Annotated in this window: 49 protein-coding genes, 1 tRNA gene and 1 pseudogene (1 of these 51 running past the window's edge); 28 read left to right on the top strand and 23 right to left on the bottom strand. The window is 41.2% G+C overall.

From position 1 onward, the window contains the following. Positions 1-543 carry the 5' portion of a signal peptidase I gene (gene lepB / locus UYK_RS0103595; protein WP_009457543.1) on the bottom strand. 30 nt of this gene lie to the left of the window's left edge, so only the first 543 of its 573 coding nucleotides appear in the window; it begins with the start codon at positions 541-543; its stop codon lies beyond the left edge, outside the window. A 66-nt stretch (positions 544-609) separates the two neighbouring features. After that, positions 610-1,722: a tetratricopeptide repeat protein gene (locus tag UYK_RS0103590; protein ID WP_009457544.1), complete on the bottom strand. Its 1,113-nt coding sequence runs from the start codon at positions 1,720-1,722 to the stop codon at positions 610-612. Positions 1,723-1,907: 185 nt separating this feature from the next. Here UYK_RS0103590 and UYK_RS0103585 point away from each other — a divergent pair, with 185 nt between their 5' ends. Beyond that, positions 1,908-2,570: a class I SAM-dependent methyltransferase gene (locus tag UYK_RS0103585; RefSeq protein ID WP_016870915.1), complete on the top strand. Its 663-nt coding sequence runs from the start codon at positions 1,908-1,910 to the stop codon at positions 2,568-2,570. Between the two features lie 280 nt (positions 2,571-2,850). Here UYK_RS0103585 and UYK_RS0103580 read toward each other — a convergent pair whose 3' ends face one another. From UYK_RS0103580 to UYK_RS25905, 3 genes are all read right to left on the bottom strand, one after another. Further along, entirely contained in the window at positions 2,851-3,162 is a 312-nt protein-coding gene (locus tag UYK_RS0103580) for a DUF6464 family protein (protein WP_016870914.1), read from the bottom strand. Positions 3,163-3,425: 263 nt separating this feature from the next. After that, complete coding sequence (locus tag UYK_RS0103575; RefSeq protein ID WP_026086345.1) at positions 3,426-4,781, bottom strand: helix-hairpin-helix domain-containing protein; 1,356 nt, start codon at positions 4,779-4,781, stop codon at positions 3,426-3,428. 163 nt (positions 4,782-4,944) lie between these two features. Further along, complete coding sequence (locus UYK_RS25905; RefSeq protein WP_157221805.1) at positions 4,945-5,106, bottom strand: hypothetical protein; 162 nt, start codon at positions 5,104-5,106, stop codon at positions 4,945-4,947. Positions 5,107-5,211: 105 nt separating this feature from the next. On the opposite strand from UYK_RS25905, the gene gatA reads away from it, so the two are divergent. Further along, complete coding sequence (gene gatA / locus UYK_RS0103570; RefSeq protein WP_009457548.1) at positions 5,212-6,669, top strand: Asp-tRNA(Asn)/Glu-tRNA(Gln) amidotransferase subunit GatA; 1,458 nt, start codon at positions 5,212-5,214, stop codon at positions 6,667-6,669. A 41-nt stretch (positions 6,670-6,710) separates the two neighbouring features. On the opposite strand, the gene UYK_RS0103565 is transcribed toward gatA, so the two are convergent. After that, positions 6,711-7,520: a helix-turn-helix domain-containing protein gene (locus tag UYK_RS0103565; RefSeq protein WP_009457549.1), complete on the bottom strand. Its 810-nt coding sequence runs from the start codon at positions 7,518-7,520 to the stop codon at positions 6,711-6,713. A gap of 195 nt (positions 7,521-7,715) precedes the next feature. Here UYK_RS0103565 and UYK_RS0103560 point away from each other — a divergent pair. Together UYK_RS0103560 and UYK_RS0103555 are read left to right on the top strand one after the other, a co-directional pair. Further along, positions 7,716-8,184, top strand: a pseudogene (locus UYK_RS0103560) (alpha/beta hydrolase); the annotation flags it as partial. Positions 8,185-8,406: 222 nt separating this feature from the next. Further along, complete coding sequence (locus UYK_RS0103555; RefSeq protein ID WP_009457551.1) at positions 8,407-9,510, top strand: helix-turn-helix domain-containing protein; 1,104 nt, start codon at positions 8,407-8,409, stop codon at positions 9,508-9,510. Between the two features lie 82 nt (positions 9,511-9,592). Here the strand turns inward: UYK_RS0103555 and UYK_RS24800 are convergent, their stop codons facing one another. The 3 genes from UYK_RS24800 to UYK_RS26660 form a co-directional block, all read right to left on the bottom strand. After that, positions 9,593-9,730: a hypothetical protein gene (locus UYK_RS24800; RefSeq protein WP_235182299.1), complete on the bottom strand. Its 138-nt coding sequence runs from the start codon at positions 9,728-9,730 to the stop codon at positions 9,593-9,595. 142 nt (positions 9,731-9,872) lie between these two features. Continuing rightward, positions 9,873-11,216, bottom strand: a complete 1,344-nt coding sequence (gene mgtE, locus UYK_RS0103545) for a magnesium transporter (RefSeq protein WP_016870912.1) — start codon at positions 11,214-11,216, stop codon at positions 9,873-9,875. A 734-nt stretch (positions 11,217-11,950) separates the two neighbouring features. Beyond that, the gene (locus tag UYK_RS26660) at positions 11,951-12,100 is read right to left on the bottom strand and encodes a hypothetical protein (RefSeq protein WP_009457553.1); all 150 of its coding nucleotides are present in this window, start codon (positions 12,098-12,100) and stop codon (positions 11,951-11,953) included. A gap of 417 nt (positions 12,101-12,517) precedes the next feature. Here UYK_RS26660 and UYK_RS0103535 point away from each other — a divergent pair, with 417 nt between their 5' ends. Continuing rightward, a complete protein-coding gene (locus UYK_RS0103535) occupies positions 12,518-15,724 on the top strand; it encodes a phosphorylase b kinase regulatory subunit alpha/beta (RefSeq protein WP_009457554.1) in 3,207 nt (1,068 codons plus the stop codon). 374 nt (positions 15,725-16,098) lie between these two features. On the opposite strand, the gene UYK_RS0103530 is transcribed toward UYK_RS0103535, so the two are convergent. Both UYK_RS0103530 and rimI read right to left on the bottom strand, forming a co-directional pair. Beyond that, positions 16,099-18,567, bottom strand: a complete 2,469-nt coding sequence (locus UYK_RS0103530; protein WP_026086344.1) for an ATP-dependent Clp protease ATP-binding subunit — start codon at positions 18,565-18,567, stop codon at positions 16,099-16,101. A gap of 504 nt (positions 18,568-19,071) precedes the next feature. Then, complete coding sequence (gene rimI / locus UYK_RS0103525) at positions 19,072-19,623, bottom strand: ribosomal protein S18-alanine N-acetyltransferase (protein WP_009457556.1); 552 nt, start codon at positions 19,621-19,623, stop codon at positions 19,072-19,074. A 265-nt stretch (positions 19,624-19,888) separates the two neighbouring features. On the opposite strand from rimI, the gene lysA reads away from it, so the two are divergent. From lysA to UYK_RS0103505, 3 genes are all read left to right on the top strand, one after another. After that, positions 19,889-21,295, top strand: coding sequence for a diaminopimelate decarboxylase (gene lysA, locus UYK_RS0103515; protein ID WP_016870911.1), 1,407 nt, complete (start codon positions 19,889-19,891; stop codon positions 21,293-21,295). 179 nt (positions 21,296-21,474) lie between these two features. Continuing rightward, positions 21,475-22,398 (top strand): diadenylate cyclase CdaA, encoded by a 924-nt coding sequence (gene cdaA, locus UYK_RS0103510; protein ID WP_016870910.1) that lies wholly within the window; start codon positions 21,475-21,477, stop codon positions 22,396-22,398. Beyond that, on the top strand, positions 22,395-23,144 hold the full coding sequence (locus tag UYK_RS0103505) for an isoprenyl transferase (protein WP_009457560.1): 750 nt from the start codon (positions 22,395-22,397) through the stop codon (positions 23,142-23,144). The genes cdaA and UYK_RS0103505 overlap by 4 nt, the downstream gene beginning before the upstream one ends. Before the next feature lie 177 nt (positions 23,145-23,321). On the opposite strand, the gene UYK_RS0103500 is transcribed toward UYK_RS0103505, so the two are convergent. Then, complete coding sequence (locus UYK_RS0103500) at positions 23,322-23,594, bottom strand: DUF3143 domain-containing protein (RefSeq protein WP_009457562.1); 273 nt, start codon at positions 23,592-23,594, stop codon at positions 23,322-23,324. Positions 23,595-23,607: 13 nt separating this feature from the next. Next, the gene (locus UYK_RS0103495) at positions 23,608-24,087 is read right to left on the bottom strand and encodes a J domain-containing protein (RefSeq protein ID WP_016870909.1); all 480 of its coding nucleotides are present in this window, start codon (positions 24,085-24,087) and stop codon (positions 23,608-23,610) included. Positions 24,088-24,380: 293 nt separating this feature from the next. Here UYK_RS0103495 and UYK_RS0103490 point away from each other — a divergent pair, with 293 nt between their 5' ends. Together UYK_RS0103490 and UYK_RS0103485 are read left to right on the top strand one after the other, a co-directional pair. After that, complete coding sequence (locus UYK_RS0103490; RefSeq protein WP_009457567.1) at positions 24,381-25,337, top strand: J domain-containing protein; 957 nt, start codon at positions 24,381-24,383, stop codon at positions 25,335-25,337. A gap of 220 nt (positions 25,338-25,557) precedes the next feature. Then, positions 25,558-26,769 (top strand): ATP phosphoribosyltransferase regulatory subunit, encoded by a 1,212-nt coding sequence (locus UYK_RS0103485; RefSeq protein WP_009457576.1) that lies wholly within the window; start codon positions 25,558-25,560, stop codon positions 26,767-26,769. Between the two features lie 146 nt (positions 26,770-26,915). On the opposite strand, the gene UYK_RS0103480 is transcribed toward UYK_RS0103485, so the two are convergent. The 3 genes from UYK_RS0103480 to UYK_RS0103465 form a co-directional block, all read right to left on the bottom strand. After that, the gene (locus UYK_RS0103480) at positions 26,916-28,145 is read right to left on the bottom strand and encodes an urease accessory protein UreH domain-containing protein (protein WP_016870908.1); all 1,230 of its coding nucleotides are present in this window, start codon (positions 28,143-28,145) and stop codon (positions 26,916-26,918) included. A 283-nt stretch (positions 28,146-28,428) separates the two neighbouring features. Further along, complete coding sequence (locus UYK_RS0103475) at positions 28,429-28,971, bottom strand: COP23 domain-containing protein (RefSeq protein ID WP_009457578.1); 543 nt, start codon at positions 28,969-28,971, stop codon at positions 28,429-28,431. Positions 28,972-29,354: 383 nt separating this feature from the next. Continuing rightward, on the bottom strand, positions 29,355-29,708 hold the full coding sequence (locus UYK_RS0103465; protein WP_009457581.1) for a hypothetical protein: 354 nt from the start codon (positions 29,706-29,708) through the stop codon (positions 29,355-29,357). A gap of 757 nt (positions 29,709-30,465) precedes the next feature. Here UYK_RS0103465 and UYK_RS0103460 point away from each other — a divergent pair. The 11 genes from UYK_RS0103460 (at position 30,466) to UYK_RS0103415 (ending at position 41,167) form a co-directional block, all read left to right on the top strand. Continuing rightward, positions 30,466-31,308 (top strand): YaaW family protein, encoded by an 843-nt coding sequence (locus tag UYK_RS0103460; RefSeq protein ID WP_009457582.1) that lies wholly within the window; start codon positions 30,466-30,468, stop codon positions 31,306-31,308. Between the two features lie 106 nt (positions 31,309-31,414). Beyond that, entirely contained in the window at positions 31,415-32,794 is a 1,380-nt protein-coding gene (locus tag UYK_RS0103455; RefSeq protein WP_009457583.1) for an O-antigen ligase family protein, read from the top strand. Between the two features lie 724 nt (positions 32,795-33,518). Then, positions 33,519-35,216: a TM0106 family RecB-like putative nuclease gene (locus UYK_RS0103450; RefSeq protein ID WP_009457584.1), complete on the top strand. Its 1,698-nt coding sequence runs from the start codon at positions 33,519-33,521 to the stop codon at positions 35,214-35,216. A 45-nt stretch (positions 35,217-35,261) separates the two neighbouring features. Then, positions 35,262-36,449, top strand: a complete 1,188-nt coding sequence (locus UYK_RS0103445) for an esterase-like activity of phytase family protein (protein ID WP_009457585.1) — start codon at positions 35,262-35,264, stop codon at positions 36,447-36,449. Positions 36,450-37,171: 722 nt separating this feature from the next. After that, positions 37,172-37,507 carry a cation:proton antiporter subunit C gene (locus UYK_RS0103440; RefSeq protein ID WP_016870906.1) on the top strand — a complete coding sequence of 112 codons (336 nt, stop codon included), beginning with the start codon at positions 37,172-37,174 and terminating at the stop codon, positions 37,505-37,507. Next, positions 37,504-38,940, top strand: coding sequence for a cation:proton antiporter (locus UYK_RS0103435; RefSeq protein ID WP_009457590.1), 1,437 nt, complete (start codon positions 37,504-37,506; stop codon positions 38,938-38,940). Before UYK_RS0103440 ends, UYK_RS0103435 begins: the two co-directional genes overlap by 4 nt. Beyond that, positions 38,925-39,317 carry a Na+/H+ antiporter subunit E gene (locus UYK_RS0103430; RefSeq protein WP_009457592.1) on the top strand — a complete coding sequence of 131 codons (393 nt, stop codon included), beginning with the start codon at positions 38,925-38,927 and terminating at the stop codon, positions 39,315-39,317. Before UYK_RS0103435 ends, UYK_RS0103430 begins: the two co-directional genes overlap by 16 nt. After that, on the top strand, positions 39,314-39,577 hold the full coding sequence (locus UYK_RS0103425) for a hypothetical protein (protein ID WP_009457594.1): 264 nt from the start codon (positions 39,314-39,316) through the stop codon (positions 39,575-39,577). Before UYK_RS0103430 ends, UYK_RS0103425 begins: the two co-directional genes overlap by 4 nt. A gap of 75 nt (positions 39,578-39,652) precedes the next feature. Then, the gene (locus UYK_RS24795) at positions 39,653-39,931 is read left to right on the top strand and encodes a monovalent cation/H(+) antiporter subunit G (RefSeq protein ID WP_071588101.1); all 279 of its coding nucleotides are present in this window, start codon (positions 39,653-39,655) and stop codon (positions 39,929-39,931) included. Further along, on the top strand, positions 39,924-40,508 hold the full coding sequence (locus UYK_RS0103420; protein ID WP_009457596.1) for a DUF4040 domain-containing protein: 585 nt from the start codon (positions 39,924-39,926) through the stop codon (positions 40,506-40,508). Before UYK_RS24795 ends, UYK_RS0103420 begins: the two co-directional genes overlap by 8 nt. Further along, positions 40,508-41,167 carry a Na(+)/H(+) antiporter subunit B gene (locus UYK_RS0103415; RefSeq protein WP_009457598.1) on the top strand — a complete coding sequence of 220 codons (660 nt, stop codon included), beginning with the start codon at positions 40,508-40,510 and terminating at the stop codon, positions 41,165-41,167. The genes UYK_RS0103420 and UYK_RS0103415 overlap by 1 nt, the downstream gene beginning before the upstream one ends. Before the next feature lie 106 nt (positions 41,168-41,273). On the opposite strand, the gene UYK_RS0103410 is transcribed toward UYK_RS0103415, so the two are convergent. The 3 genes from UYK_RS0103410 to UYK_RS0103400 form a co-directional block, all read right to left on the bottom strand. After that, entirely contained in the window at positions 41,274-41,948 is a 675-nt protein-coding gene (locus UYK_RS0103410; protein ID WP_009457600.1) for a response regulator transcription factor, read from the bottom strand. Positions 41,949-42,104: 156 nt separating this feature from the next. Beyond that, positions 42,105-43,523 carry a sensor histidine kinase gene (locus tag UYK_RS0103405; protein ID WP_016870905.1) on the bottom strand — a complete coding sequence of 473 codons (1,419 nt, stop codon included), beginning with the start codon at positions 43,521-43,523 and terminating at the stop codon, positions 42,105-42,107. 342 nt (positions 43,524-43,865) lie between these two features. Next, positions 43,866-44,105 (bottom strand): hypothetical protein, encoded by a 240-nt coding sequence (locus UYK_RS0103400; protein WP_009457604.1) that lies wholly within the window; start codon positions 44,103-44,105, stop codon positions 43,866-43,868. Positions 44,106-44,309: 204 nt separating this feature from the next. Here UYK_RS0103400 and UYK_RS0103395 point away from each other — a divergent pair, with 204 nt between their 5' ends. After that, positions 44,310-46,004: a serine/threonine protein kinase gene (locus tag UYK_RS0103395; protein ID WP_009457612.1), complete on the top strand. Its 1,695-nt coding sequence runs from the start codon at positions 44,310-44,312 to the stop codon at positions 46,002-46,004. 259 nt (positions 46,005-46,263) lie between these two features. Here UYK_RS0103395 and UYK_RS0103390 read toward each other — a convergent pair whose 3' ends face one another. Beyond that, positions 46,264-47,460: a murein hydrolase activator EnvC family protein gene (locus UYK_RS0103390; RefSeq protein WP_016870904.1), complete on the bottom strand. Its 1,197-nt coding sequence runs from the start codon at positions 47,458-47,460 to the stop codon at positions 46,264-46,266. A gap of 450 nt (positions 47,461-47,910) precedes the next feature. Here UYK_RS0103390 and UYK_RS0103385 point away from each other — a divergent pair, with 450 nt between their 5' ends. Beyond that, on the top strand, positions 47,911-48,150 hold the full coding sequence (locus UYK_RS0103385; protein WP_009457614.1) for a His/Gly/Thr/Pro-type tRNA ligase C-terminal domain-containing protein: 240 nt from the start codon (positions 47,911-47,913) through the stop codon (positions 48,148-48,150). A 492-nt stretch (positions 48,151-48,642) separates the two neighbouring features. After that, positions 48,643-48,963 carry a hypothetical protein gene (locus UYK_RS0103375; protein WP_009457615.1) on the top strand — a complete coding sequence of 107 codons (321 nt, stop codon included), beginning with the start codon at positions 48,643-48,645 and terminating at the stop codon, positions 48,961-48,963. Positions 48,964-49,010: 47 nt separating this feature from the next. Here UYK_RS0103375 and trmFO read toward each other — a convergent pair whose 3' ends face one another. After that, entirely contained in the window at positions 49,011-50,333 is a 1,323-nt protein-coding gene (trmFO, locus tag UYK_RS0103370; RefSeq protein WP_009457616.1) for an FADH(2)-oxidizing methylenetetrahydrofolate--tRNA-(uracil(54)-C(5))-methyltransferase TrmFO, read from the bottom strand. 387 nt (positions 50,334-50,720) lie between these two features. Next, positions 50,721-51,320: a hypothetical protein gene (locus UYK_RS0103365; protein WP_009457617.1), complete on the bottom strand. Its 600-nt coding sequence runs from the start codon at positions 51,318-51,320 to the stop codon at positions 50,721-50,723. A gap of 524 nt (positions 51,321-51,844) precedes the next feature. Here UYK_RS0103365 and UYK_RS0103360 point away from each other — a divergent pair. After that, a tRNA-Arg gene (locus UYK_RS0103360) sits at positions 51,845-51,918 on the top strand. Positions 51,919-51,991: 73 nt separating this feature from the next. On the opposite strand, the gene UYK_RS0103355 is transcribed toward UYK_RS0103360, so the two are convergent. Next, entirely contained in the window at positions 51,992-52,486 is a 495-nt protein-coding gene (locus UYK_RS0103355; protein ID WP_009457618.1) for a pentapeptide repeat-containing protein, read from the bottom strand. Positions 52,487-52,833: 347 nt separating this feature from the next. On the opposite strand from UYK_RS0103355, the gene gcvT reads away from it, so the two are divergent. The 3 genes from gcvT to gcvP all read left to right on the top strand — a co-directional run bounded on the left by gcvT (position 52,834) and on the right by gcvP (position 57,623). Continuing rightward, the gene (gene gcvT / locus UYK_RS0103350; RefSeq protein ID WP_009457619.1) at positions 52,834-53,970 is read left to right on the top strand and encodes a glycine cleavage system aminomethyltransferase GcvT; all 1,137 of its coding nucleotides are present in this window, start codon (positions 52,834-52,836) and stop codon (positions 53,968-53,970) included. A gap of 118 nt (positions 53,971-54,088) precedes the next feature. Next, complete coding sequence (gcvH, locus tag UYK_RS0103345) at positions 54,089-54,475, top strand: glycine cleavage system protein GcvH (protein ID WP_016870902.1); 387 nt, start codon at positions 54,089-54,091, stop codon at positions 54,473-54,475. 250 nt (positions 54,476-54,725) lie between these two features. Then, positions 54,726-57,623, top strand: coding sequence for an aminomethyl-transferring glycine dehydrogenase (gcvP, locus tag UYK_RS0103340; protein ID WP_016870901.1), 2,898 nt, complete (start codon positions 54,726-54,728; stop codon positions 57,621-57,623). Positions 57,624-57,671 lie beyond the last annotated feature (48 nt).

Below are 57,671 nucleotides of genomic sequence, written 5' to 3'. Positions count from 1 at the left end.
GAAGCGAAAAACTGCCCTACCGATGATATTTTGTCTAGGCAAGAAGCCCCAGTAACGGGAGTCATTACTATCGTTACGATTGTCTCCCATGACAAAAAACTCGTTTTCTGGGACTTGCACTTGTGTCAAGGGCTGAATTGGTGGTTCGGCAATATAGTTTTCTTGTAGGGGTTGTCCATTGATGTAAACCTTACCATCAGAAATTCCCACTGTTTGACCTGGTTCACCGATTACACGCTTAATGAAGGCTTGGTCTTTCGGATATCCTTTTTGTTGTAGTTTTTCCGGTGGCTGAAAAACAATGATGTCGCCCAAGTGTGGAGGATGAAAATAGTAAGAGATTTTTTCTACTACTAAGCGATCGCCTGTATGTAGAGTTGGCACCATTGAATCTGAGGGAATGTAGCGAGGTTCAGCAATAAAAGTCCGGATTAAGAATGCCAAAACTAAGGCAATAGCTATCAAACCGAAATTTTCCCGCACACTGTGCCATACTCCTGACGATGCAGAAGCATCTTTTGTATTACTTTTCTGAGAGGTCATATGAAGTTAGCTATTTTGTTCCAAAATTAGACGAACACTCTACTTATATTGACGCGAAATATATCTTTAATAAGCAATATTATCACTACCATAATCTGGCTCTTGATATTGCATCGCTTTGACATAATCGCCCAAGGCATAACAAGCTACTCTAAGACTGGCAAGGGTTTGTTCCTCACTACGACGGTCATTAAGAATCCTAGCTAGTTCCAAGCGCCTTTCATAGTAAGCAATTGCTTTGGCATAATCTCCCAAGGCTTCACAAGCTATTCCCAAGCTGCCTAAGCACTGTTCCTGAGAACGTTGATCTTGTATTTCTGTAGCTATTTTTAAACGTTCTTCATGATACATAATTGCATCAGCGTATTCTTCTAGAGTATAGCAAGCATTAGCTAAATTCTTAAGAACTTGAATTGCACTACGGTAATTATTTAGATATTTAGAAATTTTTATACACTGTTTGTAGTAATCGATCGCTTTTACGTAATCTCCCAGACTATAATAAGCGTTTCCGAGATTTTTTAATACTTGTTGTTCGCCCCAATTGTCTTGGAACTGCTTGATAATTAACAGACTTTGCTGCTGTAACTCTATTGTTTTTGATAGATCACCTAAAGCTTTATAGACTAATCCAAGATTATTCAGCGCTGCTATCTGGCTGCGTCCATCTTGTACTTGCTGTGCTAACTGCAAACACTCTTGTAAAGATTCAATTGCTTTTTGATTTTCACCCAGGTGACGATAAGCATTGCCCATATGGGAAAAACTTTGGATCTGCAACTGTAAGTCAGCTGTTTTTTTTGCTAGAGATAAACATTGCTGGGAGTAAGAAATTGTACCTTTGTAGTCACCTAAGTTATAAGCGATCAAGGCCAAACAACAAAAGACCTGTGCTTGTTTTTGACAATCTCCAGCTACTTGAAACAACGCCAAAGATTGTTGCAAAGATTTCATTGCCAAATGTAATTCACCAGCTTGCTGCTGCTGAACTCCAAGTTGTAGTAGCCTATATGCTTCCGATGCGTGTTCTCCTTGTTCCTGGAGAACTTGGATTTCTACTTGGGAACTGTCCTGAAATTCATGGGTAATTGTGTTATGTTTCCTTGCTTTGAGGTATGTTTCCGATATGTGCAAGGGGAGTGTATTTTTGGAGTTATGATTAAATCCGCCTTTCCACATCGACTTTTCCCTGATAATTTTGGTGATAAGTCTAGTGTTCCCAAAAGGTAGATTTTTCTTTACATGTTAGGTAATGGGTAATGGGTAATGGGTAATTGAACATCGTTAACAACCACTAACTACTAACTACTAACCACCAACCACTAACCACTAACATAATGAAAATTGACCATTGACAAATGACTATGGAAAGAGTGTTAGAACCTGAAGTGATGGATAGCCTCGAAGAGGCTATTGAGTATGATGCAATGGATTTTACTGAGGTAAATAGTGCTTTTGCTCAAGAAGCGATCGCTTTGGGGCCATCAGAGCAAGGTGTGGTATTGGATGCTGGTACTGGTACGGGTCGAATTCCAATTATAATGTGTCAAATACGACATAAGTGGCAAGTAATTGCAATTGACTTAGCTGCAAGTATGCTACAAATTGCTGCCCATCATGTTCAAGAAGCTGGTTTACAAGAGCAAATTCGCCTGGAATTGGTAGATGTTAAACACATGCCTTACGGAGATAGGCAATTTGATCTGGTTGTCTCAAATAGTCTTGTTCACCATTTACCAAATCCTTTGTCTTTTTTTCAAGAACTCAAGCGCGTGTTGAAACCCAATGGTGGCATTTTTATTCGTGATTTATTTCGACCTCGCGATCAAGCAACAATGAATGCTTTAGTTGACAGTATTGGTGCAGAATACAACGAGCATCAAAAAAAATTATTTCGTGATTCTCTGCACGCTGCTTTAACTATAGATGAAGTCAGGAATTTACTTGCTGAAGTGGGTTTGTCGGGAGTGGAAGTTTATCAATCGAGCGATCGCCACTGGACTGTTCAAAAACCTTGGAATTGTTAGAGATAAGTAGGTCGGTGTTGAAAATTGTCGTTATGACAAGGCAGGAGGCAGAGGGCAGCTATGCTGAAGGGAAGAGCTTTTTGGGCAACTTTACTTTCCGTTACATAGTTCGGTTTTTTTGCACCGTTCTACTTAGTCATAATGGGTAATTGGTAATGGTGAAAAACTAGCAATTAACTTATTACCAAGTCAATCTGTGTTTATCTGTGGTCGATTTATAAAATATAATTTTTGTTAATTTTTGTCATCGCTTCAATTCACATCAAACATAAATTAATTATCATTTACGGAATTCTTTGGCTTCATAGTAACGGCAACCCTCACACGGTCCGCTAGGATTGACAGCACAGCGTAAGTAACCAGAACGAGCATTATACCGACAGCTGATGTCGCCAATGAGATAACCTACTCCTTCTAAGTAATAGCGATCGCTTGGTTCTGGTCTAGAATCTACTGGAATTGGTTCTCTGGGAAAATTTCTCGCCACGCGTCTGAGGTGCGATCGCATTCTAGCCTGGGTTTTACGCATCAACCACAGGGAGAATAGAGATGGTAAGAAACCAATGGCAATTACCAAAAGTGTTCTAAACACCTTCTTGATACCTCTTGTGTGCGCTTTCCCTCTCTAGTGTTACATAGTTTAGTTCTTAGGGAGGGGTAAGGGATAAAGCGGCAAGGGAAATATTATATTTGCTTAACTCACTCAATACCTTTTTGCTATACTCTTATACTATTTTGGATTTTGGATTGGGAGTACACAAAGATAGAAGAGATCTATACACAAAATTACTTTAATAACACTAGTATTGTGATTTAGTGAACATAAATGTTTACTATTAATTTTTACGTAATTATCTAATTATTAGTAAGTAGTTGTGTGTGAGCAGAGAATCGAGCATTTTGTAAAGCTAAAACAGCACTTCGAGAATCCTGCACCCAGAATTGACGTCCAAAACGGACGAGATGGCGGGAAGTTCCAGACTGCACAATTCCGATTACTGGGACTTTTGCTTTTTCTTTATCCCCTGATTGCTCTTGTAAAATTGTTCGTAAGCGATGTTGTTCTTCAATCGTAGCTGCCTGTTGAACGCTTAATTCTACCATCACCATTTGTACAGTTTCTACTGCTTCTGCATCTTCAACAATAAATTGAGTTTGCTCATCTCTTCGGTCTACTTTACCCCAAATGATTAATCTAGAATCAACTTGCAGAAGTGAACTAATACGTTCGTAAGTTTTAGGAAATGCTACTGCTTCTGATTGAGAAGTTAAATCTTCTATTTGTAAGATTGCCATTGGATCACCTTTTTTGGTGATGACTTTTTTGACATTATTAAGCATTACTACTGCACATAAAGTAGATTCTTCTTTTTGTTCACCTAATTGAGAGAGATTAACTGGTGCTAGGACTCGTGCTGAACTGCGTATGGATTTGAGGGGATGATCTGAGACGTAAAAGCCTAATAATTCTTTTTCTTTACGTAACTTTTCTTGAGGGGGTAAATCAGGAACAGGTTTAGCTTTTGGGGCGTTATCAAAACTATTTTGTATTGTATTTTTATGAGTATTGCTAGCAAATCCGCCGCCTAATAAATCAAAGAGATTACCTTGTCCTGTAGCTCTATCTTTGGCGCGGGATTGGGCCCAGTCGTATACTAGAGGCAAGTCATGCAGTAACTGATTACGGTTGGAGTCAATTTTGTCAAAAGCTCCACAATAAATTAGTGATTCTAAAGTGCGACGGTTAACAGCACCCAAATCAACGCGATCGCAAAAATCAGACAATGACTTAAACTCACCTTTAGATTTTCTGGCTTCTAAAATAGCAGCGATCGCATTTTGTCCGACGTTCCGCACTGCCGACAATCCAAACAGAATTTTACCATCCAAAGGAGTAAAATCAACGCCAGAACGATTAATATCGGGTGGGTCGATCTGAATACCCATGTTTGTACAGGTAGCAATATATTTTTGCACCTTATCTGTGTCGTCACTGTTAGCTGTTAACAGCGCCGCCATATACTCTAAGGGATAATTAGCCTTTAAATATGCCGTTTGATAAGTTACATACCCGTAAGCTGTAGAGTGGGATTTATTGAAACAATTGGAAGCAACCAAACCGTTTTTAATCACAAAATTATGGTTTTGCTCTACTCCAATGTCATATACGTTCTGTGTACCCAATGATTTACGAGTGATAATTTTAACCATTTTCTCTAATATACTGAAATCTTGAGAATTAGTTAATTCTATAAAATTGTTTAAGTAAGTCGGCACAATTTGTCATTAGTAAGGGTTTGGTTCATTTTTTACTGTTCGTAAAATATATTATGTTTATTCCCACCGACTTACTCAGTGTGAAATACATATTAATCTAATTGTGAGTGTATGGCATGGGTAGGTGGGGAGATGGGGTGATGGGGTGTAGACGCGCTCTGCGCGGCTTCCCGTAGGGTAGGGGTGATGGGGAGGTGTGAGGAGTGTGTAGAGGCGCTCCTGGGCTTAAGTTAAGGGTGGAGTGTGAGGAGTAAAACACTTAACCATCAACCACCGACAACCAACCACTAACTACTAACTTTCAACTGAGCATAAATTGTCAAACTGTACTAAAATCAATGACTTGAGTCACAAAGGAAGCAATATGGCATCCATCCGCGAGTTGCATAAACAGCTAGTTAAAAAAGAACGTTCTGCCGTAGAAATTACTCAGGAAGCTTTAGACCGCATTCAAGCGCTAGAGCCAAAATTACACAGTTTCTTGTGTGTAACTGCCGAACGGGCATTGGAACAAGCGCGGGCAGTGGATGCTAAAATCGCCGCAGGCGAAGAAATTGGTTTATTGGCAGGTATTCCCATCGGCATTAAAGACAATATATGCACAAAGGGAATTAATACTACTTGTGCTTCCCGAATTTTAGAAAATTTTGTGCCGCCCTATGAGGCAACGGTAACACAAAAGTTGGCGGCAGCCGATGCAGTGATGGTGGGTAAAACCAATTTGGACGAGTTTGCGATGGGCGGTTCCACAGAAACCTCAGCCTATGGTCTCACTGCTAACCCTTGGGATTTATCGAGAGTTCCGGGTGGTTCTTCTGGTGGTTCGGCGGCGGCGGTAGCAGCAGGAGAATGTGTTATTTCTCTGGGTTCTGATACTGGGGGTTCGATTCGTCAACCAGCTTCTTTTTGTGGTGTGGTGGGGATCAAGCCAACCTACGGACTAGTTTCGCGTTATGGTTTGGTGGCGTTTGCTTCGTCTTTGGATCAAATTGGTCCGTTTGCTCGTTCTGTGGAAGATGCAGCGATATTGTTGCAAGCGATCGCAGGTTATGACCCAAAAGACTCTACCAGCTTAAAAGTTTCTATTCCCGATTACACCGCTGGCTTAAAACCGGATCTCAAACCCAGGGGACAACTGAGAATTGGCATTATTAAAGAAACTTTCGGCGAAGGTTTAGATTCCCAAGTTGAACAGGCTATTACCAAAGCACTTGATCAACTGCAAAATCTGGGTGCAGAAATTCATGTAGTTTCCTGTCCCCGCTTTCGTTATGGTTTGCCTAGCTACTACATTATCGCCCCTTCAGAAGCTTCAGCAAATTTGGCTCGTTATGATGGTGTCAAGTATGGTTATCGTGCTGAGGAAGCAGAAAATTTGATGGAGATGTACACCCGTACTCGTGCTAGTGGTTTCGGTGCAGAAGTCAAACGTCGGATTATGCTAGGAACCTATGCTCTTTCAGCAGGATACTACGATGCCTATTATTTGAAAGCCCAAAAGGTACGCACCCTGATTAAAGAAGATTTTGAAAGAGCTTTTGAACAAGTTCATGTCTTAGCCTGTCCTACCGCCCCCACTACAGCATTCAAAGCGGGAGAAAAAACTGCTGATCCTCTAAGTATGTATTTAGTTGACTTAATGACTATTCCTGTGAATCTAGCAGGTTTACCAGGTATAAGTGTACCCTGTGGCTTTGATGACAATGGACTACCGATTGGTTTGCAGTTGATTGGTAGACCCCTACGAGAAGATCAACTGTTTCAAGTGGCTTATGCTTATGAACAATCTACTCCATGGCACTTGCGTACGCCGCAAGTATAGTTATTAGTCAATGGTCAATGGTCAATGGTCAATGGCAAAAACTATTGACTATTGACTGATTCAGGGGTAAAAGTTACTGTCTTTATCCTTCCTGGATCTCCTAGAGGTTTTTGTTCACTTTTATTAGCAGAAACTAATACAGCACCTGCATTACCAGAACGTATAGTCAATTCCTTCTTTGCTGTCCAAGTTTTTCGCTCTCCTTTACTTAAAGTCCCCTGAAACATAGTTTTACCATCTGCTTTGACTCGTACCCATGATTCCCCTTGTAGTTCGACTGTCACTTCAACTGGAGAAGTTGCTGGGGTGGAAGGAGATGTTTCTGGTGAGGGAGTTGTAGCCACTGGGGCGGTAAATGGGGACAATGTTGGTGACGAAGCTATAGGTGGAGATACTGTTGTTTGGGTGGAAGCTTTGGGTTTTTGTTCCTGAGCAACAGAATCGGCTGGAGTTTTGGGATTGAGGCGAAAAAACAATATAAAAGAAGCAACCGTTAATAATACTGCATAAGGAACAGCAAGAGGGATATGTATACTTGAGTTTTTTTGTGGTTTCTTGCCATCATTTTCAGAATCGAGAAGGAAAAAGTTGATTGCAAAATTTTTGGCTAATGATACACCATCAAGTCCAAGTGCATCACCGTAGCGCCGGATAAATCCTTGTACAAAAATTGGCTCTGGTAAATCTTCATATCGACCTTCTTCCAATGCTTCTAAAAATGCCTGTCTGATCAGGGTTTGAGCAGTTATTTGTTCTATACGCAGGGATTTGTCTTCGCGTATCTGTCGTAAATATGCTCCGATTTCCTTGAGTTGCTCTTGTTGCGCCTCATTGAACGACGTCACTGTCATCTCCCAAAATCTACTGATAATCTACTATTTTTTATTTATTAAACTTTTCAATAATAAATTTTTTGATAAACAATGTTAACTGTCAAATACTACAATTACATATTCTAGTGATTATATTGTATACATAAATACTGGCATTTGAAAAAATAAGCTGCAACATAAAATACAATTGTTAACCTATTTATTAGTTTGGGTTGGAATTATTTAGTACAACAGCTAAAGATTTCACTTAGTCAAATATTTATCTACGGTCATTCTTTGGCAGGTGCGATCGCGATTGATCTAGCTATTAAACAGCCAAATGCAGCTGGATTGATTGTAGAAAGCTCTTTTACCTCAATTCAGCAAGTAGTAGTATACAGGAACATTTTTCGGATGCTTCCTGTCGATTTAATTCTGACACAGCGATTTGATTCAATCCAAAAAGTACCTCAATTAAAAATGCCTGTTTTATTCATTCATGGTGTCAGCGATATAACTATCCCCGCTTTCATGAGTGAAGAACTATATATTACTGCTTCTGAACCCAAAAAATTACTTCTGGTTCCCGGTGCTGGGCATAATTAACGTAGCAGAAGTAGCTTCTGTGGAATACAAATACATCCAAGCAGTACTTTTTTTATGCAACAAGCTGTGTCAGGGAGAGGATAAAGTCATTGAATAAGCCAGAGGGTAAAAGAGTTAAAGAACTTGTTTGACAGTAAGTATTATATTTAACTTTTGTATCAGCAAATTTTCTTATACAAATTTTTGAAAAGGGACTGCCGAAATAATTTGTTATTGTCTGGGAAACAGGACTAAATTGATAGTTAAAAATCCGGATATCTGAGCGTAAAGTTAGAAGAAACAATACAGGTATTAATTTAGTTAAAAAAGACTTCTAGTGATGGTTACTACACCTGTGTACTTCTTACAAATTTTGGGTAATCCCAGTATTGAAATTTCTCAAGATGAATTGCGATCGCTTTTAGGAGAAATAGAAGCAGAACTGCATAATTCTCAAGTTTATCGTCGTGCTTTAGCTACTATACAAAAACTACTTGGTGACTCCGCCGAGCAAGGCAAGATGTTGTTAAAAGCTGTGGGCAGAGAAGCGATTGGTTTAGCATTTCGACAATTAACTCAACATTATCAAAAAGAGGAAAACCCTGTTGAAAAACAGACACATAATCAACCACAAACAGAGACTGCTGATCTCACACAACAAACACAACAAGATAATAGCAATAACTTATCAAAATATTTAACAAGCGTAAAATTTCATACTAAAGAAAGCCAAGAAAATACTAAAGAAGAAAATTTATCATCTCAGCCTAACCTAGTAGCAAATATAGCCAATCAGGATAATCTGACAGCAGTAAAAACACCTTTAGAATCGCTCAAAAATAAAATAGCTTCCAAACAAGAGCTAACAAAGCAATCCGTAGACGAACGACGTACAGAAAGTCTACGTCAAATTGGACAACAACTCCGCCAAGCTCGTGAATCTAGAGGTCTTTCTCTGGAACAACTCTGCGTTTACACTTACATCTCAGCTAATCAAATGGAAGCGATAGAAAATGGCAACTGGGAGTTACTGCCAGAAGATGTTTTTGTACGTGGTTTTATCCGTTTAATGGGAAATGCTCTAGGATTTAATGGCACAGCTTTAGCTGCTTCCTTACCAGCACCAGAACCAACAAAATCCGTTTTACCTTCTTGGGGTGAGTCGAAAAAAACCTCTAAAGGAGTTGGCTTTGAAATTCGCCCCATGCATTTATATGTAGGCTATACAGCCCTTGTTGCTAGTGCTATCGGTGGATTATCATATGTTTCACAACAAGGAGAGACTAGCAGACTGGTAAATCAAAATGCAGTTACTCCTACTCCTGGCTCTTCTTCTGTTTCAGAGTCATTAAAGCATCATGAGTCTGGAACTACACCGGGAATCAAGTCTACTAGTGTTGGTGTAACTGTCGGGCCAGATATTTCACCACCAGAAGCGTTGTAGGAGTGCTGGAGGTGGGGTGATGGGGTGATGGGTGTGAGGGGTAAAACACTAACTACTAACAACCAACAACCAACCAAAACACTTACTCCTCTGCCAAGATACTGTAAATTTCGCGTTTGGCTCGACTGAGGATTTCACGTACTCTGTTGATGTGATCTTTGTTGCCACTACGAGCAACTTGCATTACTACTCTACCTAAATCAGCGATCGCGTTTCCCAATTCTAGCCACTGTGTTTGTCATCGTACGCCAGTCGCTTATGGAGTCCCAAGTCCCCCATAAGCGACTGGTACAGTTGACGCAAGACTTAAAGTCACCTAGTGCAACTCAGCTTCTGACTGTGTACGCAGTTCGTGATGGTTACTAATTAAATATCCGCAATGCGACTGAAATCATTGAGAGAAAGGTAAAAAATCCGATCGCATCCAAAGTTGTAGTCAACAACGGGCCGCTAATCAAGGCAGGATCGAGATTTAATCGTTTCAAAGTCATCGGTAGTACTGTCCCCAAAGTAGCTGCTACAAATACATTGACGGCCATAACCGTAGCTGCTACAATCGACACCCAGCGTTCGGGGGCGGGTGACCAAATTAACGAGAGTGTACCCAAGGTGATCGCTAAAGCAAGTGCTGTCCCAAAACCAGCGAGAATTTCCTTACGGAGAATTTTCATTGTATCCATTGGTGTTACTTCACCAACACCCAAACCCCGTACTGTCACAGATAAAGCTTGAATAGCAACATTACCACTAGTGTTTGACAATATTGGCATGATCACCGCTAGTACCGGCACAACAGAAATAACTCCCTGAAAAGGGGCGATCGCACTAGCTGCGCCTATATATAAACCAATATTTCCTAATAGCCAAGGTAAGCGCTTTCTGATCGTGATTTGGGGAGGAGACAAAGCTGCTTCATCACCACTCACCCCTGCCAGTTTTTGAATATCTTCTGTGGCTTCTTCTTCGATAATATCGACTACATCGTCAATAGTGATGATCCCCACTAATCGGTCTTCCCGATCAACTACAGGTAAAGCGATTAAATCGTAGCGCTTCATGACCCGGGCGACTTCCTCTTGGGGCGTTTCTGTTTTGACTTTGACAACGCGATCGCCAGCAATATCTCGAATCAAAACATCAGGAAAAGTAAACAACAATTGTCGCAGAGAGACAACACTCACTAGCTTCCGATTGTCATCTGTAACGTAGGCGTAGTAAATCGTTTCTTTGTCTTCGTCTTGACGACGAATTTTGCTCAAGGCTTCACCTACAGTCAATCCCTCCCGCAAGCGTACATATTCTGTGGTCATTACCCTACCAGCAGTGCCTTCAGGATAGCCAAGAATTGTTGCTGTTACTTGTCTTTGTTCCGGACTAAGTTGTTGCAATAAGCGTTTAACGACCTTTGCGGGTAACTCATCAAATAATTCTGCCCGGTCATCGGGACTCATATTCTCAACAATTTGTACAACCTGCACATCATGCAGAGAATTAATTAATTCTTCTTGCACGTCTGGAGGTAGATATTCAAAAACGTCTGTGGCTTGATGTTTGTTGAGTAGACGAAATGCGATCGCCCTTTGTTTGCTGGGCAATTGTGTAATGTACTCCCCCACATCAACGGCTTGTAAGCGATTTAAATCCCATTTGAGCTGGTTTAAGTCAGCAACGTCAATGACACAATTGCGAACGTCCTGTACAAGCATTTATTCATAACCTCCCAATAGTCTCCCCCGCGCTGGGAGACAAGCTCGCCAGCTTAGAGGAGGATAGTACTACCGTCTTGTGGACTTTGGTCCATAAAATCTTAGGAACTCAACATTGATAACCAATCAAGGCATCGCTAAGTCATTGTAATAACTTGGAATCATTTAGATGATCCGGCGGATGCCAAGTGTGAAAGCGGATATTCCGTGATGTTGCACACAAGCTATCCACTTAGCTACCCTGATTTTTTTGATTACTTTGAGTAGATTCTACTACTGCTAGCAATTGTGTCAAGCTTCTTTGAGGATTAATTTTTAAACTTCATAAAGTTAAAATAATTACTACTTGACAATTAGTCATTATTTCAAGATATTTTGTAGGCATTACAGACAGAAATTAAGCAATCATACTGCTACTGCTTGTTTGGCTAATGATAATTGTTACTATTGTCAGTCTGCGATCTAGTAGTCATCCACTAACAGAATTTTAAATTTTGGAACCACTGCGTTCTCACAAACCCCCAAGGACGCACTAGTTCGCCTTGCTGTACCCTACCTGAAGTCTATGAGCACGTCTACACGACTTCGTCCCTATATTGGGCAACACCGGATTATTTAGCCAATTTAAAAAGATAATCACAAGATTGATGTAGCCCAATACTAAAAAAACACAGAAAACTCTTAACATTAATTGTTGCTGGCAAAAAAGGTGTCCTTTGGTTGTAATTAACACCCTAACTCGCCAATAAGTTTATTTCTTGGCGCTTAAGTTTACCATCAGCATATAACTCTAAGGGTACTAGTTCTACCTTGCCATTAATTTTAACTTGAGAGTAAACAATTTTTACTAATGGTGATTGATTTTCGTTGTAACGTACACACATAATTCCTCATTGCTAAAAACTTATAATAAATTTATCTGTTTATCATTTTTTGATTTTTCTAATATTTCCTATCAAAACTATTTTGTGCTACAATAACTACTAATTAAAATTAGAACATTAGACAGTAAAATTAGTTATTTTTTTATCAAAATTAGTATGATAATTACAGATAATTATTAACAAAATAGACAAAATCCAATGTTGATTTTTTATTCTTCGTTTGTCTATTTTCCCCAATATTTAGGACATAGCCTCTCATGCCTATGTTGAATTAGCTCTTCACAAGAGATAATAAATCAACCCCTGAACTGAGACTGTAATCCTATTGCCCATTACAGAAACATTTCTAACTTGGTTGACATACTTAAAATACAAAGTCACAGGGTTACTTTCCGGAATCTACTCTCTAGTCCAATCATGAAAAAAGCTTTTCAAGTGCAAGATCGTCTAGAGTATTATTATCAGCAAATCAAGACAATCATCCTAGCACGGCAAAATCCAATTACTGGTCTACTGCCTGCAAGTATAGCAATCACAGCTCACGGTGATTACACTGATGCTTGGGTACGTGATAATGTTTACAGTATTTTGGCAGTTTGGGGGTTAGCGTTAGCATACCGCAAGGTTGATGAAGACAAAGGACGCACCTATGAATTGGAACATAGTGTTGTCAAGTTGATGCGGGGTTTGTTGTTTGCGATGATGCGCCAAGCGCACAAAGTCGAAAAATTTAAACATACTCAGTCACCCTTAGATGCTTTACATGCCAAATACAACACGGCTACGGGAGATATTGTTGTTGGTGATGAAGAATGGGGACACTTGCAACTAGATGCGACATCAATATTTGTGCTGATGCTAGCACAAATGACTTCTTCAGGATTGCAAATAATTTTTACTCTGGATGAAGTCAACTTTGTGCAAAATTTGGTTTACTACATTGGCAGGGCTTATCGCACACCAGATTATGGAATTTGGGAAAGAGGTAATAAAATTAATCATGGCAATGCAGAGTTAAATGCTAGTTCCATTGGCATGGCAAAAGCTGCTTTAGAAGCAATCGATGGACTAGATTTATTTGGTGTACGTGGTAGTCAAGCATCAGTAATTCATGTATTGCCAGATGAAATTGCCCGTGCCAGAATTACTTTGGAATCTTTATTACCAAGAGAATCAGCTTCTAAAGAAATAGATGCGGCACTTTTGAGTGTGATTAGTTTCCCAGCGTTTGCAGTTGAAGATGCACATCTACGCGATCGCACTCGCAAGGAGATTATGACAAAACTAGAAGGTAAATACGGCTGCAAACGGTTTTTACGCGACGGACACCAAACAGTTTTGGAAGACACTAAGCGTTTGCACTATGAACCGTGGGAACTCAAACAATTTGAAAATATTGAATGTGAATGGCCACTATTTTTCACTTACTTATTTCTCGATGGGCTATTTTGCGGCAATCAAGAACAAGCTAAATATTACCAAGAACGTTTAGAGTTTCTACTTGTAGAAAGGGATGGTTTAGGTTTATTACCAGAACTTTATTATGTACCAGCAGAATTTGTAGAAGCAGAAAAAAAAGCACCATCAACTCAGCCTCGTTTACCTAATGAAAATGTCCCTTTAGTATGGGCACAGAGTCTATATTATCTGGCTCAAATGCTCAGTGAAGGATTAATTGCTGTGGGTGATATAGATCCCTTGGGACGACACTTACGCATGGATAAACACCGAGAACCTCTGGTGCAAATCGCTTTATTAGCAGAAGATGAAGATTTACAAGCAGAATTAGAAGTTCACGGGATTGAAACCCAAACACCTAAGCAAGTAGAACCAATTCAAGTCCGCCAAGCTGATGATTTTATCAATATTTATGCCCAAATCGGACGTAGCGACAAACTTGGTTTAACAGGACGTCCACCCCGTCGTCCTCGCAGTTTAACTACTTCTAGAATATTTCGTATTGGTAACGAAACAGTTGTATTTTTACCCTCATTTCTGGACTTTCAACAGTTTTACATAACACTGGATTACCATTTTTTGGTAGCGCACTTACGCAGTGAACTTGGTTATATTCAAAAGTATTGGAGTGATTTAGGGCGTCCGATTTTAACTTTAATGTTGACGCGCACCATGCTAGAAACAGGTTCCGAAGCATTACTTAACTTAATGCAAGAACTCAAAGATGGTATTTGTAACGGCGTACGGGTAAAACTAGGACGATTGAATCAGCTGATGTTAACAGCAGCGATCGAACGAATTGATTTTCTCCCAGAGTTTAAATTTACCCTGTCTTCTGTCAAAGATGCTAAACCTCGCTGCGTCTATTTAGCACTACATCCCGATAAAAATTGGCCTTTGGGACATACTCAAGAATTTCAAGTAGAATGTGAAACCAACTTTGGATTACTGCTAAGTTACTTGCGTTCCTCAGAAAATATTTATGAACAAATAGAGTTATTGCAGACACTGACGCGTTTGCAAGGGCTAGAATTTGATACAGGTTTTGGTGGCCCAGGAAATCCCGTCACAGTAGGGGATTTACTTGATGAAGTTTACACTAAAGCCGCAGAATTAGGAATTTGGGCCGTTGTACGACGTGCAGCAGGGCTGCGGCAAATGGCGTATATTGCTTTATCAGACGTAGTTACAAGTATCATCGTCCGGGGTAAACAAATTGCAGTGGGTAAAGCTTACAGTGAAGCGTCGTTGATCACTGGACCCCTCTCCCACAACGAAATAGTCGAGAAAATCAACCATTTTTGTCGCGAAGATATACGCGATCGCGTTTTAACTCAAGAAATCCTTATTTATTTGAGTACCTTAATCAAATCAGAACCAGAGTTGTTTAAAGGACTACTCACCCTCAGAGTCGGTTATCTGATTTTGTTGCTTACCAGTGAACTGGCGCAGGAGTTGAAAGTGACTCAAGATGAAGCATACGAAACCCTGATGCAACTTTCACCCTTTGAAGTCAAAACCCGGCTACGCCAGGTATTAGCTGAATACGCTGGTATGAGTAAACTATTACGCCAGCAAGAGTCTTTACACGTCAAACAGAAAGAAAGTGATATTGACTGGGTAGTACAACCAGGAATTGTTGACGATATCGAAGTACAACCAGGTGGTTGGCGACGGTTCCGCCAAGCCGAAGGCGCAACCGGACGTGTACCTCAAGACTTTTACAAACAAGTTTGGTTGTTAATGCACCATTGCAAAGGTTTGGTGATTGGCGATAAACTAGAGCGTCGCAACCGCTTAGAAAGTGAAGAAATCATCTCGGAGATGACAGCCGGGGAAAAGAACTTTGCTCTGCAAGTAGAGCATCTGTTAAATAAAATAGAGGCTCCTGAATATCGCCAAGTTAATATCGAAACATTAATGGAATTAGCAGCGATCGCATCCAAAAACCCCGATTTGCAAATCGAAGAATATATTGTCTTAGATGTATTAATCGGTCACGCTGTGAGATTAGCATGGTTAGATGAACACCCAGAAAGAGGCGATCGCTATGATGAAGACAAAGGTAGTGCGTGGCGATCATTTTACAATACTTCTCCCAGAGAGTGTGCTAGTTACGTGGTGAAGGCGTTTAGGTTCTTAACAGAATTTGTGCAGGAGTTGTAAATGCAAAGGAACGCCGAGGAAAACTCACCCTCTGCGTTTCAAGACTATTAATTATTTTTACATTAACTCTAACTCTTTCAACGTGGGCAAAAATCCCAACAAATTTTGCACAATTACTAAGCTTTTCACCTTCGTGTCTTTGTGTCTTAGTGGTTCACTTATTTCTCAGTTCCGGATGACTGAATATTTTATAGAAAGGGTAAAATAGCACTGAGATAATATAAATCTTAAAAGACGCAAATTCAAAATCTGCCTAGGAAGCAAAAGAATTAGTATTCCTGCTATTAGCTAATCCAAAATACCGACAGCAAAAACGGTAGAAGATTTTCATCCTCTACCGTTTTCAATTTAAATTTTAGATTCAACCCAAAATCTCACTCAACTCCAGGCGTCATCAATTCGCGGCGCTGTTCGCCTCTGACCGCAATATTACCGCTCTCATCGACATCAACAATGGCAGTATCGCCTTCTTTGATGCGACCAGACAGGATCTCTTCTGCGAGGCTGTCTTCTAGTAAGCGCATAATAGCTCGACGTAGAGGTCTTGCACCATAACTTGGGTTGTAACCCTCTTGTAACAGGCGCTCTTTGAAGCGATCGCTCACTTCGAGATTGATTCCTTTCTCGGTAAGGCGACCAAATACTTCTCGAAGCATAATGTCGGCAATTTGCATTACCTCTTCCTTGTTCAGTTGACGGAAGACGATAATTTCATCCAGACGGTTGAGGAATTCTGGACGGAAGTAGTTCTTGAGTTCTTCGTTGACCAAGAACTTAATGCGGTTGTACTGAGATTCGCTTTGGTCTTCGGCAAACTCGAAGCCGATACCGCCGCCACCTTTTTCAATTACCTTGGAACCGATGTTAGAAGTCAAAATCAGCAAGGTGTTCTTGAAGTCTACGGTGCGACCTTTGGCATCAGTTAAACGACCGTCTTCCAAAATTTGCAGCAGCATGTTGAAGACATCGGGGTGCGCTTTTTCAATTTCGTCAAATAGCACCACGGTGTAAGGACGACGGCGTACTGCTTCGGTGAGCTGACCACCTTCGTTGTAACCAACATAGCCTGGAGGTGAACCGATTAACTTGGAGACAGTATGACGTTCCATGTATTCGGACATATCCAGGCGGATCATCGCTTCTTCCGAACCGAAGAAGTAAGATGCCAATGCTTTTGCCAACTCGGTCTTACCGACACCGGTAGGTCCAGAGAAGACAAAGCTAGCAATGGGTCGGTTGGGGTTCTTTAAGCCGACACGAGCGCGACGAATTGCCCGCGAAACAGCCTTCACAGCATCTTCTTGACCGATTAGGCGCTGATGCAAGGTGTCTTCCATGTGCAGCAGCTTTTCGGACTCAGACTCGGTGAGTTTGTTGACTGGTACACCTGTCCAGGAAGCGACAATGTGGGCAATGTCTTCTTCTGTAACTACTGGTTCTTCACCCTCTGCGCGGCCAGTACCAGTTTTGCTTTGAGCGATCGCGCGAATTTCGGCTTTGATTTCCATTTCGCGATCACGCAGTTCTCCGGCTCGATCAAAGTCTTGAGCGCGAACTGCATCATCTTTTTCTTTTAAGATCTGTCGCAGTTCTCTGTCTAACTCTTTGGCTGCGGGTGGCAGTTGGGAGTTAATCAGACGGACTCGGGAACCAGCTTCATCGATTAAGTCGATGGCTTTATCTGGCAAGTAGCGATCGCTAATGTAACGGTCAGACAATTTTGCCGCCGCAATCAAAGCTTCGTCAGAAATCTTCAGCTTGTGGTGTTGTTCGTAGCGGTCACGCAGACCACGTAAAATTTCAATTGTCTCATCAACTGAGGGCTCACCGACCATTACTGGTTGGAAACGGCGTTCTAAGGCTGCATCTCGCTCTATGTGCTTGCGGTATTCATCTAAGGTGGTAGCACCAATACATTGCAATTCACCTCTTGCTAAAGCTGGCTTGAGGATATTTGCCGCATCAATTGCACCTTCTGCCGCACCTGCACCAATTAGGGTGTGTACTTCGTCGATGACTAAAATGACATTTCCAGCCTGGCGAATCTCATCCATGATCTTCTTCAGGCGCTCTTCAAATTCACCCCGGTACTTTGTACCTGCTACGAGTAAACCGATATCCAAGGTGACTACGCGCTTGTCTTCCAGAATGTCGGGGACATCTTTATTGGCAATGCGCTGCGCCAAACCTTCGGCGATCGCGGTTTTACCAACCCCTGGTTCCCCAATCAAGACTGGATTATTTTTGGTGCGGCGACCCAGGATTTGAATCACCCGCTCAATTTCCTTGGCACGTCCCACCACTGGATCCAGCTTGCCGTCCAATGCCATTTGGGTCAAATTCGAGCCAAACTCATCCAAGGTCGGGGTTTTGTTGCCGCGTGATGGACCTCCTTGTGTAACCTCAGCAGTTTCTCCCAGCATCCGGATTACTTGAGTTCTTACCTTAGAAAGATCCACACCCACATTCTCTAGCACTCTGGCTGCTACACCTTCCCCTTCTCGGATCAGGCCCAACAGCAGATGCTCGGTGCCAATGTAGTTATGCCCTAATTGGCGCGCTTCTTCCAAGGATAGTTCCAGAACTCGCTTTGCCCGTGGCGTAAACGGAATTTCCACTGCTACAAAGCCTGAACCCCGGCCTATGATTTTTTCTACTTCAATCCGAGCGTCTTTGAGATTGACGCCCATGGATTTCAGCACCTTAGCCGCCACTCCGGTACCTTCTCCAATCAGACCCAGGAGGATCTGCTCGGTACCAACGAAATTGTGTCCCAGGCGGCGTGCCTCTTCCTGGGCCAACATGATTACCTTAATGGCTTTTTCTGTGAAGCGTTCAAACATGGCATTTTTCCCATCACCTGCGTCGTGCCGGTACGCTGATTTTAGCACAGCCAAACCGATAGAATGTCTGTATAAAGAAATAGACATCCAATTCGGGATCACCCAGCTTTGGTGGGAATTGTTAACTTTTTATTACTTTTTATTGAGTGTGTATTGAGGAGTTTGAATTTACTGTCTTTGAAGAGATTGACAACCAAGAAAGAGTTGGGTTTGCAATGTTTTTAATGCCAATCCCAAAGAATGATATATATCATATTTTTGTATAATTGTCAATTTGCTATTGGACATTATGAAAATTTTTTATAGGTAATAAAAACCATATACAGTTAAAATTTTTTATAAAAAATAAATTTTTAGGGATAGGGGATCAGGGATTGGCAGGGGGACAAGGAGGACAAGGAGGATAAGGGAGAGTATGAGGAGTGTGAGGAGTATGGGGAGTGTGAGGAGAATAAATAGTGACAAATGACCAACAACCAACCACCAACCACTAACAAACAACCACTAACAATCAACTATAGACCAATTGTATAGATTGAGGCGATCGCTCATTTTGATACGTAGCTTTTCCAAAGTATCTTGAAATTCTGGATATTGGATATTTCCTAACCACAAAATCAAGGCATCTTCATCGTTATTTTTATAGTAACGCCGTCGCTGTCCTGCTGTTTTAAAGCCAAATTTTTGATACAGAGAAATTGCAGCTTTGTTAGAAACTCGGACTTCTAGGGTAGCTCTTTCTAAACCCAGTTCATAAGCAGTCTTAAGCAAAAAATAAAGAATAGCCTGTCCTAAGCCTTGACGTTGATATTGGGGATGAACCGCCAAAATAGTAATGTGGGCTTCTTCTAAAATTGACCAAAAACAACCCATAGCCAGCAGTTTTACCTTAGATAAAGGTGCAAATAAACCGAGTAAAACGCTGTTAGGACTATCTAACTCTCGTTTATAGGCATCCAGCGTCCAAAGACCACTAAAACAAGCCTGATCTAGTTCTACAACCGCACCTAAATCATCTGTTGTTATTGATTTCAGTTCTAATTGGTCATTGATCATTGATTAGTAGTTAGTGGTTCGTTGTTGATTGTTGTTTGTTGATTGTTGATTGTTGGTGATTGGTGGTTGTTAACCATACCCATTCCCAATTACCCATTACCCATTACCCATTACCCATTACCCATTACCCATTACCCATTACCCATTCCCAATTACTAAATCAATCCCGGAAGACAGGGGCGAAAAAGCACGTTATTCGGTAAACTGGGAATCGGCATATGCGCTCATCGCTTGTAATTAGTACGAAGGACAACTCTTAATAGTTATGGTATCGACTCACCCTGCCGGGGTTCAACTTTCTGGTAGACAGTATTTACCGCAAACGGGTAATAACAACATTAATATTTCACCCAATCAAGAAATTTTACCACTGACTGCGAAAGTGAATAATCAAGACCACCTAGAAATAGGGGGTTGTGATGTGACAACTCTTGTGCAGCAGTTTGGTTCACCTTTATACATTTTGGATGAAGAAACCCTGCGAACAGCTTGCCGCCAGTACCGGGAAAGTTTCCAGCGCTATTACAAGGGTGAATCTCAAGTATTATATGCCTCCAAAGCCTGGAGTTGTTTAGCAGTCTGTGCGATCGCTGCCTCAGAAGGCTTAGGAATTGATGTCGCATCAGGAGGCGAACTCTACACAGCCCTAAATGCGGGTGTGAGTCCTGATAAAATTTACTTCCACGGTAACAATAAATCTCGTGAAGAATTGCGTTACGCGATTGAGTCTGGCATTACCATTATGGCGGACAATTGGCGTGATTTGCAGCAAAGCGTGGAGTTAGCAGGAGCGCAACAGCCCGTCCGTATTATGTTGCGGGTGACACCTGGTATCGATTGTCATACTCATGAATACATTCGTACAGGACATTTAGATAATAAGTTTGGTTTTGATCCAGGAGATTTGGATGAGGTATTCGCTTTTGTAAGTAAACAACAAGCCCTGAATTGCGTGGGGGTACATGCCCATATCGGTTCTCAGATTTTTGAGCGCCAACCACATCAAGACTTGGCGGCGCTGATGGTGCAGTGGTTAACTAAAGCTGCTAGCTACGGTTTAAATCTTACCAATTTAAATGTCGGTGGTGGCTTAGGGGTTAAGTATACAGAATCAGATGATCCCCCTAGCATTGAAGAGTGGGTAAAACCAATTTGTGAAGTAATTCAACAAGCCTGTGCAGCACAAAACTTGCCTTTGCCGAAATTACTTTGCGAACCAGGGCGATCGCTAATTGCCACAGCTTGCGTCACAGCTTACACTATAGGTTCTTCTAAAGTTATTCCCGGTATTCGTACTTACATAGCAGTTGACGGTGGTATGTCCGACAATCCCCGTCCGATTACCTACCAGTCAGTGTATCGTACTGTAGTTGCTAACCGCATGTCTGCTTCCTTGACACAAACAGCCACAATTGCTGGTAAACATTGTGAATCAGGGGATATTTTGATCAAGGATGCCCAACTACCTAAGACTGAATCTGGAGATATTCTCGTAGTTATGGCAACCGGTGCTTACAATTACAGTATGGCATCTAATTACAACCGCCTGCCCAAATCAGCTGCTGTTGTAGTAGCCAATGGCGAAGCAAATTTGATTTTGCAACGCGAAACTTATCAGGATTTGATTCGACAGGACTGCCTACCAGAAAGACTTAAGAAGAATGAAGGATAAAGGCTGAAGGATGAAGGATGAAAACTCAAGGCTGAAGGATGAAGGATGAAGAATAAAAATAAGAATTTAGATTTTATAGTTCATACTTTATATTTCACACTTGATACTTCATACCTCACACTTCATACTTTACACTTGATACTTCACACTTCATACTTCATAGTTTCACCCCAGATGTCATGGGAGATTGGTGGAAGCAATGGCTGATAAACCAAGGTTGGTCTCAGCCTTTGCTGCTTGAGACTCTGGATATTGTTTTAGTACTGGCGCTGACGTACATGATACTAATTATTATCAGTGAGCGCCGGACACTGTGGATGGTGCGAGGTTTTATTATTTTGATGCTGGCATCAGCCATCAGTGGGAGGTTACAGCTACAATTGCTAAATTTTGTACTAGAAAAGTTAGTGATTGGCTGTGCTGTCGCAATGGCAGTTGCTCTGCAATCAGAGTTTCGGCGATTTTTGGAACAATTAGGACGTGGTGAATTCTGGCAATTATTTCAACCGTCCCGTCTAGCAGTTCCTAAATCTGATAGTGTAATTGATGAAATAGTCGAAGCAGTCAGAGAACTGTCGAAAAATCGGATAGGTGCGCTACTAATTTTGGAAACGACTGGCCCTATTGATGAACGGGATTTTTCTGTACCAGGAGTAAAACTGAACGCTGAAGTGTCCAAAGAGCTAATACAAACAATTTTTCAACCGAAAACTCTCTTACACGATGGTGCTACATTGATACGAGGTTCTCGGATCGTGGCATCTGGTATAATTTTACCGCTTTCGGGACGTACAGCTTCGCGCCAGTTGGGAACACGCCACCGGGCGGCGATGGGAATAACTGAGCGGGTCGAGAATTGCATTTGTGTCGTTGTATCTGAAGAAACAGGTTCTATTTCTTTAGCGGAAAAGGGAACTCTAAATAGACCACTGACGATTACGAAGCTGAAAGAGTCTCTAGAAGCGAGATTTTCCCCAACTGTGGATCGGGAGGCTGTTGCTCCTGGTTTGATCAGTTTAGGTCGTCAGATTCGTAGTCAGGCCTTAGCATTGGTTTCACGTTTACTCGGATTACCATCGACCGCATTGCGAGACAAAAAATGACAGCACAACAAACTGAACTGCAATATCTGCCTCCTGACTTAAAACGAGAACTACTGCCCAAGCACGTTGCGGTGATTATGGATGGCAATGGTCGATGGGCAAAGCATCAAGGGCTACCCCGAATCATGGGTCATAAAGCTGGTGTTGATGCCTTAAAAGATTTACTTCGTTGTTGTAAGGATTGGGGGATCGAAGCCCTGACGGCTTATGCGTTTTCTACAGAAAATTGGGGAAGACCGCACGAAGAAGTAGATTTTTTGATGACTCTATTTCAGCGAGTTTTGCGTCAAGAACTGCGGGAAATGGTGGAAGAGAATGTGCAAATTCGGTTTGTGGGTAACTTGAGCAGCTTACCGCGATCGCTACAAGCAGAAATTAGCCGTGCGATGGAAGAAACGAAAGTGAATCGTGGAATCAAGTTTACAATCGCTACTAATTATGGCGGTAGACAAGAAATTATTCAAGCTTGTCGGGCGATCGCCCAAAAAGTCCAACAAGGTCTACTCCAACCAGATGAAATTGATGAAGCCACCTTTGAACGTCATCTTTACACTATCGGTATTTGTGACCCTGATTTATTAATTCGCACCAGTGGAGAAATGCGAGTTTCAAATTTTCTCCTCTGGCAAATAGCCTATTCAGAAATATATATAACCGATACTCTCTGGCCTGATTTTGATCGCCATGAATTCCACCGCGCTTTGTGTGCGTATCAGCAACGGGAAAGGCGGTTTGGGAAAGTGTGAAGAGTCTGTAGACGCGCTTTGCGCCGCTTCCCGTAGGGTGGAGTGTGAGGGGTGTGAGGGGAAAATTATTTATCTCACTCCAAATAGATCCCTACTCCACTTACAGCAAGCCGTGCACAGTGCGTCTACACACTCCCCCTACTCCCCCTACTCCCCCTACTCCTCTACTCTTGTTCACTATGGTCCGGAAAACACAGCCTGTTCCACATCTCGCCGACTCAAGGAATATTTGAAGGCGCGTTGGATATCCTGTCCATTGTCTCCAACATTGAGATATCGAACTACTATTTGCTCAATGTCTAGCCAAAGTTCTGCTTGCCAACCAGGACGCTGGACGCGCCAACAATGTAGCTGCATTTCATCTTGTTCACAACCTTGTTCTCTTAACCACTGCTCAATTTGAGGAAGAGGGTGGTTATATAGTGGTGTGTCAGAAGGGGGAAGAGACATAACTAATTAAAAATTAAAAATTAAAAATTAACAGGTGTAATATCAATCCTACAGGTTGTAAAACGGTCTCACCACGAGTTAAACCAATGGCGATCGCTAACAGCAAGCAACCTAAAAATGTTAAACCCAGAATAAATAAAGCGAAGATTTCACCTGATGAGAGGGGGCGATCGCTAGCATCAAGATAAGCTGATTTAGACCAGTCGTAGGAACGGGAAACGGGACGATTTAAATCGGGTGTTGCTTGAATCACTCCAAACCGAGAATAACCAATTTTCAGGTCATAACTTAACCGTCGTTCTGGGTTACTTAAGGTAGCGTAGGCTTCGTTGATTTGCTGAAATTTGGCAGTGGCGACAACTGTAGGTAAGCTTGTAGTATCAGGATGATAGCGTTTGCTCAATTCCCGATAAGCACGACGGATCTCGATTGGCGATGCACTCGGATGCAGTCCTAGCAGAGTGTAGTAGGTGTTCTCGCTGCTTTGTGACATTACACCATTCTGATTCACGGCTGTTTTATTCACCTAGCGCTAAACTTTTTTCTAATATTCTAAACTTACTCTGTAACTCCTGACTCAAGCAGAGTAGAAGAGGGAGTGGGGAGGTAGGGAGATCGGACAGGTGTAGGTTTTTTAGAGGAATGTGAGTATTGATTCGCACAGTCAGAAAATATAAAGAGGAAATCTTGTGTAAAAGAGGCTCATGAGGAAAAAACTCTTGCAGTTAAGCTGAGTATAGAAGATAAACTAGTAAAATCACATATTTATTGGTATAAAACTGCTCTATGTCCTTCAAAATAGATCGTGGATTGTTTAAATATGATTTCATAGACTACCACGCAATTTTAGGCGTGCCAATTAATACAAGTATTCAAGATATCCGCAAACGCTATCTGAAAATAGCCCGCCGCCTACATCCGGATAGTTGCGCTTTGTCTGGTGAAGTAGAAAAGGAACTGGCGAGCGATTTATTGTCAAAATTGGTGAATCCCGCTTACGAAAAACTATCTCAAGAAAAAAATTATACAGAATACATCCTAGTTCTCTCGCAGATGGGCAAGCGTTTAGTTCAAGAATCTGCTTCGGTGGAACTAACTAGCGATGTCGCAAAACAATTAGTAAGTATACCCAACTTAGAACAAGCTTACAAAATGGCGATCGCCAAAATAGCAGAAACTCAATATAACTATTTACAGCAATCAATAGAAGTCATTGCTCAAATCAGTGAATTGAATTTAGTTTACCTCATGCGGAGTGCAGGCAAAGCAGTCTCAACACCGCCTCCTCCTCCTAAACCCACACTTAACTCCACTACACCACAGCCAAATACAGCAACTGCACCTCCACCCCCGCCAGCAGCAGCCAAAGAAGATTCAGCAGCAGAACATTACCTCCGTCGTGCTCAAACTTTAATTGATAAAAACCAATTTGCCCAAGCCAAGGTAGAGTTACAAGATGCTCTGAAGCTAGAACCTAAGAATAGTCGCTGTCATAGTCTCATTGCACTGGTGTATATGAAACAGAATCAGCTGAAAATGGCCAAAATTCACTTTGATAACGCATTAAAATTAGACCCCAACGATCAACTAGCATTGACATGGAAACCTAAAATAGAAAAAGCTTTGGGGTTACGACCTACTAGCTCCCAAGTGACTTCACCTCCTAAGACTGCAACCAAGCAGCCAGATAAATCGGGAGGTGGCGGTTTGTTTGGTGGTTTGTTTGGTGGGAAGAAAAAATAGTCAGTGACGGGGGCGACTGTGCGATCGCATAATCGTAGCAGCTTACCCCTAATCTTTGGACTAAAACAATACACTAGCTGAGTACAACACACTGCTAGCAAATTTCTCACCGACAGCAAGGTACTGGAGACGAAAATTTCTAATGGCGTTCAAATCAGATAATATGATCCGATATACGAGGGACTTTGCAACAAAACAGGACTAGTGTAACGGAGGATAAATGGTGTATCAACCACCAGCGGGAGCTAGGGATCTATTACCCCTTGATGTCGCTCAGAAATGCTGGATAGAAAACAGGCTACAGCAGGTATTTCACCGCTGGGGGTACCACAGAATTATCACCTCAACCCTAGAGCGGATAGATACGCTGATGGCGGGAGGTGCTATTCAACGCTCAACTGTGATTCAATTACAAAATGCCGAAGATGAAGAATTGGGACTGCGTCCAGAACTGACAGCCTCAATCGCTCGTACCGCTGTCACTCGCATGGCGGGGGTCACCTATCCCCAGCGTCTATACTACAATACCAATGTCTTTCAGCGCACTTGTGATTATCGGCGCAATCAACCCCAGGAATTCTATCAAGCCGGGGTAGAATTATTAGGTAGTGGCGGCTTACTTGCTGATGTAGAGGTATTGCTTCTACTAGCAGATTGTTTGCAAGCACTCTCAATTAACAACTGGTATTTAATTTTGGGTGAAGCGGGAGTTACCCAATCACTGTTGCAGGTATTTCCTGCTAACTTACGCAACCAAGTCCGCAATGCGATCGCCCATCTTGACAGAGTAGCGATCGACAATTTACCGTTAACAGAAGAATTACGTTCCCGCGCCACAACAATCCTGGATTTGCGCGGTAACAGTGTAGATGTTCTACAGAAAGTCAGTAGCCTCGATTTAGATGCTCCCCAACAAGAGGCGGTGAATAACCTCAAATCCTTGGTTGAATTACTGGAAAATCAGGGAAATTTCCTATTAATTCTAGATTTAAGCCTGATTCAAACCTTCGACTACTATACTGGCATTTCTTTTGAAGTAGTTAGTGATACTGAAGCCGGAGCAAGAGTATTAGGTCGTGGTGGCCGTTATGACCAGCTTCTAGGACAGTATCACCCCCAAGGTGATAATATTCCTGGTATTGGCTTTGCATTATTTATTGAAGATTTATACCAGATTCTTTCTTGTTATCAGCAATTACCGCAAAAAACACCGCCTAGTAACTGGTTAGTTGTGGCAGAAAACAACCAAGCCTATGATGCTGCTTTTGCTTATGCCCAAAAACTCCGTAATTCTACTCACTTGGTGCGAGTAGAAATGGACTTGGGAGGACGAGACGCCGAAGCCATTCGCCAATATGCACGCGATCGCTCTATTGCTCAAATTGCTTGGGTGAAAGCTGATGGCTCAACAACAATTGAGTCAAATAATTGAGATGATGTGAAAAATAAAGATCCCCGATTTCTTCTAGAAATCGGGGATATGTTTTCAAAAATGATGTTTTATATTAGAAATCGAACACCGATGCACACCGATAGACACAGATGAATAATGCCTGTACGTTGATGTCATATATTAGCTTATATCTTCTGCCTTCTGCCTTCTTGATTAGGCTTACTAACAGATACATAAAACTTTTCTAAGGATAATATTGACCAAAAAAATTTGGTTCTTACGAGCAATACACCCAGAGTAATTATTCCCAATAGTATTGTTGTGAACTTATTTCCAAGATAATGGGAACCAATCATCACAGTATGCACAGCACTTAATAATAAAGCTGGTATAGCCAATAGATGAATCTGTCGCCAGCGCTGACCTAAAGACTTTTGCAGCAAATCAAAACTTGTCACAGCAGCAGGAGTCATCAATACCAACGCTATAGCACCCGCAGTCATACCCAATTGAAACTCAGGCGGTAAGAACCAGAAAGCACCAAAATTCCATTGCAGAGAGTGTTCCATCATGTGGACAGCGTGGACAATAGCAAGTACAAAAGCACCTACCCCTAAAGCACGACGATAACGTAAAGGTGCTGCCCACAAGTAACTTATCGGACGAGCAACGAGGGCTAGCATTAACAAAATCAGTGCTGCATGACCGGTATAATCTGCCATAGTGTCACCAGTCCGCAGCAGTGTCAGTATACCAATGGTGAGAGTTACCCAACCACCAAGACGAAACAATTGACTGCGCCTGTCTTTACTTAATACGGATGTAGACACACCTACAGCCAACATCATTGGGAAAGTTCCTAAACCAAAAGCCAGCATTGTTGCTGCACCCATCCACAAATTACCAGTTTCCGCAGCTTTAATTTGGGCAACATACAAAAAGCCACACGGCATAAAACCCCAAGTCATGCCTAAAGCTGCTGGTGTCCACCAGCTGTTTTGTGAGGAAAGTTTGACCATTACATTACTCAAGCGGCTGTGCAAACTTCCCTGTAGTAAAGTATGTAACATCGGTATTCGTGGCAAAAAGTCGGGTTTGATGTGTCCTAACCCAAACCAAATCAACATGATGCCAGTGATCATCGCTATCCACTGCCGTAATTGACTACCAACTCCTGCCATTTGACCACTGGCAATTAATACAGAACCCAGTACCCCAATTCCTGCACCAACTAGGGTATAACTCAGCATTCGTCCCAAATTTAGCAAAGTGTGAAATTTGATTTGCTGCCGCCAGTTACCAGATTCTTGTTGATGAGACAAAGAAAAAGCTACAGCCAAGGGGCCGCACATCCCTAAACAATGTCCAAAACTCCCCAAAAACCCTAAGGTTACAAGCAGCCACAAATCTAACATGCTAAAGCTGATTTTTTTCCATAGGGAACTTTAAGCTAAATATTCACTTTCTGTCAAAAGACGAACTGTCAAACTCTGACTAATTGCTTACAGTATTATGCTTCTTAGCCATTACCAATTACCAGCCTACGCGACAGTATAAGTGTCCAAGCGAACATGATATCAGTATCATAAATTCCAAGCGCACTGCGAACCGAATATAAAAGGCTTTACTTATGGTAAATCCAGACAGCAAAGCCTTGTTCACCACATTCATTACTGTAGGTGAAAAGCAGGTATAAACTTATGGTTCAGGCTTGATACTGTTGAGATACGTATCAAAATCTACATAAATTTGGGTATTATCACTATTCTGATTGAGTATTCTCCCTGCAGCTAAACCAGCACGATCTAAGAGCCTTTCCACAGCCTGTTTAGCATTAGTACCACGCTTGAGAGTAAATAAAAGATTATTGTTGTTACAAGTATCGTATGTGGTGGCAGCAGCACATACAACAGGTTGTCTATTCAACGTACCAGAAATAATGGTTTTGAGAGTACCGTTATCATAGCTTCTTTGAAATCTATCCGATACTTCTTGACAGCGTTGTATAGGAGATAACTTAGAGGGGAAGTAATTGTTCGGAACCCAGCGAATCATTGGTATTTTCCTTCCACTGTTAGTCTTGGCAAATGTCGTCGGATAACCTTTGCTAACAGCACAAAAGAAGGTTGTACCACTGGCATAACTAGGCTGATGGGTAATTGCAGCTGTGGTAGATGCAGTCAGCAAAGCAATACCAGAAACTCTCGCAACTTTTGTCAATACGGAACTACTACTGCTCATAAAAAGTGCGTGAATAATTGAAAAGCGTAAATCCCACTGTTGGGGGGATATAAACAGCTACAACTTTTATTTGTAGCATTTCGGAATCATAGTCAGATATATCAGTCAAAATAACATTATTTAAAGTGTGAAAATATTTAAATATATTTATGGATATTTTTATTTTATTAAAAAGTAGCAAATTATACTCAAATCTTGCCGACTGCGATCGCGCTATCAACTCCATCACATGATTAACTGATGTCTTGCACTTCACAAATGATCTTTAAATGCGATCGCTGACAAAGAAACAAGACTTTAACCGAGAAGTCTTGTTTTGAGAATAGTTTAGTGCTTGATTATCCCTAATCACAACTAACAAAGACCAACCGAAAAAACCGTATTTATCCAAACCAGTGAGATGGTTCACAACCTGGTTGAACCGTTTCACAGAGATGACGACTGATCCCATCAGATTTTTCTTGCATGATTGAATAAATACCTTGGTGAATCAAGGTCTCTAAGTGTATTTGATATTCCAAGGGGCTACGAGGTAACTTGTAGTTTAGACAACAAGCTTGCTTGGGTTCAATCGCACTGTACATACAAGGAATACGGCTAAAAACATAGTTAATCAGGTCTTGGCGTAACTCAGGAATAGCAAAAGCTTGTTGATATGGATAATAAGGATAAGTATCTAAAACACTTTCAATTTCTGCTATGACTGATTGCTGTGTTAAATTGAGTACAGTTTTCATCGGTTCTAAACCCCTTTTTGAATCAATCGGTAGCCGCTGGCTGATATAAAGCGATATTTATCAAATGATGATTACAACCAGTAAATAGTAAAGAATTTAAGTATTTATTACTCTTTTTTCTTTGAGGAATCAACAAATACTTAAATCCATAACTAAGACCCTGGTCAGCATTGACAGATCTGTATCTAATAATAATTATTTCAATTTCATGATTTTTGGTTCATAAAGTATACAAAAATAATCTTATTGCTCCAAAAAGTTAACACTATTAACAAAGTTGTGAGACTTTATAATCAACCGTTGTTGCGATTTAGTAAAAAATTGATAATCATCTTAAACCTTTACTAACTAGCAACAAGTAAGACTGAAATTATGTTTCCTCCAAATAAAATAAGATTGCATTATGTGTGAATTAATGAGTCCAAAAGCATAACACCTTTTTTGTATAATTGCCACACTGTTTGTACTGTGTAGGTGTAAGTAGATTTTCCAGACAGTTTTAGTGGAACAATGGTCTTATTATCATTAGTTTTAAGCAAGTGTACCCAAAGAGTTCAAGTAGGTTACAACCATTATCCTAGTTAGTTTTGAGCTAACTTCAGCTTTAAGCCCCGAATGGATTTGAGGCGGGTATATCAACTAGGTGTAAGATATGAATCACCCCTTGTGCTCTGCTCCGATGCCCTCTGCCATCTACCCTCAAGCTAATAGTAGAATAAGGTACAGGATAAAGCTGCATGGAAGGGAGGCAGGGAAATTGGATGAACTGAGGGCGGCACTCGAACTTGCAACCGAAGATGAATTGCAAGACTTAACGGCAATTCTGTTTAGCCGTAAGTTCAATCCCCTAGATTATGTTCAGACACCTGAACCAATAGAAATACAAAGCCAAGGTCGTGAAGCTTGGCTAGACGCACTGGAAGAACGCTTTCGTTTTTTGGCAGCCGATGGTGTGACGGTATTGCGAGGACGTACAAACCAGGTAACCTATCGGCAAGCACTACTCCAGGTATGTAAACATTTAAAAATTCCTTATTCTCATGATTTATCAACGATCGATTTAGAAGCAGAAGTGTTTTTACATCTGTTGGGTCGGGTGTGGAAAAAATTGCCGGAAAAAGAAAAACAAAAATTAACTGCACAAGTGCAGCGTCAGTTAGCAAAATCACAGCTGAATGAACCACTACCAATTTCGTTGCAGCGTGATCCTGTGGGGTTACTTTTAAAAGGAGGTAGCGCTTTAGCTGTCACCTCTGTGATCCAGCCACTGTTGCTGAAGCAAATTGCTCGTCAATTTGCGATGCATTTCGCTACCTATCAAGTCACCAAACAAGCCGCACTCCAAGGTGGAGCTACTGCTACAATGCAGTTTCAAAACTACGTCACTTTGCAGATGGCACGACGGGGTATGGCTGTAAGTGCAGCTCGTTATGGTGCTGTTAGGAGTGTGTTTGCATTTTTAGGGCCGATGATGTGGGCTTGGTTTTTTGCGGATTTAGGATGGAGAACCATCGCTGTTAACTATGGTCGAATAATTCCAACTATCTTCGCTTTAGCTCAAATTCGGCTCACTCGTGCAGAATGCTGGGAAATAGCTTGACGAAATAGTCACTGGTCATTAGCCATTGGTCATTAGTTATTGATTATTGGAATATAAGAAACAACTGACAATAAACAACAGACAAGTGACAAATAACAGATGACTAATGACTAATGACAAAAAACAAATGACCAAGTATAAATTACCTTTTTTAAGTCATCCTGACCCTAAACTGCAATTATTGTGGAGTTCCGCCCAGGTAGGATTGCTTATCTTTCCATTAGCGCCATTGTGGGGAAGCGTGCTTTTAGGTGTGGCATTGTTGGGAACATGGCTAATAAAATATCGTAGTATTATTCGTCAACCTCATAATTTAGGATTTACGCTTTTAAGTATATTGCTTGTTCTTAGTACTGTTTTTGCCTTTGATCAAAAGGAGGCAATTCTTGGTCTATCGAATTTCTTGCCATTCATTTTATTTTTTGCAGCTTTTAGTGTCTTAATTCAAACACCACAACAACTGCGACAGCTATCTTGGATTTTAGTGAGTACTTCTGTAGTGGTAGTCGTCCTTGGCTTGGGGCAATTATTTTTTGGTTGGACTACACCACGATACTGGGAAAAGATTTTTGGTTTGGCGATCGCATCAGGAGGAAACCCACCTGGTCGTATGGCTTCTACCTTCATGTACGCTAACACTTTGGCTGGTTATTTGGTAATAGCCTTTGTGCTGGGGTTAGGTTTATGGTTAGAAGAATATCAAAACTCAAAACTCAAAACTCAAAACTCAAGAGTTATTAGTTATTCTCCCTTGCGTCTTTTTTCTCCCACTCTCTCACTGCTTTTCCTTACCATAATAGTAATTGTTGATTTTGTGGGATTAATTTTAACCAACTCACGTAATGCATGGGCGATCGCTGTTTTTGCCTGTTTAGTTTATGCACTTTATCAAGGTTGGCACTTTTTGGTTGCTGGTATCACTGCCATAGCCACAAGTATACTTTTAGCTGCCTTTGCTCCTCAACCGATCGCTGAATTATTTCGCAAATTCATACCTGCTTACTTCTGGGCGCGGTTAAATGACCAAATGTATCCAGATAGACCAGTTGCTCTCCTGCGCAAAACTCAGTGGCAATTTGCCTGGACATTAACTCAGCAACGTCCTTGGACTGGTTGGGGTTTACGCAACTTTACCCAACTTTACCAAGCAAAAATGCATATTTGGTTGGGCCATCCCCACAACTTTTTTTTGATGCTATCTGCTGAAACTGGATTGCCCGCAACTATTTTATTTTGTGCTTTACTGGGTTGGATATTTCTAGCAGGTATGCAACTGTTGCTAAATTCCAAAACTCTCAAAACCGAAGACAGATTAATATTTTTCAGTTATCAAGTAGTCTTGGGAGTTTGGGTATTATTTAATACAGTAGATGTGACGCTTTTTGATTTGCGACTAAATACGCTTTCGTGGTTGATTATCGCTGCCATTTCTGGCGTAGTTTATCGCTACAGTCATTACGAGAAATTAATTGCTAAGCACATTTAGCGTAGTGAAAAAACTATTTTCGACATTATCTACACTAAATCAACAGTGAGAAAAACTTAAGTATATACACAGGTGGCAGTTAAATATTGAGTTAATAAAATTACTAGTATCACGTCTGTGACTGTGAGTGTGGCTAATCACACATTTAGTCACTGTTGCTGATTGTTGGGAAGGTGTAGGTACACCCTTTGCGGGTGTTATCCTGCAAGACGGGCATCTCTAAAAAGATGCCCTTTTCTATGTTCAATAATTGATTAATAAAAATATTACATCTAATCGTGAATTTAAGAATCAATAAGGTTTTTTGGTAATGTCCAGAGTTTATTGGTTAACGAACACTCATGGAACACAGATGCACACTGATAATCTATCTGTGTTCATCGGTGTTTAATTTTTCAACAAGATTGTTGTCATATTTTTAATCCACATTGGGCGTATATTACAATGACTAAAAATGATTTCATGGAAATTTGCCCAGCAGAATTTATTGGCTTGGTGAGTAACGAGTAATGCTAAGAGATTTTCTGGTAAATTTGTTGCCAATAGACTATCAGAACTGTAGTATCTTAGAATAATATAAGGCTATACAAAAATTAATGCTGTTTGGTAGTCTACTAAAGCTAAACAATACAAAAGTGTAATACCAGGAGTAGGACAATCAAAACTGGTAACTTTAGTCCCAAAACCCCAAGCTTATCAGCCTTTGGGATTTACAATATATGAAATGTTAATAAATGCTGAACTACTACTGCAATACCATCGCTGTAAGCGCCGACCTTATTTAGATATCCACGGTGACTTCAGGGAAACAGATGGTGCAAATGACTTGCTCCTAAAGTTGCAACAAGACAAAATCTTATACCAAAAAACTATTGTCTCACAGTGGAATTTTTACAAACCCAGTTATCCCCAAGGAGACTGGAACAGAGCGAAAGCCGCTACTTTGGAATTAATGCAGCAGGGCGTAGAGTGTATTTATCATGGTGTGCTGTTAACTCAGTACTCTGATGTCCAGTGGTACCCACATGAATTGACAGACGCAGAGAATATTACAGATACGGATGCAGAAAACTTATCAGCAACATCGCCCATTTCTCCGTGTCTTCGTTTCCCGTCTGCTTCTCCCATTTCTCCTAATTTAGAAAGATATACCCTTCTCAGCCGTCCAGATTTACTCATAAAAAAGCCAGGACAATCTTGCTTTGGAAATTGGATGTATGTTCCGGTGAATATTGAACTGGGAAAACGTCCTAAGCTGGAGTATCAAACTGTAGCAGCATTTCACACCCAAGTTTTGGCGATGGTGCAGCAAGCAGAACCCGAAACGCCTTGGCTAATTTTACGTGGTAAACAGACCAGATATCCAGTAGATTTGATGAAAGCTATGCCACAAATGCAGCGAATGTTGTGGGAGTTAATTCAAACTCTGGAAAGACAGCAAGCACCAGAAGTATTTATTAGTCGTCAAAAATGCAACCTTTGCCATTGGTATAGTAGTTGTTATGCGATCGCTCAATCTCAAAAACACCTCTCTCTACTACCAGGTGTCACACCCGTTCGCTACACTCAACTACAAGCACTAAATATCACCACATTAGAATCTTTAGCAAAAACAAGTCCAACTTTACTGGAAAATCTACCTGGTTTTGATAGCGAAGTCGCTTGTAAAATTGTCATCCAAGCTCAAGCTGTATTAGAAAATCGCCCACTCATATTACCTTGTCAAGACAAAATTTCCACTATCGAAGATGATGGAACTACAAACGAAACTATGGTAGTCAGTGGTATTTACCCAAAACTGAATTCACTGCTACTTTCTCCACAGCAAATAAATTATCTGAGTGTTAATAACTCACATCCAGACATATCACTTACAGCACCGATTGAGTTTTATTTTGACATTGAAGCCCAACCAGATCTAAATTTGGATTACTTATTAGGGGTTTTGGTTGTTGACAGACAAACCAATACAGAACAATTTTATTCTTTTTTAGCAGAAAAACCAGAAGACGAAGAATTAATATGGCAGCAATTTTTGGACTTAGTATGGCAATATCCGGATGCGCCAATTTATCATTTTTGCGTGTACGAATCTGATACAGTCAAACGGCTGGGTAAACTTTACCGTACTCCCCACGCTGTTGTCCAGCCCATACTGAATCGGTTTGTAGATGTATATGAAAAATTAACCCAAAGTGTAGCATTGCCTGTGGAAAGTTACGCCTTAAAAGCGATCGCTCGTTGGTTAGGATTCGAGTGGCGCAATCCAGAAGCAAGTGGCGCTAAGTGTATATACTGGTATGATCAGTGGTTAAGAACAGGCGATCGCACCTTACTAGAAAAAATTCAATCTTACAACGAAGATGATTGCCGCGCTACACGCAGCGTCAAAGACTGGCTTGTCAACTTTTTTGCGGACTGAGCATGATATCGTGTTGTTGATTTTTGTAGTTAGCAACGCTTAGCCATGCACTTATTCAGAAAAATCCGTAAATTTCCCCAAATTATTTTATTTTTTCTCCCCATTTTAGTCATCAGTTTATTCTTTAGTAATTTAAGCTCAGCTGCTGTTGAAATTGCAGAAATAAAATTTATTGGTTCTGCTACTTTACCCAAAAAATTTTTATTTCAAAAAACAGAAGTCGGAGGTTTATCTGGCATCACCTATGATGCTAAAAATGACCTGTATTATGCCATATCTGATGACCGTAGCAACAAAGCTGCTGCTCGTTTTTACACTTTCAAAATAGACCTAAGCAAAGGTTCACTTCAAGATAGTGGCGTTACTACTATTGCTGTCACTCCACTACTTAATGAAGCTGGTAAAACATTCGCTGCTGGTAGTATCGATGCAGAAGGAATAGCCTTAACTAGCAAATCCACAGTATTTATTTCTTCCGAAGGTGATGCAAATCAATTAATAAACCCTTTTATCAAAGAGTTCTCTTTATCTTCCGGTAGAGCATTAACAACACTAACTATACCAACGAAATTTTTACCAGAGAAGAGTGGAAAACAAGGTATCCGCAACAACTTAGCTTTTGAAGGTCTCACCATTACACCTAACGAGAACAATTTATTCACAGTCACTGAGAATGCTCTCATCCAAGATGGCTCACCAGCAAAGCCAAATACTAGTAGTCCATGTCGAATTTTGCAATATAATCTATTGACCAATCAACCAGAAAAAGAATTTCTTTATCTCACTGAACCAATCGCACCATTTTTTAATATATCCCGTAAATTTGCTAGTGGCATACCTGATTTAATAGCTCTTGACAATCAAGGACATTTTCTGAGTTTAGAACGGGCTTTTACTGGTTTAGAATTTTATATTGCACTGTTTCAAGTTTCTTTAGCAGGAGCTTCGGATATTCATAATGTCGAAAGTATTTTGGCATTAGATACCAAAAACATTAAACCAGTCCAGAAAAAACTACTCTTAGATTTAAGAAAACTTGACATATTTTTAGACAACATCGAAGGTTTAACTCTTGGTCCCAAATTGCCAAATGGACAGCGCTCATTAATCCTTGTCAGCGACAATAACTTTAACTCTCTGCAACGCACCCAATTTTTAGCTTTTGAACTCAAGATAGAATCACCACTGATTAGGCTATTACGTCGTCTGAGAAATCTTAATTTCCAACGTTAACACTGCTTTGACACGCACGAGACAGTGGTAGGTTCCAATCCCAATAAACTTTGCACGATTATGAACTTTTCACCTTCGTGTCTTTGGGTCTTGGTGGTGAAAAAATCATTTTATTAACCACAAAGACACTAAGACACCAAGAGAGTACATGATTTTAACTTACATTACCAAAGGGCTAGGGTATAGGGATAAAGTAGGGATAAACCTTAAACAAAAAAGCTTCTATCTTCAAAACCTTTGAAGCATTAAACCAGATTCCCATAATATTGTTGATGTAATGTGATTTGATGTATAGAGTTATATCAATGCATTTCCATCAAAAAATTATATGAAACTTTGTAAAAAAGAAGTACAAAAATAAGCGAAAATACTTATTGGGAGTGGCTTTTGCGTCAGACTCAATAAGGAGTAGCGTCTAATGAAACAGGCATTTGTATCAGCAATGCCAAAATGTTTTGAGTCATGGTGTGGTCGGTTTGACGAAATTTTTAGTCGGCAAACCCGGGAGCAAGTGTTCCGTCCATATCTAGGGAGGGTATCTAGGGAGGGTGATGAGAGAAAGTGAACGAACAGACCACAGTGGCCGAAAACCTTCTCTGGATAAAAGTGTACAGCTATAGCCAACAGAATTGTTGATTCCTAAGGAATTTTTAAAGTTCTAGAAAAGTAGTTTATTTTTTTACATAAAGTTACGGTCAACCCTTATCCAACAGGCAATTCCCGTGTTAGAAGCATGTATATTTGCAACAATATTGTGCGGATTTTTCGGCATTATCCTTAAAAAAAATCTTGTGATGAAGATCATCTCTATGGATGTGATGAGTACGGGGGTTATCGCCTATTACGTGCTGATAGCATCGCGAGATGGCTTGTTCACACCCATTTTTTCAGACGTCAAAAATGTCGCTTACTCCGATCCGGTTCCCCAGGCGGTTATATTAACGGCGATTGTGATCGGCTTTTCGATTCAAGCCTTAATGCTGGTCGGTGTCATAAAGTTGGCACGGGATAACCCAACATTAGAAAGCAACGAAATCGAGAAGAATAATACGCCATGAGTACTTTTACGATTGCCTGGATCGGACTCCCGTTTTTTTTAGGGTTCGTAATTTATCTAATCCCGAAACTGGATCGCTACCTCGCACTGGGGATGGCCCTTGTTTCTGGTGGATATGCGATGCTGCTATTTACCAAACCGCCACTGACACTGCAATTACTGGATAATTTCGGCGTCACATTAGTGATTGACCAATTGAGTGGCTACTTCATATTGACAAATGCCCTGGTAACGGTGGCGGTAATGCTCTACTGTTGGTACAGCAATAAGACAGCTTTTTTTTATGCCCAGACTATCATTTTGCATGGCAGTATTAATGCCGCGTTTGTCTGTGCGGATTTTATCAGCTTGTATGTGGCGTTAGAGGTGAGCGGGATTGCTGCGTTTCTCTTGATTGCCTATCCCCGCAGCGATCGCTCAATTTGGGTAGCTTTACGCTATCTGTTTATTAGCAACGTGGCAATGCTGTTTTATCTGGTGGGCGCAGTGCTGGCGTATAAGGCCAATCATTCGTTTAGTTTTGCCAGTTTGCGCGGCGCACCTCCCGAAGCAATTGCTCTAATTTTTCTGGGACTCTTGGTCAAGGGAGGAATCTTTATATCAGGATTGTGGCTACCGTTGACCCATTCCGAAGCCGAAACACCCGTGTCGGCCATGCTGTCGGGAATTGTGGTCAAGGCTGGTGTCTATCCGTTGGTGCGTTGTGCGCTGATGGTAAATGAGTTTGATCCAATAATCAGGCTCTTCGGAGTTGGGACAGCACTGCTGGGAGTGTTCTATGCAGTCTTTGAAAAGGATACCAAGCGAATGCTGGCGTTTCACACAGTTTCCCAGTTAGGCTTTATCCTGGCTGCACCGAAAGTAGGTGGCTTTTATGCATTGACCCACGGGCTGGTCAAATCAGCGCTGTTTATGACCGCCGGCGCCTTACCTAGCCGCAACTTCAAGGAGTTACAACAAAAGCCGATCAATACTAGAGTCTGGATGGCCCTAGTCATGGCCAGTTTCTCGATTTCAGGCTTTCCCATGTTGTCTGGCTTTGGGGCGAAGGTGTTGACATCGAAAAATTTTCTCCCTTGGCAAGCGATCGCCATGAACATTGCAGCCCTGGGAACAGCAATATCATTTGCCAAATTCATCTTTCTACCACGTGGCGGACAGGGTGAGGTGCAACGCGGTTTTTGGCCAGCGGTAATCCTGTTGATTGCTAGTCTGATTCTGGCCAATATAGTGTACTTTGAGGCGTATACTGTCGCAAATATTATCAAACCACTCGCGATTATCGGTGTGGGCTGGATCGCATATTTTTTGATTTTTCGACGATCAGTACTCAAGCTGCCGCGTGTAATTGAACAATTTGAGCATCTGATTGGAATGATGAGTCTGATGTTGATCCTATTATTCTGGATGGTGTTTGCATGGTTGGGTATTTAAATCTGATATTGCGACTGGTCATCTGGTTTCTGCTCACCGCTAATTTGAGTGTGGCAAACATCATCATTGGTGTGAGTATTGCCCTTCTATTACCAGGAAGTCCCAAATCCTTAGGAAGATTACAGGATTGGTTACGGGCACTATTTGAGGTCATTGTGGCAATTCCACAGGCCTATATAGAAGCATTTGAAATCATCCTCCGTCCCCACACCCAAGAAGAAGTCACCTTAGAACGAGTTAAACCAGGGCGAACGCCTGGGCTAATATTTTTGGATATCTTTCTGATCACATTTACGCCAAAGACTATTGTCTTGAAATACCAAGAAGATGGCTGGTATGAAGTCCACCGAGTTCGACGGAGGAAGAAAAAAGCATGAACTTGAACTTGGTAGTAATTGCAATGATTTTGACCCTGCTCATCCCCATCTACGAGGCATGGAAGGATGACAGTATCTGGCAGAAAATGTTGGCATTTTCCAGTATCGCGACCAAGACATCAGTCATGATCTTAGTCATATCCGTTTTGCGTGATGATTGGATGATCGGTGTTGTCGGGGTAATTATCCTTAGTGTGGGGAATGCTGCATTAATGCTGCTGGCCCATGTAATTAAACGCATGAGTGATGTATCAAGTTGAGTGAGATAAATACTTAGACGGAATTAATTACACACATTATTTTCTTGTTCCCTGTTAAATTTTATCCAACTACTTATGATCAACCTGTTTAGCTATATCTGCATCGGCATCGGAATTGTCTTCTCGTTTTGGGGAACCTCTCACCTGCTCGGCAAGCGTTCAGTATTATTCAAGCTCCATAGTCTTTCCGTGGCAGATACCCTGGGATCGATGAGCATTATCTTCGGCTTGCTTCTGAAGATTCCCAGTGAATGGCCGTTACTTATCCTCGCCATTATCTCTTTGGCAATCTGGAATACGATGCTGGGGTATGTGTTGGCATACTGTTCCAGTAGAGGAGATAACAATGATTGATAGCTATATCTATGTCATCATCGCTCTGCTGCCTTTGGCTGCGTCTATGCTGGTACTTCAGGTCAATCCATACCACGCCTTAGTCATCCGTGGCATCCTGGGAGCAGTGGCGGTATTGGTATATGCAGTTTTGGGAGCGCCGGATGTTGCTTTGACTGAAGCATTGGTGGGTACTATGCTTGCAATTACTCTCTATGCAATTACGGTGCGTTCCTCGCTGGTCATGCGTCTGGGCGTGATTAAAGACGAGTCGGTGGAGGCAGATGAAGATCACCATTTTGGGCAACTGATGGATGAGTTACGAACAATTTTTGGCAAACGCCATATGCGCCTTGAATTAGTAACCTACACAAATATGCAGGCTTTGCACCGGGCGCTGCTGGACAAAGAAGTCCATGCAACTTGTAGCCGAGTAGAACACAGCGATCAAAACGGTGCAGTACCTGGGGACGAAGAGCGATCGTATCACACCACGACCAGGGTGCAACGCATCTATGACATCATACACAACGAACTTTCTTTACCAGGGACAACCCTAACCTATGTAAGTACACCAGAGTCAGGGGAGAAGCATTGATGAAATGGGTCTATATTATCGCAGGGATATCGCTGTACGTCAAAATGCTCGTCATTCCCAACCCAGCACCAGACTTGTCAATCTCTATAGTCGAGTCCATTGTCCAAGATAGTGGAGTCCCAAATGCAGTTTCAGCGATCATTTTCAGGAATCGTCTGTACGACACTATCTTTGAAGTAGTTGTATTTACAATTGCGATCTTGGGTGCTAGTTTTCTGTTGGCGAATGAAAGACCGTCTTGTATAATTTATCAATTTACCGATCAACCATCAATTGTCCTGGCGCGCCTCGGAGCAACAATTGCCGCGTTGGTGGGTATCGAATTGGCGATTCGGGGGCATTTGAGTCCTGGTGGTGGTTTTGCAGCTGGGGTAGCGGGGGGAACGGCGATCGGTCTAGTGGCGATTACCTCATCATCACAGTGGATGCAGGCGATCTACAAGCGCTGGCACGCTGCTACCTGGGAGAAGGTTTCGGTTCTGATTTTTACTGTACTGGCGGTGATCACTTTGGTTGGATTAGAATTACCCCACGGAGAATTGGGCGCACTTGTCAGTGGCGGGGTTATCCCTATACTTAATATTCTGGTGGCAGTAAAAGTCGCCTTGGGGTCGTGGGCGGTTATTTTGGTTTTTATTCGTTATCGGGGATTGTTGTGAGATTTCCCATCGGTGGGTACAGGATAAACTCAACAGCGATCGCATACAATCTCATTTTCAGGACAACAGGAATCGTTGGTTAAATCCTAATGTTATGTTCGATTACTTAGTCCCGCAATACATAGCCCACACCACGCACTGTATGAATTAAACGCTTTTCGTTATTTTCCTCCAACTTGAGCCGTAGATAACGAATATAAACCTCAATGATATTAGAATCACCCATAAAGTCGTAACCCCAAACTTTTTCTAAAATTTGCTCACGAGTAAAAACTTGACGCGGATGTGAAAGGAGATATTCTAATAAGTCAAATTCTTTTACTGTTAACTCAATTGCTCGTTTACCTCGAAATACTTCACGGGTGCGCCGATTTAAACTCAAGTCTGCAAACTGCAACAAGTCTTCATCTGTTTCTTGAGTGCGACGGAGATGGGCGCGGATTCTCGCAAGCAGTTCTTCAATGCTGAAAGGTTTGACTACATAATCATCGGCTCCTGCATCTAATCCTGCCACGCGATCGCTCACTTCATCTTTTGCTGTCAACAAAATTACTGGCATTGTAATGCCTGTTGCTCGCAGACGGCGACAAATTTCTAAACCAGACAGTCCTGGTAACATCCAATCTAGAACTGCTAAATCAGGCGATGACTCTCGTGCTAAAGTTAGTCCAGTGATGCCATCATGGGCTATGCTTACTTTGTAGCCTTCACTACTCAGTTCTAATTCCATAAATCGCGCTAGTTTGACTTCATCTTCAACCAAAAGGATATGTGCTGTCATAATATTTACTTCTAAAGTAGGTAAAGCTCATCTGCACTTGACTATTTAACTGCGTTAGCAATCAAATAACTTAACATCTGCCTTTAATATTCAAAAGTTTTGACTGTGGTTAACAAATATTGCCTATTGCCTTCTATCCCTGTCTGCTGCGACTAACTATATAGGTAAACTGATTGTAAACGTACTTCCTTCTCCTAACTTTGATTGTACGCTCACACTACCTCCCATACCCTCTACAAGTGTCTTGACAATCGATAAACCCAAACCACAACCCCCAGTTGCATGAGAGCGAGATTCATTGACGCGGTAAAATCTCTCAAAAATACGGGCTTGGTGTTGCAAAGGAATGCCATAACCCTTGTCGCAAACTTGAATAATAGCTTTGTCCTGAAGTTGATTCAACTTAAAAGTTATGGGTGTACCAGCTTCAGAATACTTAACAGCATTATCAATTAAATTCAGTAATACTTGTTTGAGACGACTGTAATCTACTTTTACTTCAATTGGGTATTTTATTGAGTCGATGGTAATTACGCGATCGCTATATTTCTCTGCCATGATCACGACTTCTTCAACTAAGTCATTCAGGACATAAGATTTCATTTGAAACTGCAAATAACCACTATCTGCTCGTGCTAAATCAAGTAAATCTTGTAGCAGACGAATGGTACGTTCAGCTTCCGATGCAGCAGTTTCTAAAGCTTCTTGTTGAGTTGGAGTTAAGTTATTTTGTCTTCGCAAGACGCTTTGCAAATAACCATGTACAATCGTTAAGGGTGTACGTAACTCGTGAGAAACATTACTCACAAATTCTCGCTCTTGCTCCCATGATTGGGAGAGGCGCGATAATAGCATGGCTAAAGTTTGAGCTAATTCTTTGACTTCGCTAGGTGCATTATCCAGACATAACTGCGATTTTCCTAAATCTTCTGTGGAAATAACAGCAGTCATTTGACTTAGCTGGCGCAGAGGTTGCAGAGAACGCTTAATATAAAATGCGATCGCAATTATGAACACAATAATTGCCAAAATACTAGTAATACTTAAACTTTGTACCATTACCACAAACATCGTTTGTTCGCGGGTAATATCCTTAACTACAAATAACTCGCCTAGTAAATTACCCTGCACTTCTACCGATCCACCACATAAAACAAAGTAGCTTTGATTAACTTTGTAAACTTGTGATTTAATTGGCATCCTAGTTAAAGACATCAATTCATCTACCATAAAATCAGACAATAAATCTAATGTGGCAGATTTTGCTATTATTTTATTGTCAGGGCTTTTTAACCATAATAATGTATTGGTATTCGCCAAATTATTAATAGCCTTTTGCAAACCAGTTTCAGGTCGCATCATTTCACTATAAAGTTGTACGTCTTGTGGTAAACGCTTGGCTATTTGTTCTATATCATTTTTATGACTATCAATTAAAATTTGTTGCATTTTCCAACTAGTCCATGTAGCGAGGCTACCTAATACCAAAGCTGAAAATGCAGCTATGCCAAGGGTTAGGCGTAAATTTAATGAAAATGGGTCTATATTTGTCCAAATTTTTCTGATTTGCTTCACTGTTTTGGTTTAATTTGAAGTGTCAAAGAAGACTTTAATAATCAACTAAGACCATTAAATATAACTTTAGTGTTAACTGCTATATTAATCAGATTTTATTAATTAATTTACTCTTGGAGGCAGGCAATAGGAACTCTTGTAATAAAAAAGAAGACTCTTCGAGTTGTACCTAGCTTCACAAAAACCAAAGAGGAATCCTATACACTTTCTAGTTAAAAGTTGATTTGAACTGATAACTTTAATGTCCTTATTAAATTTTCAGTTTCTGAAGAACTTAGCTAATACCTTGCACTCTTGCACTATAAGCCTTACTCCAATAGGCTCACCAGCCCCTAAAACTACTTATTTCTTACCTTCTGCATTCCGCAGTATACCCAAAGTTGGCAGAAGATATGATAAAAATCTGGCTAAAATCCCGTGAAAACTCAAAAATTTTCGCTCTACCTGTTGTAGCAATTGGCGTAGAGTCTGAAAAGGTAAATACAGAAACAAGCAACTACTAACTATGAAAAAATCAGTGTAATTACTGATTTGATCCCCAAAATTATGAACTAGCCATTCAGTTTCAGTGTAATTTCTCATACTTGTTAATTCATAAATATGTTAAACCAGTTTTACAGGTATTTACATATTTTTACTGGGATGAACTGGTCAAACTTTTATAATCACTTGCATTGCTTTTTATAGTAAATAAATAAGGTTTAAAAATGTTGATTGATTTTGACCATAAAATTATATATTCCATTTGTTTTAAAATATTAAAAAGATCAAGGAATAATTCATTTTATGTTGCAAAATGAAATTCATCGTCAAGTAAGACAAAAAACAGAATTAGATACTTATATCGGCAAATTTCTCAACAATCGTTATCTGATTAGAGATTTAATTGGCAAAGGTGGAATGGGTAGAGTCTACCTAGCAGAAGATGTTGCAAAAGGAGGTATGGCAGTTGCAGTTAAAATTTTGTCAATGAATTTAGCTAACCAACAACTTTCTCAACGCTTTGCTAGAGAAATTTTTATTGGCGCTCAACTAGGACGCAAAAGTACACACATCGTTCGAGTATTGAGTTATGGTGTCACTGAGGACAAAATTCCTTATTATGTTATGGAGTACCTGCAAGGAAAAAATCTTAAACAAATTCTGAAGAATGAGACTTTGAAAATACCAAATATTTTAGAGATTTGTCATCAAATTTGTTTGGGTTTACAGTGCGCTCATCAGGGTGTCAGTATCAAAGGAGAAATTTTCCCAGTTATTCACCGAGATATTAAACCAGAAAATATATTTATTATCGAAGATGATAGTAAAGATAGGATTGTCAAAATTTTAGATTTTGGTATTGCCAAATTTTTAACTGAGGGTACTGGAATTACACTCGCTGAGTCTTTTATTGGTAGTTTACCTTATTGTTCTCCAGAACATATGGAAGGACGTAAACTCTTAGATGTGCGTTCTGATATCTACAGCTTAGGAGTATTGATGTTTGAAATGCTAACAGGCAAACATCCATTCCAAATAAAAAGCAATTCTTTTAGTGATTGGTATCAAGCTCATCGCTTTGAAATGCCCCCTATGTTTGAAAATATAGCACCTCAGATATCTATACCCAAGGAGCTAAAAAATTTAGTGATGGCTTGCTTAGCTAAAGAAGTAAGCGATCGCCCTCAAGATATTAGTCAAATATTAGTAGTATTAGAACAGTTACAGCGTAAATATAATAATCTTATTTCTGATAAGCAGAAAAATATTCAAAATCAAGAACTATTACATTTAGTACCTGTTACGTCATTATCTGAAAAAATTTGTTTACAGAAGAGTTGGCCGAAAAATCAACCAATAGCTCCAATTTGCTTTTCAGATTTATTACCCACTCCACAGGGAAGTGTACCTACTTTTTGGGCGATGTTAGCTAAAAAAGAAATCGCTAAATTTATAGATAATAATAATTATACAGAATTTATCTTTCAAAAAAATCTATATCCTATGATCTTATGGATAACTGTGCTATCAGATGCACAATTTCAACTGACACGATGGCTATCTTGCTTTTTAGATTTAAAAGATATTAAAGGACAAAAACTAGTACAAAATTTAGTAAATACTGGCTACTATCATCTACTATTTTTTGCTTTAGAAGATCCAACAGTTTGTGTGAATGTTATCACCTTAACTCTGAGTGCATTTCAGCGTCAGCAACTATTAGATTGGCTAGATTATAGCCAAAAGGTCAATACAATATCTTCTCTTAATGAAAGTAAAACAATTCTGAAAACAGAATATGAAAAAATTAAATCCGATATTTTGCAAAAGCTTGTAAACAAGCAAAAACAAACAAGATTTAATATTAAATATTGGTTACTTAATTTATATGGTCATATTTTAAGTTTATTTCCACGATCTTCTTTGATTGAAGAAGGCAGAACTAGGAAAGTAGGTAAAACCAAAAGAAAATTAGTAAGGGATTCAAGTCTTCATTAATCGTAGGCGGTAGCCTTCCTGTAGGGATAACCTTTGTCGCACAGTAGGGACTTATCGTAATTTATAACTTGCACCAGTAGCAAATACTGCTGAGGCATCTTTAAAAAACACTTAAGAGTGCGATCGCACTCAAATGCAATATCGATCGAGATAATGCCTAAAACGACTATTTTCTCCTAGCCTTCGGCAAGCCGCTTCGCGTCTACAAATCTTGTCATATATGTTTTACTAACTAGGTATACCCTTTTGGCTATCACCATCAAAAATAATTCATTGGGTCTACTGGTGTACCATTTTTGCGAACTTCAAAGTGCAAGTGGGGTCCTGTAGATAAACCTGTGGAACCAACAGCAGCGATCGCTTGTCCGCGTTTTACTGTTTGCCCTTCCGAAACATATAATTCACTAGTATGTCCGTAAAGTGTAGTTAGACCGTTGCCGTGATTAATAATTGCAGCTTTACCATAACCGCCATACCAACCAGCAAAAATGACTGTACCTGAGTCGGCGGATCTAATTGTACTACCGTAGCTAGCAGCAAAATCTTGACCTGCGTGAAAACGGCGATAACCGAGAATGGGATGTACTCGCCAACCGAAGGGACTACTGGTAGGTGCATCGGTAGGATATGCAAACATACCTGTACCGCGAATGATGACGCTGTTGCGGCTGTTTGTCTTGGCTGTTGCTTCTGCCTCTGCTAGCTTTTGTTGAATTAAAGTTGTAATTGCCTGGGAGTCCTTCTCTAGCTGGGTTTGTGCTGCTTCTAATGCCAAGCGATCGCTATTGAGACGCCCAATTAATTCCTGCTGCAAGTTTGCTTGGGTTTGATAATCTGCTTTTTGAGCAAGTAATTGCTGCCTCATCAAGGCTATTTCATTTTTTTGCTGTTCTACTGCTATTTTTTGGTTCTTGATCTCGTTAGCCTGGGCTGTAAGTTTAGCTAAAATTTTCTGGTCTGCCTGATAAACTAACTTCAAATAACGACGGTGACTAATAAAATCGCTGAGATTTTGGCTTTGCAGCAAAACTGCCCATCCCTGGTTCACTGGGGAACGTTGCAAAAAGCGTAGTCTAGCAATTGTCGCCGCTTGTCGTTGTTGATAAGCAACTTCTTTGGCTGCTAAATCTGCTTGTAGCCGCTGCAAGCTTTCTGTTGCTAGTTTGAGGCGTAATTCACTATCTTGAATTTGCGTGTTAGTGGTTTTGAGGTTTTGCTGCAAGTCGTTCAGCCGTTCTTGGGCTGCTTGCTGTAAATTGGTTAAGTAATCGCGTTCCTGTTTGACACTTTGATGCTGTTGATTAATTTGCTGCTGCTGCTGTCGCAAATTTGTAATTGCATCAGATGTCGTTGCTGATGCATTAGTTGGTAGTCCTAGTAAGATGCATAAAATTCCACAAAATGCAAGACAAATAAAATCATAAATTCTCTTTTTTTCTAGAAATAGCGCTCTCATGTTGTTTAGATAGAGCCAAGCGATCGCTCAAAACATCATGAGTAGTGTTCCCAAAAATTTGTTAAGTGTAACGGGGAAGTAGCTACGGCGACAGACGCAATTGAATGAAAGCATAATCATTGAGTTGCTTTAGGCATTTTGTTGCGGGAGCATCCCAAATATTTGAGTTTATTTTTAAACGCTGAGGATCACAGAGGTTGACGCACTAGATAGCAGAGTGTTGAGCAGAGCTACTTAGTTGTGTGTTGAGATCAGTAAGCATTCGCCTAACAACAACTACCACTACTACTACCAACTCAGGAGGGTTGTGAGGCGATCGCGTTGATTTGAAATTCGATAGCACTTCATCTACCCTCCAGCAATGCTCAGGAATGCTATCTGGTTGTATGCGTTTGCGTCAGTTTGTCCAGGACGACGCCTATATCTTTTGTCAGGAAGCTGAACTTCGGAATGATTTTCAGAAGGCTAAAACAAATTGGAGCAAAAGTAGAATTAAATGTGAGCGATCGCACGATTGCCAAAAAAATTCGAGAACTGTCTGCACGCAAGATTCCACTGATTGCTGTTGTTGGTGAAAAAGAAGCTATCAATCAATCTCTCAACTTGCGTCGTCTGGGAATTCTTGGACAGCAGGAAATTCAGCTGGCTGAGCTAGAAGCAGAATTGGTCAATCTTCGTAACCCCATATGAAGTACTGGGAGGTGGAGTGTGGGGAGTGTGGGGAGTGTGGGGAGTGTGAGGAGTATGAGGAGTGTAAGGAGTATGAGGAGTGTGGAGAGTGGAGGAATAACCACTAACTACTAACAACCAACAACCAACAACCAAATAAATATTCGTCAATGAAATTTGTTCGCTAGACACTGAAGCAAAATTTCAGTTGTGCCAGCATTAATTTAAAGATAAGTAACTAGACGCAAATAAACACAACTACTTTGACTGGGTGTATCAGGACAGGGGTAAGCTACCAAATCTACCTCTGTACCTCACACCCAGCCTTCATCAGTTAGCTTTATTGGTAGTTCTAGTTCTCATTTCGTATTTCTTCCCCATCTTCAACATAGTCAATCACGGGAAAATTCCACAACCTTTGCATGAAAATATGACTTTTCCTACACCCCTACACCCTTAAACCCCTAGATCCATTTTCAAGTCAGAGGATTTTAAAGTTAATACGAGGTTTCTATGAGTATAGGCAGAGCCATTCTTTTGATTGCTCTGGTTTTTCCAGGCTTGATGGTAGTAGCAACATCGATCTATGCGTACAATGCTGATTTTGCAACAATGGAAAGAACCGAAAGGTATGTTGAACAACTAGCAAGGCAAAGAAGAGCAGATGATAGACAATTACAATTAGCCTATCATCGGAGTATGGTGCATCGCATGAATGCCTTTACTAATGGCACTTGGGGATTTATTGGCGCTACGATCGCAGCCATTGGCATACATGGGTTAGCCATTACCAAAGAGGAATCAATTCAAGACCAAAAAAGATCGGGTAATTAGTGTTGGTGGTTGGTGGTTGATTGTTCCCAACCACAAACAACAAACAACTAACAACTAAGCATATCAACAATAAACCTTTTGAGGTCAGACAAAGCGCGATCGCGATAACGTCCGTAGCGCTCTTGTTTATTTTTGATTTTCTCTCCTAACTCTGGTAAAATGCCAAAATTGGGTGGCATGGGTTGAAAATGCTTGGGTGAAGCTGAACTGATAAATTCAAACAGCGCCCCCATCATTGTTGTCGGTGGTACAGTTAACGGTTCTTTCCCTAAAGCGATGCGTGCGGCGTTTGTCCCGGCTAACCATCCATCGGCGGCGGCGGCTGTGTAGCCTTCAGTGCCAATTAACTGCCCAGCGCCCAATAATGTGGGACGATTTTTGAATTGTAAGGTGGATAGCATCAGCTGGGGAGCATTAATAAAGGTGTTACGGTGCATCACCCCCAGCCGCACAAACTCAGCATTTTCTAAGCCGGGAATCATTCGGAAGATGCGCTTTTGTTCACTCCAGCGCAAGTTAGTTTGGAATCCTACCATGTTCCAAAGTTGCCCGGCTTTGTCTTCTTGTCGTAACTGCACTACAGCATAGGATCTTTCACCTGTACGACTATCTGACAATCCTACTGGCTTTAAAGGCCCGTAGCGCATTGTATCTTCCCCTCGGCGTGCCAGTTCCTCTATCGGCAGACAAGCTTCAAAAAATTTCGCTGTTTCTCGCTCAAAATCCTTTAATTCAGTTTGTTCGGCGTTACATAGTTCTTGCCAAAACTGTAGATATTGCTCTTTGTTCATGGGACAGTTGAGATAGGCGGCTTCACCTTTGTCGTAGCGGGAAGCAAGAAAAGCTATGTCATGGTTGATTGTTTCCCCGACAACAATTGGACTAGCAGCATCAAAAAAGCTGAGATATTCCATCCCGGTAAAGCGGCGTAAATCTTCGGCTAAGTCGGGACTGGTTAAAGGACCTGTTGCTAAAACCACAATACCTTCAGGGATAGCACGTACTTCCTCCCGACGCAATTCAATTAAGGGATGTTGAGAGAGGGTTTGTGTCAAATCTTGGCTAAATTGTCCCCGATCAACTGCTAGCGCTCCTCCGGCAGGAACTTGGTGTTCATCAGCTTTGCCAATGACAATCGATTTTAATTGCCGCAGTTCTTCGTGTAACAAACCAGTAGCGCGATCGCTTGCCATTGCCCCAAAGGAATTGCTACACACTAATTCCGCTAAGTGTTCCGTGTGATGGGCAGGACTGAAGCGTTGGGGGCGCATTTCATAGAGAATTACTGGTACTCCCGCCTGAGCAATTTGCCAGGCTGCTTCTGTTCCAGCGAGTCCACCTCCTATAACTGTGATCGGTTGCTTTTCCATACTTTGGGTTTTAGTAAAACTTTTTATAGTTCTTAATTTATCTAATGTAGCGCCAACGTCAATTTTAATTGCTGTTAATTATTTATTATGCCCAATTACCCATTACCGATAAAAGCGGATAGCATAAGTGCTTAAGCAAACATGAGCTAAATAATTGCCATTTTGGCAACTTTTCACGCAAAGGATGAGTAAATTTAGTAATCATATGCCGTCCTTTAGCGAATTGCGAAAACCTCCTCCCCCGGTAGACAGCTAACTACCGGGGTCTTTCATTTATTAGTTAATTGTCATTTGTTGGTAGTTAGAGATGCGATGAATCGCGTCTGTACATTAGTAGTTGGTTATTCCTCACACTCCCCACACTCCCCATCTCCTCATCTCCATCCCTCATATCCAGCGCCAGTTATAACGATTCCACTCGTAAATACCTTGAATTTCATACTCAGCGCCGTTATTAAAGCGAACAACGCAATTAGTACAAGATTCGTTGCCATTTTGAACTTCATCAATTTGAATGACTATGCAAGTAAACCATTCCCGTGGACAGGGGCCATCATCTTGTACCCATTCCCATAGTGCATTGCAGACTTCTATGCGATCGCCCACTTTCAGGATTAATGTATCTTCAGAATACTGATTAAAATGATACGGCTGAATGCGGTTGAGCCATTGTAACCCGTAGCGATCGCGGATAAATTGTACTTCTCCGGAGTCATTTTCACGTAGCCAGTCATTTAGTAGCTGCGCTTTCCATGAGAGGTTTTGCTCTTCCTGGGCTTTAATGTAACCTAAAAAAGCTTGTAACTCTTGCGGTGTCAATTCCTCTAATGGGTTAGTTTCAGGTGACACTTCTAGATGAGAGTTTCCTTGAATTTGCTCGACTACTTGCAGCAATATCTGTTTTTGCATATCAGTGAGAGGGCAGTTAGCTATTTCACAGCGATTAAAGGCTGTTTGCAATACTGCTTCAATCTCATCTGGTTTCATAGGTAAACAGCTATTAACAGGCTACTAAATTAAACCCCACTGATTACTGATAGTAGTTTTTTCTCTAATCCTCTTCTAACTTGAGAGGGAACAGAAGGATATTATCCAGTAATTAGTTGAGTTTGATATTAATCTAATTATTACAAATTATATCTATGAAGATAGAGCAAAGATAAAAGGGTAAACGGAAACAGACAGCAGATTGACGAAGCGCAATAATGAATTTGGACTCTGGCAATTACTTCCTCTTACTGCAAGGGTTTAGTAATGTAATCGACAGCACCAATAGACAACCCTTTTACTTTATTTTCTGTATCTGACAAAATCGCATACTTAATTTCTCATTGATGATTGCCACAATAGCTCCGTTTCGTGCATACTAGTCTCACTCAATATCCCCCTTACTCCTGTGATATTTGTAACGCTTGATTCATATTTTGATTCAGTAACGCCAAAAAAAGCTATAAATCTAGCTTTTTTATGCTATAACTTTCATATGGCGACTGCATTTGTCAGTAGTGCAAGGGCGTGTAGCTCAGTGGATTAGAGCGTCAGATTCCGGTTCTGTAGGTCGGGGGTTCGAATCCCTCCACGCTCGTTTGGCAAAGAATTATTTGTTAGCGGTTGGTTGTTGATTTTTGTAACAACAACCAGCTACTAACCAACAAATATTAACTACATTCTAAAGATTCTCTAGTAGATACGCCAGTTTTAGAATTTACACCATTTGCCCTAGCACAGAGTTTTTTCAATTCTGGCCCGTCTAAAACTGCGTTGGTGAAATCAGTACCTGTGATCTCAACATTATCAAAAGTAGAATAGAGCAACATGGTGTCTGTAAAAATTGCATCACTTAAATCAGCATCCCGAAAATCAACTAAATAAGCGATACCATTGGTAAAATCTGCACCATGTAAATTTGCTTTTTCTAAATACGCATTGTTAAAAACAGCACCACGTAAATCAGCATTACTAAAATTAGCTTTATCCAGTTTCACCTTAGTAAACTCTTCACGGATTAAGGTTTGTCCAGAAAAATCTGCATTACTCATTTGTTTATAGCCTGCAAAACGGCTGCTGGAAGATTTTGCTGCTTCTGCTGACAGGGGAAACAACAGCACCACCATAGCTAAGATAAGGACTGCAAATACTCGCCAAGACTTCATAACTTTAACTTAATAAATCTCAACACTTACACAATTAATTATTAAACATCATGGTTAATACCATTTTGGATTTTGCGAAAAGTTTGTAGACGCTTTGCGGCTTCCGGTGATCAAAGCTTTTCAAGACGGTTTGGGATTTAGATACTCAAATAAATTAAACAGTCTGCTGAAGCAGACTTGAGTTATGAGACTAGGATTTGAATCGCAGGCAGGTTTTTGCTATGGAAAAAATGCGATCGCTTTTAGTGTCCTTTGTGTATTTGTGGTTTAAATAATGCCAGCGATCGCAGCCCTTACCTGAATCAATTCCGTAGTATATAAGATGTTGACCTCAGAAAAAATTGCCCGTGGCTAAACCAGAAGAAAACACCCTTCCCCTATATCAAACACCTCTATATTTCCTTGCCCAAGAACTCAAAGCGCGACTCACTAGCTTTGGTGGTTGGGAAATGCCTGTACAATTTAGCGGCATTACCACAGAACACCAAGCAGTAAGAAATGCTGCCGGGATATTCGATATTTCCCACATGGGCAAATTTACCCTCACAGGGAAAAACCTTATTGCACAACTTCAGTACCTGGTTCCATCAGACTTAAGTCGTCTGCAACCAGGTCAAGCTCAATACACCGTCTTGCTAAATCCAAACGCTGGTATCATTGATGACATTATATTCTACTATCAAGGGGAAAACTCTGACGGCGAACAGCAGGGAGTAATGATAGTCAATGCTGCGACTACCAGTAAAGATAAAACATGGCTGTTGCAACAGCTTGACACTCAAGAAATCAATTTTCAAGACCTTTCCAAAGAAAAAATTTTAGTTGCTGTCCAAGGGCCAAAAGCTGTTGAGTTGCTTCAGCCTTTTGTGGAAGCAGACTTATCATCAGTGAAAGCCTTCGGACACTTAGAAGCATCGATTTTGGGTAAACCCGCCTTCCTTGCTCGCACAGGCTACACAGGCGAAGATGGATTTGAGGTGATGCTGGGCCCAGAAGAAGGGGTAAAATTATGGCGTAGTCTTGTTGAGGCTGGCGTCATTCCCTGTGGACTTGGTGCTAGAGACACTCTGCGACTAGAAGCAGCAATGGCACTTTACGGACAAGATATTGATGATACCACCACGCCCTTAGAAGCAGGTTTAGGTTGGTTAGTGCATCTTGATACCAAAGGAGATTTTATTGGGCGTCCTATCTTGGAACGACAAAAAGCTGCGGGAGTGCAGCGCCGACTAGTCGGTTTGCAAATGCAAGGACGCAATATTGCCCGTCATGGCTACCAAGTGTTATCAGCAGGTGTAATAGTAGGGGAGGTAACTAGTGGTACATTATCACCGACACTTGGTTATCCCATTGCCCTAGCATATGTTCCCACCCAGCTAGCAAACACTGGTCAGCAGCTAGATATAGAAATTCGTGGTAAAACATACCCAGCGATAGTGGTTAAGAAACCTTTTTACCGTTCTCAAACTCGGATCACAAAATAAACAGAGGTACATAGCGGTGTGAACCTACAAAAACCTGTATTTTCTGCTACAGAAAACCGCTATATTAGCCATTAGTCATTAACCATGTTAAATTTTTGCATGTGGAAAAGGAAGTGATATGTCTTTGGAATATCCACAGGATTTAAGATACTTAGATACTCATGAATATGTCCGCCTAGAAGGTGAAATAGCCACAATTGGTATTACCGCCTTTGCCGTAGATCAACTGGGAGATATTGTATTTTTGGAATTGCCAGAGATTGGTGACGCTGTTACCAAGGGAGAAAAAATTGGCACAATCGAATCCGTAAAAGCTGTTGAAGATTTAAACTCACCAGTAACTGGCACTGTTATAGAACGTAATGAGGAGATGATCGAATCTCCCGAACAAATAGCAGAAGATCCCTACGGTGAGGGATGGTTTATTAAAGTACGGGTGAATGACCCTAGTGAAATTGATGATGCACTCACAGCACAGGAATATAGTGCTGAAGTGGAGGGGTAGAAGGAGTGGGGAGATGGGGAGATGGGGAGATGGGGAGATGGGGAGATGGGGAGTGTGAGGAGTGTGAGGAGTGTGAGGGGTATTTCTTTCATTGATATTCTCCCGTGTCCCCCTTGTCTCCCTTGTCTCCCGTGTCCCCCATGCTGTCCGGGAAAATTTCATGAATCTTAGATGAACTGATATTTTAGATCCAACACATCAAGCATACTTATTGCAAAATATGAAATAGTAACGTCTGGAGAAGCTCTTTGTGGTAATATCTGCTCCTCGTCCCCAGTCAGGTAATCAGCAAATTCTGGGCGAAAGCACTGAAAAATTAAGTGATTTTAAACAAAGACATATTGGTCCTAATGCCGATGACATACAGCAAATGCTGGATGTGCTGGGGGTTTCTTCCCTAGATGATCTCATCAACCAAACAGTACCGCAGTCCATCCGGCTACCTCGTGCTTTAAATTTACCAGAAGCACTTAGTGAGTACGCAGCACTGGCAAAGTTAAAAGAAATTGCTTTAAAAAACCAAATTTTCCGCTCATTCATTGGTATGGGATATTACGACACTATCACTCCGGCGGTGATACAGCGTAATATTCTAGAAAACCCTGGTTGGTACACTGCCTACACTCCTTATCAGCCAGAAATTGCCCAGGGGCGACTAGAAGCACTGTTGAATTTCCAAACTATGATTATCGATCTGACGGGTTTGGAAATTGCTAATGCTTCATTACTAGATGAAGCAACAGCCGCAGCCGAAGCAATGAGTATGAGCTATGGGATTTGCAAAAATAAAGCAAATGCCTTCTTTGTCTCGCAAAACTGCCATCCCCAAACTATTTATGTGTTGCAGACCCGGGCTAAGCCTTTGGGAATCAAGATTATCATCAGCGACCATGAATCTTTTGATTTCTCAGAACCGATTTTTGGGGCAATTCTGCAATATCCCGCCAGTGATGGCACTATTTACGACTACCGAGCTTTTGTCGAAAAAGCCCATGCTGTGGGAGCATTGGTAACGGTAGCAGCAGACCCTTTGAGTCTGACACTATTGACTCCTCCGGGTGAATTTGGTGCTGATATAGCTGTTGGTAGTACTCAGCGCTTCGGTATTCCCCTGGGTTACGGTGGCCCCCATGCAGCATACTTTGCTACCAAACAAGAGTATAAGCGGCAAGTCCCAGGACGGATTGTGGGCGTATCCAAAGATGCCCAAGGTAAACCAGCATTACGTTTGACTTTGCAAACCCGCGAACAACACATCCGTCGAGAAAAAGCTACTAGTAATATTTGTACGGCACAGGTGTTACTGGCGGTGATGGCAAGTATGTATGCTGTTTATCACGGCCCAGCAGGATTGAAAAAAATAGCCGAGAATATCCACACTTTGACTGGAACCTTGGCAGCAGGATTGAAAAACCTGGGTTATAAAATTAGTTCTGAAAGTTTCTTTGATACCATTCGCGTAGAACTAGGAACCCGTAGTTTACAAGAAATTCTCGCTGGTTGTGAAGCAAAAAAAATTAACCTGCGGATTTTTGATGAAACTGCTGTAGGTGTTTCGCTGGATGAAACAACCACAATTGAAGATGTGCAAAACCTGTTAGAAATTTTCGCCCTGGGAGATGAGTTTACTCTCCCTACCCCTCACACTCCCCACCTCCCCCTTAAGCGTACAAGCTCATACCTCACCCACCCCATCTTCAACCGTTATCACTCAGAAACCGAGTTGCTGCGTTACCTGCACAAGTTGGAAACCAAAGACTTGTCATTAACTACATCAATGATTCCTTTGGGGTCATGTACGATGAAGTTAAATGCAACTTCAGAAATGCTTCCAGTCACTTGGGCAGAATTTGGTAAAATTCATCCCTTTGCCCCCAAGTCACAAACTCAGGGTTATCAAATTCTTTTCCAGCAGTTGCAAGCATGGTTAGCTGAGATTACTGGCTTTGCGGGAATTTCTCTGCAACCAAATGCTGGTTCTCAAGGTGAATATGCAGGGTTGCTGGTAATCCGCAAGTATCATGAAAGTCGTGGGGAAACACACCGCAATGTTTGCTTAATCCCCACATCTGCCCACGGAACTAACCCAGCAAGTGCGGTGATGTGTGGGATGAAAGTGGTGGCTGTGGCTTGTGATCTTCAAGGTAATATTGACTTGGATGATCTCAAGGCAAAAGCAGAAAAGCACAGCAATGAACTCGCCGCTTTGATGGTGACTTATCCTTCTACCCACGGCGTGTTTGAGGAAGCAATTCAGGAAATTTGTGCTGTTGTTCATAGCCACGGTGGACAAGTCTATATGGATGGGGCAAATATGAATGCCCAGGTGGGGCTTTGTCGTCCGGGAGATATTGGGGCGGATGTTTGCCACTTGAACTTACACAAAACCTTTTGTATTCCCCACGGTGGTGGTGGTCCTGGTATGGGGCCAATTGGTGTAGCTGCCCATTTAGTAGAATTCTTGCCTGGACACGCTGTGATTGCGATGCCAGACTACAATCCAAAATCGATAGGGGCTGTTTCGGCTGCACCTTGGGGTAGTGCTTCCATTTTGGTAATTTCCTGGATGTACATTGCGATGATGGGTGCAACAGGTTTGACGGATGCTACGAAAGTGGCTATTCTCAATGCCAACTACATCGCTAAAAGGCTGGAAGCACACTATCCTATTTTGTATCAAGGCAAAAATGGGTATGTTGCTCATGAGTGTATTTTAGATTTGCGATCGCTCAAAAAATCCGCCAACATCGAAATTGATGATATCGCCAAGCGGTTGATGGACTATGGCTTCCACGCACCTACTGTTTCTTGGCCTGTGGCGGGTACAATCATGGTGGAACCCACCGAAAGCGAGTCTAAGGAGGAGTTGGATAGATTCTGCGATGCGATGATTAGTATTCGTCAAGAAGTTGCCGAAATTGAAGCAGGTAAGGCGGATGTGCAAGATAATGTCCTGAAAAATGCACCCCACACTGCCGAAAGTCTAATTATCGGAGAATGGAATCATCCCTACTCCCGTGAACAAGCTGCTTATCCTGCACCTTGGACACGCGAACACAAATTCTGGCCTGCTGTTGGGCGTATTGATGCTGCTTTTGGAGACAGGAATTTTGTTTGTTCTTGTCTGCCTATGGAGGCGTATTCGTAGTCTAGTCTTATATCAAGTTCGGCTAATTACTTATAATTTCTGCATTAC

It is taken from the genome of Fischerella thermalis PCC 7521, assembly GCF_000317225.1.
GTDB lineage: Bacteria > Cyanobacteriota > Cyanobacteriia > Cyanobacteriales > Nostocaceae > Fischerella > Fischerella thermalis.
The sequence above is the reverse complement of the archived record's forward strand: the minus strand, read 5'-3'. Positions and strand labels throughout refer to the sequence as shown.

Excerpts from the sequence above, each read along its gene's own strand:
- UYK_RS0103590 (WP_009457544.1), bottom strand. The coding sequence starts at position 1,722 with ATGTGGAAAGGCGGATTTAATCATAACTCCAAAAATACACTCCCCTTG.
- UYK_RS0103585 (WP_016870915.1), top strand. The coding sequence starts at position 1,908 with ATGGAAAGAGTGTTAGAACCTGAAGTGATGGATAGCCTCGAAGAGGCT.
- UYK_RS0103575 (WP_026086345.1), bottom strand. The coding sequence starts at position 4,781 with ATGGTTAAAATTATCACTCGTAAATCATTGGGTACACAGAACGTATAT.
- gatA (WP_009457548.1), top strand. The coding sequence starts at position 5,212 with ATGGCATCCATCCGCGAGTTGCATAAACAGCTAGTTAAAAAAGAACGT.
- UYK_RS0103565 (WP_009457549.1), bottom strand. The coding sequence starts at position 7,520 with ATGACAGTGACGTCGTTCAATGAGGCGCAACAAGAGCAACTCAAGGAA.
- UYK_RS0103555 (WP_009457551.1), top strand. The coding sequence starts at position 8,407 with ATGGTTACTACACCTGTGTACTTCTTACAAATTTTGGGTAATCCCAGT.
- mgtE (WP_016870912.1), bottom strand. The coding sequence starts at position 11,216 with ATGCTTGTACAGGACGTTCGCAATTGTGTCATTGACGTTGCTGACTTA.
- UYK_RS26660 (WP_009457553.1), bottom strand. The coding sequence starts at position 12,100 with ATGTGTGTACGTTACAACGAAAATCAATCACCATTAGTAAAAATTGTT.
- UYK_RS0103535 (WP_009457554.1), top strand. The coding sequence starts at position 12,518 with ATGAAAAAAGCTTTTCAAGTGCAAGATCGTCTAGAGTATTATTATCAG.
- UYK_RS0103530 (WP_026086344.1), bottom strand. The coding sequence starts at position 18,567 with ATGTTTGAACGCTTCACAGAAAAAGCCATTAAGGTAATCATGTTGGCC.
- rimI (WP_009457556.1), bottom strand. The coding sequence starts at position 19,623 with ATGATCAATGACCAATTAGAACTGAAATCAATAACAACAGATGATTTA.
- lysA (WP_016870911.1), top strand. The coding sequence starts at position 19,889 with ATGGTATCGACTCACCCTGCCGGGGTTCAACTTTCTGGTAGACAGTAT.
- cdaA (WP_016870910.1), top strand. The coding sequence starts at position 21,475 with ATGGGAGATTGGTGGAAGCAATGGCTGATAAACCAAGGTTGGTCTCAG.
- UYK_RS0103505 (WP_009457560.1), top strand. The coding sequence starts at position 22,395 with ATGACAGCACAACAAACTGAACTGCAATATCTGCCTCCTGACTTAAAA.
- UYK_RS0103500 (WP_009457562.1), bottom strand. The coding sequence starts at position 23,594 with ATGTCTCTTCCCCCTTCTGACACACCACTATATAACCACCCTCTTCCT.
- UYK_RS0103495 (WP_016870909.1), bottom strand. The coding sequence starts at position 24,087 with ATGTCACAAAGCAGCGAGAACACCTACTACACTCTGCTAGGACTGCAT.
- UYK_RS0103490 (WP_009457567.1), top strand. The coding sequence starts at position 24,381 with ATGTCCTTCAAAATAGATCGTGGATTGTTTAAATATGATTTCATAGAC.
- UYK_RS0103485 (WP_009457576.1), top strand. The coding sequence starts at position 25,558 with ATGGTGTATCAACCACCAGCGGGAGCTAGGGATCTATTACCCCTTGAT.
- UYK_RS0103480 (WP_016870908.1), bottom strand. The coding sequence starts at position 28,145 with ATGTTAGATTTGTGGCTGCTTGTAACCTTAGGGTTTTTGGGGAGTTTT.
- UYK_RS0103475 (WP_009457578.1), bottom strand. The coding sequence starts at position 28,971 with ATGAGCAGTAGTAGTTCCGTATTGACAAAAGTTGCGAGAGTTTCTGGT.
- UYK_RS0103465 (WP_009457581.1), bottom strand. The coding sequence starts at position 29,708 with ATGAAAACTGTACTCAATTTAACACAGCAATCAGTCATAGCAGAAATT.
- UYK_RS0103455 (WP_009457583.1), top strand. The coding sequence starts at position 31,415 with ATGACTAATGACAAAAAACAAATGACCAAGTATAAATTACCTTTTTTA.
- UYK_RS0103450 (WP_009457584.1), top strand. The coding sequence starts at position 33,519 with ATGTTAATAAATGCTGAACTACTACTGCAATACCATCGCTGTAAGCGC.
- UYK_RS0103445 (WP_009457585.1), top strand. The coding sequence starts at position 35,262 with ATGCACTTATTCAGAAAAATCCGTAAATTTCCCCAAATTATTTTATTT.
- UYK_RS0103435 (WP_009457590.1), top strand. The coding sequence starts at position 37,504 with ATGAGTACTTTTACGATTGCCTGGATCGGACTCCCGTTTTTTTTAGGG.
- UYK_RS0103430 (WP_009457592.1), top strand. The coding sequence starts at position 38,925 with ATGGTTGGGTATTTAAATCTGATATTGCGACTGGTCATCTGGTTTCTG.
- UYK_RS0103425 (WP_009457594.1), top strand. The coding sequence starts at position 39,314 with ATGAACTTGAACTTGGTAGTAATTGCAATGATTTTGACCCTGCTCATC.
- UYK_RS24795 (WP_071588101.1), top strand. The coding sequence starts at position 39,653 with ATGATCAACCTGTTTAGCTATATCTGCATCGGCATCGGAATTGTCTTC.
- UYK_RS0103420 (WP_009457596.1), top strand. The coding sequence starts at position 39,924 with ATGATTGATAGCTATATCTATGTCATCATCGCTCTGCTGCCTTTGGCT.
- UYK_RS0103415 (WP_009457598.1), top strand. The coding sequence starts at position 40,508 with ATGAAATGGGTCTATATTATCGCAGGGATATCGCTGTACGTCAAAATG.
- UYK_RS0103410 (WP_009457600.1), bottom strand. The coding sequence starts at position 41,948 with ATGACAGCACATATCCTTTTGGTTGAAGATGAAGTCAAACTAGCGCGA.
- UYK_RS0103400 (WP_009457604.1), bottom strand. The coding sequence starts at position 44,105 with ATGAGAAATTACACTGAAACTGAATGGCTAGTTCATAATTTTGGGGAT.
- UYK_RS0103395 (WP_009457612.1), top strand. The coding sequence starts at position 44,310 with ATGTTGCAAAATGAAATTCATCGTCAAGTAAGACAAAAAACAGAATTA.
- UYK_RS0103390 (WP_016870904.1), bottom strand. The coding sequence starts at position 47,460 with ATGAGAGCGCTATTTCTAGAAAAAAAGAGAATTTATGATTTTATTTGT.
- UYK_RS0103385 (WP_009457614.1), top strand. The coding sequence starts at position 47,911 with ATGATTTTCAGAAGGCTAAAACAAATTGGAGCAAAAGTAGAATTAAAT.
- UYK_RS0103375 (WP_009457615.1), top strand. The coding sequence starts at position 48,643 with ATGAGTATAGGCAGAGCCATTCTTTTGATTGCTCTGGTTTTTCCAGGC.
- trmFO (WP_009457616.1), bottom strand. The coding sequence starts at position 50,333 with ATGGAAAAGCAACCGATCACAGTTATAGGAGGTGGACTCGCTGGAACA.
- UYK_RS0103365 (WP_009457617.1), bottom strand. The coding sequence starts at position 51,320 with ATGAAACCAGATGAGATTGAAGCAGTATTGCAAACAGCCTTTAATCGC.
- UYK_RS0103355 (WP_009457618.1), bottom strand. The coding sequence starts at position 52,486 with ATGAAGTCTTGGCGAGTATTTGCAGTCCTTATCTTAGCTATGGTGGTG.
- gcvH (WP_016870902.1), top strand. The coding sequence starts at position 54,089 with ATGTCTTTGGAATATCCACAGGATTTAAGATACTTAGATACTCATGAA.